We start from the raw sequence: 57,671 nt of genomic DNA, 5'->3' as shown, positions 1-57,671 counted from the left end.
TTAAATAAGACACCTCGACTAAGTAGCATTTAAAAAAATAATAACGGTCAATTTTAACATCAAAAATTTAAAATCCATGAATACAAAAAACATAGGATTCGTACTAATAATTATTGGAGCCATAATGATGTTTTACACAGGATTTAATTATGTGACTACAGAGAAAGTAATAGACATAGGTCCGGTAGAGATCAACAAACAACAAAGTCATCCAGTGCAATGGTCACCGATCTTGGGTGTAGTACTAATTATAGGTGGAGTTGTACTAATCGTAAAAGATAAAAAATGATTAAATTTGCGGTTATAAAGTAGTTCAAACTATTTTTTAAAACTATTTAGTACTGCGAATTTCTTAACCGGGTTATTAAAGGAACATGAAACAATAGCATTGATAATAAGAACATATTTAAGCTAGAGAATGTGTGCTTAGACTACCTTCACTCCTACTTAATTATTGAGTCCGCTTTATCACACTCGGTTTTATTAAGGATTGCAGTTCCGATGCATTTTATAAAATTTATTAAATAACAAATTAAAAATAATTATGAAAAAAACAACTTTTAATACAATTACAAAGAATATATTTTTAGGAATATTGGTAATTCTTATAACATCATCCTTTACTTCTTGCGCTAAAAAGATCGCTTTTCAAACTTCCACTATCGTTCCTGCCGCACGTGGTGATGTCAAAATAGCAAAGGATAACAATAAGAACTATTTAGTAGAAATTAAAGTAGAAAATCTGGCAGAGGTGGGTAGACTTGAGTCGTCAAAAAATGCTTATGTCGTTTGGATGGAAACGGAAGATTCAATGGTTAAAAACATTGGTCAAATAAAAAGTGATTCAAATTTTTTGTCTTCAAAATTGAAAGCAACTTTTGAAACCGTTACTCCACTGAAGCCTACGAAAATATTTATAACTGCTGAAAAAGATTCAGAAATACAGTATCCTGATAGCAAAGTAATTCTAAGTACAAGGAGTTTTTAATGTTTTCAAAACAGGTTAATTAATACAAATAACAATCGCTCAATTTATATACGTTTATAGTTATTGCTGAATCTTTTTTTATTTCATAGTTAAAAAAGAGTCTATGGTCAATAATTATTTTTTTGGTTCGGTTTGGTTAAAGGGCTGTAGTAAAATGCAGCCCTTTTTTATGCTTGAAGAAGCAGCTTTTATGATTTAAAACCAAAAATATAGGACTGTTATTAAAGATGCCTTTTAATGAATGGAACGACAAATATCCCTTTAGACAAAGTGCAGTTATTGCTTACTATACTATCTTTAGTATACCGGGATTATTAGTATTGATCATTCCGATTTCAGGATATTTCTTTGGAAATGAAAATGTAAATCAAATTATCTTAGACTACGTTTCAAGTACTTTGAGCTTCGAAACATCGGTTCAAATCAGTCAAATTCTTATCAAATCAACCGAATCAAAATCCACTGTCTAGGGATCGACAATCGAGGTCATTGTATTACGCTGCGGATCAAAGGCCTTATTCGTGGAATTGCAGAAGTCATTAAACTTAATTTGGCCTGCAGAAGTACTTCCACAAAAAGGAATCTTCACTATTTTGAAAGTAAGACTCTTTTCATTTAGATTAATATTGGCAATCGCTTTTTTACTTCTAGTATTTCTAGTTATCAGTACCGATTTGTCCAGTATGGCTAATTGGATTAAAGGATATACAGACGATTCCACGATTTTTTTTTCAACATATTAAAGTTTTTATTTTCCTTTGCGTTGATTTCAGTGCTTTTTGGGTTAATGTTTAAAATGTTACCTGATGCCAAAATAAAATGGAAACTGCAAAACATAATTTTTTATTGAAAGACTATTTTAATAAAAAGAATAAAGCGGAAGAGAAAAGACTTGAAGTGTTAGCAAATTAAAAAAATGAAGGAGTAAAGTAAATCTACATTAAAAATCATTTACTAAGTGTTTTCTATAGGTTAACAACCCTTTAACATAATGGTCTATAAAGTAAGAAAAAGCTTTCTCTTATCGGTTGTTTCAAAATTTAATACGTAAATAATGAAACTTAATACCAAAATCGTGTAACACTGCATTGTTAAAATACAATTACCTTTACACTATAAGTAAAATGGCAACAATTAATCTTTAAACAATACAAAAATGAAAAAATTAAATGTAATTCTAGCTTTTATTATGTTTGGATTCCTCCTGAATTCATGTAACAACGATAGTACACAAGCGAACTACCCGTATTCAGTAAGTATGACTGATGCGCCGGGTCCTTATAAACAAGTGAATGTTGACGTCATGGGAGTTGAAATAACCGGTGACGGAGGACAATCAGTAACCTTAAATGTGGTTCCTGGTATTTATGATCTTCTTCAATTATCAAATGGAGTGGAACAACTTATCGCCACTGACACACTACAAATTTCAAAAGTACAACAGATAAGACTTATTTTGGGAACGAGAAACTCAGTGGTACTAGAAGACGGTACTCCCAACGGTACATCCTATCCATTGAGTACTCCAAGTGCAGAGCAGTCAGGCTTGAAACTTCAGGTAAACCAAACATTACAGGAAGGTATAATGTATCATGTACTTCTTGATTTTGATGCTAACAAGTCAATCGTTAAGTTAGGTAATGGAGGTTATAAATTGAAACCAGTTATTAGAACCGTTGAAACTGCAATAAGCGGAGCTATAAAAGGTACTATTACGCCTATTGGAACATTAGCCGTTGCTACTGCTACTAACCTTGTTTCTTTAGAAACTTATTCTACAAATGTAAATGTAGAGGGGAAATTTCTGGTAATGGGCCTTCCAGCAGGAAAATACAGTTTAACCATTACGCCAGACATTACTGTCGTACCTGCATTAAAAGAAGTTATTATTCAGGAAACTATTGTGGAAATAGGTCAAACAACAATTATTGCACCTATTAGTTTGTTGTAGAAACACAACGTAAGTTATTTCAAACACCTCCATTTTTTTAAAAATGGAGGTGTTTTTTTTTGTACCAAGTTTTATTGTCTCCTTTCTTGTAAAGTCTTCGTTGCCATTTTTATATTTCCAAAATAAGTAAATCATATAACTTCTTCTAAAAGTTATGTAACACATTTAGGCTCAAAACTACCCACCTTTGCAAAGCACTGAATATACAATATTAATTAGGCAAAAATGCAAAAGAAAGATCTGAAAGAGACATGGGAAGAGCAAAAAGAACATCTAAAACAAAAATTTGCTGCTTTGACTAACACTGATGTGTTATTTCTCGGAGTAAAGGAAGAAGAAATGATAACAAAACTTCAAGTTCAGTTCGGTAAAACAAGACAGGAATTACAACAAATTATTAATGCCCTTTAGAGCAGATATTGAAATAATGAAACATATAAAATATTTCAAGTTTAAAGTTCCAGTAAAGAAGAAATAGCACTTTAAAGCATAAAACAGCAATCCACTAACCGTAAATAACACAACATTTACTAAAAGTTATATAAGAACTTCACTTATTATGTTACTGCTATTTGTTTTACAATAAAATCAATAAAAATTAAAAAAGAGAAAAATGAAACAACTGATGTCAGCTACTTTTTTACTAACATGCCTTTCATTTCATGCATCAAATGCGCACGACATAAAATCAAGTACTGCAGCTTTTGGTTTTAAGGGTGGCCTTAACTTTTCAAACCTTTACACTGATAACGTAGATGACAATAATATCCTAACTGGATTCAACGCTGGTTTGTATGCTAAATTTCCAATCACAAATTCTGTTTTTATACTACCTGAAATATCGTATACCACTAAAGGTGCTGAACTTACCTACAATAATTCTTTTGCAAGCGGAACGGCAAAATTTAAAACAAATTATATTGAAGTTCCTTTACTGTTGGTTTTTAATCTTACAGATGTTTTCAACGTACATGTTGGTCTATATGCACCGTATATGGTAAGTGGTAAAACAACGAACGATTCAAACCTGTTTACTTCTGAAACTCAATTAAACATTAATGATTTCAAAAGGTTTGACGCTGGTCTTTTTGCAGGTTTAGGCATTGGTTCATAAACAGTTAACTTTGGATTAAGATACAATCTCGGTTTAACAAAAGTAACCAAAGAAGGAAGTTTAGCGGTTTCAGATGCTAAAAACAGTGTGTTTAATGTACGTAAGTCTAAGACTAAACTAAAAATAAAAACGGGGTTCCAATAGAGAATCGCAGCTATTTACAATATAAACTAATCCATAAAAAATAGAAACATGAGCAACCTTCTTTACACATTAGCAGTAATTTTAGTCATTTTTTGGGTAATCGGATTCTTCGCATTTAGTGCGGGTGGAATCATACATGTCTTACTTATTATTGCAATAATTGCAATATTATTAAGACTTATCCAAGGAAGAAGATTATAAAACAAGTATATTAGTAAAAATTAAAAAAAATAAACATGAAAACAGATAAAGTAATATTAGGAGTTTTAGGTGGTCTTGCAGCAGGTGCAATAATGGGAATATTGTTTGCTCCTAAAAAAGGAAAAAAAACAAGAAAAAAAATTAAAAATGTAAGCAACGATTACGCTGATGAATTAAAAGATAAATTCGATGTTGCATTAGATACGATGTCAAAAAAATATGACCTACTCAAAGAAGAAGGACAAGGTCTTTTTAATGAAGGAAAATCTAAATTTGAAAAAACTAAGAAAGATATTGAAAATATGGATATTAAAAATATCAATATCTAACAATAGCGTTTTTAAACCTTAATTGGCTTAAAAATAGAATTGTGAGTAGCAAAGCAACAACAATAGTAATCCTTTTCGAGACAGTAGAAGACTATACTCGGACAACTGTGGAATTGACAAAACTAAACCTTATTGACACTTCAGCAGATGTTCTATCTTCATTGATATCACGATTAAAAATTACTGTTGTTTTTGCTATGTTTTTGCTACTGCTAAACCTTGGACTTTCGTTTTGGATTGGGGAATTTCTTGGGGAATATTATTCTAGCTTCTTTATAATGGCCACCTTATATTTAATACTGTCAATTGCATTATATTCTTTTAAAAATCAATACATAAAAATGCCGGTCAGTAATTTTATTATTATCAAGGTGCTTAAAGACAAATGGCATGAAAAAAAGGAACGCAACAAAAAATTTGAGCCAAAAGATCTTAATTTTGGAACAAAAACAGCCAGATGAATTACAGTACTACATTAACACTAGCTTGTTATGCATGAAAGTATAAGGCCTTTAAAACTGATTAAAAGTGCTTTAAAAAAAATGACATCTTCTTCAGATTTAAGACACAATATACTCAATACAGTCATTGGCTTATCTAAAGGCTGCATCTCAAAGAGGCTATTGTTGGGCTCGAGGCAAAATCCAATAAAAATATAGCGGGAACCATATTACAATTCGTAGTAACTAATTTACTTGTTGAACCTATTAATCTTTAGAAATCAATACTTATTAAATAAAAATTCAAATTATATTTTAAATAAGTCAATTTACTTATCATGATTAGAATAATACTATTGGTTTATATTCTTTCTGAGAAAGTGACCCGAAAAAATAGCATCCGATAATCCTTTAAGTTTAATCATCTTTTTTTTCAAAAATTTCAATTAGGGAGCCATGGACAGCAAAATAGTAAACAAAGAGTCAATTATCATTAAGAAAGAACTAGCCTTTAAAAATCAAGAAAAGTAAGACAGAGCCGCTGAAATATTTATTACTAATACCGAACTTCTTTTCCAAAATGAAGAAAAAGAAAAAAGAAAACAAGAGTTACTAATGGCTAATAAAGAACTCGAAAGAAACCAAGAATATCAAAAGGAATACATCGAAGGAATAGAGATGATGATATATATGTCCTCTCATCAAATCAGACAACCGATTGTCAACATTCCAGGCTCATCCCAATTAATTCACCTTTCAACAGAAACAAAGCTAGATCTTAAACAAACTTTAGATTATATAAAACATCTGCCAAATCCCTTGATAAATTAACTAAAGAACTCAATACCGATATTTTAGATCTGAGACAAAAAGCAAAAAATAGACTTATCTAAACTATTATATTACCTAGTCTGCTAAACTTCTAAAATAGAACATTAGCTTCCCCTTTTATTATTCCAATCATAGGCAACCGACAGTCCTTGTCGTTAATCCTGCTTTTTAAGATATCTTTTTCTTAAAAAAGAAATCCTCAACCCCTTTTTATTAATCTTAATAGGACTTTTTATTAATTTGAGTTAAATAAAATAAGCCAAATAACAAGGTATTAACAGTTTATATTTCACAACTAACTGATTTAAAACAACTTGTTAAAAATATTAACATTTTCTATAAGTGAATTATATAAGTATCCTTTCTAATAGTGTAATACTTCCGTAAGCAATTAAACCAACCTTTGTTTCATAAAATAATTAAACCCCTAATCTTTAATAAAATGAAAACTAAAAAATCATTATTAACCTTTGCAATACTATTTATTGCTTTAATTTCTGGTTGTGCGAAAGACGATTTCGTAGAAATCGATGGACTTTGTCCGGAAGTGCTAAGTACTACTCCAGTAAATGTAGCTACTAATGTTCCTTTGGATCAATTAATCACAGCAACTTTTAATGAAGAGATGAATCCTGAAACTATAAATCAGTCTTCTTTTACTTTAAACGGTACTTCACAGATAGCTGGTGTAATTACATACTCAGGTAAAACAGCAACCTTTAAACCCTCTGCTTTACTTTCTCCTAACACAACGTACACTGCTACAATAAAGAGAACAGTAAAAGACCTTACAGGTAACGCTTTACAAACAGAAAAAATTTGGACGTTTAGTACTGGTTTAACAGTTACTCCAATGGTTGCGTCAACTGACCCAGCAAACAACGAGAATAACGTATTTTTAAATAAGGTAGTAAGTGTGACTTTCAATATGCCAATGAAAGCTAGTACTATTACTGGAACCACCTATACTTTAAAACAAGGAAATACTGCCATTGCAGGAATTGTAACATATAGCGGAACAACAGCTGTATTTACTCCTACATTAGCATTGGCTGCAAATACAGTCTATACAGCAACTGTTTCAGCAGCTGTAACGAATCTAGACAACACACGTTTACCAAGTGACTATGTGTGGAAATTTACGACTGGAGCTATAGTAGCCCCAACAGTAACTTCTACAGATCCTATCAATAATGCGACAGGTGTTGCACTTAATAAAACGATTACTGCTAACTTTAGTATGGTAATGGATCCATTAACAATCAATGCTACTAATTTCACATTGAAACAAGGTACAACAGCTATCACGGGAGTTGTAACTTACTCAGGAACTACTGCTTCATTCAAACCAACAAACGTTTTAGTAGAAGGTAAAACATATACAGCAACCATTACAACTGCTGCGAAAAATGCTGCCGGAGTACCTTTAGCAAATAACTATGTATGGAACTTCACTACATTGTCGGCATTAGTTGTCCCTGCGCCTTCAGGTTTATTCTTCGGAGTTTTTGGAGGAAATGCAGGAATAACAAATCAAGGACTGAATACTAGAGTTAACGGAGCAATAGGTACAACTGCTGCATCGTCTTTAGTAACTGGTTTCACCGATACTATGGCATCTCCTTTTGAAGTATACACCATTACTCCTCTTAATAATGGGTTAGTTAATGGTGGTATTTTTACCGATGCTCCTGCACCAGGAAATGCTACAAAAGCAGCCAAAGCACTAGAAGGATTAAATGCAGCAAGAGATCTCTATAACAGTATTTCTCCAGCTAACAAACCAGGTGGAAGTGATCAAGGTTCAGGAGAACTTGGAGCATTAACTTTAGCGCCAGGTGTTTATAAATCAGCAAGTGGTACGTACCAAATTACAAATGGTGATTTAACATTAGATGCGCAAGGTAATGAAAATGCGACTTGGTATTTCCAATCAGCATCTTCATTAACAGTAGGTTCTCCAGCAGCATCTAGAAGTGTTAAATTAATAAATGGTGCCAAAGCAAATAATGTTTACTGGTACGTGGGTAGTTCAGCAGTTATTAACTACGCCGGTGGTGGTGTAATGGTTGGAAATGTTATTGCTAATAATGGTGTGACATTCTCTGCACCAGCAAATAGCACTACTCTACCTGGTGCAGAAACAGTATTAAACGGAAGAGCTATTTCATTAGTATCTTCAGTAACTATGGTTAATACCATTATTAACGTTCCTGTTAACTAAGTAATACCCCAAGTTTTACATATCCCGTCTCAGGGCGGGATATACTAAAATAAAACCTAATAATAAAAAAAAATGAAATCAAAAACTTTTTATACAGAGAAACCATTCAATACATGGACTCCTACTAATCTTACCATAAAAAGCGTCGGAATGATTGCTTTAGCTTGGTTAAGTTTTCAAACATCTGTCCAGGCACAGGAAACTATTGAAGTTAAATACTCAAAACCTTCATGGTACTTTGGTGTAGCGGGTGGAGCTAATTTTAATTTCTACCGTGGATCAACACAACAATTGAATGCAAGTTTTACCTCGCCAAAAACATTTCATGATGGATTTGGAGCTGGACTTTTCATTGCACCGCTTTTAGAGTATCGCCCTGCTGATTCAAGATGGGGTGTTATGTTACAAGCTGGTTACGATAGCCGTAAAGGTGATTTTGACCAAGTGCTTACTGTATGTGACTGTCCTGCTGATTTATCAACTGACTTAAGTTACATTACAGTGGAACCAAGTTTACGTTTTGCTCCTTTTAAATCTAATTTTTATTTATATGGTGGTCCACGTTTGGCTTTCAACTTGGATAAATCATTTACATACCAATTAGGCATCAACCCAGCGTATCCAGATCAAGAAGCTGCTCCTGCAGTAAAAGGTGATTTTGATAAAATCGAAAAAACAATTATTTCAATGCAAATTGGAGCAGGATATGATATCCCACTTTCAACGGATGCAAACAAAACACAATTTGTATTGTCTCCTTTTGTTTCTTTCCAACCTTATTTTGGTCAAAATCCACGTTCGACAGAAACATGGAATAATACCACTGTAAGAGCAGGTGTTGCACTTAAATTTGGACAAGGAAAAAACATTCAAGAAGCTACTGATATCAAAGCAGACAAACAAGTTTCGTTTTCTGTAGATTCTCCTAGTAATCTTCCTAGAGAGAGCAGACTTACTGAGATATTTCCACTTAGGAACTATGTGTATTTTAACAATCAGTCAAGTGAAATACCCAACCGTTATGTTTTATTGAATAAAGATCAAGTAAAAGATTTCAAAGAAGACCAATTGGAAGTTTTTGCTCCAAAAAATTTATCAGATCGTTCAAAAAGACAAATGACTGTTTATTATAATATTTCAAACATTCTTGGTGACCGCATGCAGAAAAATCCAAATGCGACTATTTCTTTGGTAGGTTCATCAGAACAAGGACCAGCAGATGGTTTAGCAATGTCAGAATCAATTAAAACATATTTAGTTGATGTATTTGCAGTCAATCCTTCAAGAATAACTACTAAAGGTCAATCTAAACCAAATATTCCATCAGAACAACCAGGTGGAACACTTGAATTAGGACTTCTTCGTGAAGGGGACCGTAGAGTATCTATCGAAAGTAATTCTCCATCTTTATTAATGGAATTTCAAAGTGGTACTGGTGCTCAATTGAAACCAGTAAAAATTGTTGCATCTCAAGAAGCTCCTGCTTCAAGTTATGTAACTTTCAATAATAAAGGAGCTGGCGAAGCTTTATCTACATGGTCATTACAAATAACTGATGAACAAGGTAAATCACAGTCTTTCGGACCTTATACTGAAGATGAAGTTCGTATTCCCGGAAAAGCAATTTTAGGAAGCCGTCCAGAAGGAGATTTCAAAGTAAAAATGATAGGTCAAACTAAAAGTGGCGTTGTTGTAGAGAATGAAGCTCCTGTACATGTTGTACTTTGGACACCGGCTAAAACAGAAGAAGGTCTTAGATATAGTATTATTTATGAATTTAATAAATCAAAAGCTATTGATATCTATGAAAAATATTTAACTGATGTAATTACACCTAAAATCCCTGTTGGAGCAACAGTAATTGTTCATGGTCATACTGATGCTATTGGTGAAGAAGCTCACAATCAAGAATTATCTTTAGCTCGTGCAAACGACGTGAAAAATATAATTGTAAGTGCGTTGTCTCAATCAGGTAGAAACGATGTAAAATTTGAATTAATTGGATTTGGTGAGGATGAAAACAAATCTCCTTTTGAAAATAAAACTCCAGAGGAACGTTCTTATAACAGAACCGTTATAATTGATATTGTACCTACAAAATAATAAGTCAATTACCGACAAACTTATTTTTTAGATTTAGAAAAGAGGATAGACACTTAAGGGTCTATCCTCTTTTCTTGTTTAAAATTTTACGCAATCTAATGCTATGACCAATGACCATCTAATAATTAATTTAATGCGTAAATCAGCCATACACAGCAGCTATCTTTAGTAAAAGTCATTTATGAAAGAACAAAAATACGCTGTAAATAATTTAATGTATTTGCATAAATAGACGTTGCTGTAATAAGCATACGGTAAAGGAGGGACTAAAAACAGGTTCTTTTAATAATAAACAGGTTCTTTATCGAATGCCACAATCACTTCCATACTCATTTTAAATACTTAAGTCAATAAATATAATTATCTTTATAACAATAACTTAAGAGTAAAAAAAATGAAAAACCATCAATTATTCACTCCAGAAAGGCTTGGCTCCATAGAATTAAAAAATCGGATTGTAATGGCACCTATGACTCGATGCAGGGCTATAAATAATGTTCCCAATGATCTAATGGTTGACTATTACAGACAGCGTTCCAGCGCAGGCTTGATCATTACCGAAGGTACATCAACATCACCAAATGGACTTGGTTATGCTCGGATATCAGGCATATTTAAGCAACTACAAGTAAGCTGTTGGAAAAAAATAACCAAAACAGTACATCAAAACGGTGGGAAAATAATTGTTCAGCTAATGCACTCCGGAAGAATAAGTCATCCTTTAAATATGCCTTTGGGAAGTGAGATACTTGCCCCTTCCGCTATTAAAGCGGCCGGACAGATGTGGACCGACTCCAAAGAGTTGCAAGATTTTGTTGTGCCAAAAGAAATGAGTTTACAAGATATTATACATGCAAAAACAGAATTTGTTTGCGCTGCAGAAAATGCCCTGTTTGCAGGATTTGATGGCGTGGAATTGCATGCGGCCAACGGCTATTTATTGGAAGAATTCTTATCGCCTATTAGCAATATCAGGAACGATGACTATGGTGGTAGTATTGTAAACCGATGTCGGTTTATAATTGAAGTGGTAACTGCCGTGGCTGAGGCCATTGGAAAAGAAAAAACAGGAATACGTTTATCTCCTTATGGTGTAGCCAGTGACATGCCACATTATCCCGAAATACATGACACCTATGATTATCTGTCAAAAGAACTCAATAAAATTGATATCGCTTATATCCATCTCGTGGATCATTCTTCCATGGGAGCCCCGCCCGTGCCAATGGAAATAAAAAAAACAATTAGGAAAAACTTTAGGAACAGGCTCATTCTTTGCGGCGGGTTTGACCAGCAAAGTGCCGAAGCGGCTATTAAAAGTGGGCTGGCAGACTTGGTAGCATTTGGAAAACCATTTATAAATAATCCTGATCTTGTGGAACGGTTTAAAAATGACTGGCCTCTTTCAGAAAATCTTAATGCGGATTTATTTTATACTGCCGATGAGAAAGGATATACTGATTATCCTTCTCATACTCCCTAATTCAAAATATATATTTTTGAACAACTAAATGTTATATCACTTAAAAGCAATTTAAAATGGAAGGTATAGACCGGTTGCTGGAATTATTAGGTCCCGAAAAAAAAATGTTAAACCATGTGTGCAAAACTCTTACTAAAGACCAAATTCATTTACCCCATCCAAATCTTACAGAGTCTTTCTTACAAAGCAACTGGAATGGATAAACTTTCAGAAGCTTAACTCAGCTTTAAAACTATGGTCGGTTGGGCGGTACAGGATGCCTCTCGTTTTTACCACTAGACTAAAGTATTGGACATGCTGCCGGGAGTTCATATTCTCCAAAACCCATGTACTTTGATTCTGAAATTATAGTGAAATTAGCTCTCGACGCAGGGTGCAATGCTATCGCTTCAACGTTGCGCGGTTTAGCCCTGTTTTCAAGAAAATATACCAATAAGATTCCGTTTGTAGTGAAACTTAATCACAACGAATTACTGACTTTTCCCAAAAAATACGACCACATAGTGCTTGGGAGTGTAAAAGAACCCTGAAATATGGGAGCTGTAGCTGTAGGTGCGACCGTATATTTTGGGTAGGCCGAATCAGATCGGCAAACTATAGAAGTTTGAAGAGCGTTTCAAAAGGCTCATAGTTTGGAAATGGTGACTATTCTATGGTGCTATTCGAGAAATAATGAATTTTTAAAAGACAATGTTGATTACAATTCAGCGGCAGACATAGCGGGTCAAGCCAATTATTTGGGCGTATCATTACAGGTAGATATTATTAAACAAAAATCACCAACAAGTAAAGTCGGATTTACCGCAATTGGGTTTGCAGAAACTGATCCTCTAACGTATACTAAATTATCTAGTGACGATACTATAGACTTATGCAGATGTCAGGTGCTGAATTGCTATGTTGGACGTCTAGCTATGTTAAATACCGGAGGGGAATCAAAAGGGGAAAGCAATTTTAAACAGGCAAGAAAAACTGCTGTTGTAAATAAACGTACCGGCGGATCAGGTATAATTATGAGGCATAAGCTTCTCAGCGTCCTCTTGACGATAGAGTGAAAAATTATAAAAGCGTTGCAATAATATATCTAGCAAAAGAAATTTGTATTGCTTAATACAAGTAAACTAAGATTCGAAAATTAAAATTTTACATAAGTAAAATAGTATATTTTTTATATCTTTAAAAAATATACTATTTTAATCGAGCAATTCTTAATTTTCACTATCATTTTTTATCAATATGACTGAAAACGAAAAAACCATCACTAAATTTTACGAAGCTTTTGCCAATGGCGATGCTTCAAAAATGCGTAAATGCTATCATCCTAATATTGAATTTAGAGACCCCATCTTCGGTTCTTTGAAAGGAAATGATGTATGTCAAATGTGGGAGATGTTGATTGCACGAAGTAATGCAAATATAAAAATTAAACTTTCAAATGTAAAATCCAATGACTACCATGGGGTAGCACTTTGGGTAGCCACTTATAATTTCAGTAAAAACAAGAGAACCGTTGTTAATAGCATCAGAGCAGAATTCTTTTTCCAAGACGGCCTAATTAGGAGACATACAGATGATTTTGATATCTATAGATGGTCAAAACAGGCTTTAGGACTTACTGGGTATCTGTTCGGATGGACCGGTTTTATGCAAAATAAAATACATACAAACGCACTGAGTTTGCTCAAAAAGTATCAAAAAACCAATTTATGATAGTTCAAGCTTTAAAAACGATTTTTAAGAGAGATTTGAATCGGTTGATACAAGAAATTGAATTATATCAAAGTGAAAGTCAGATTTGGACGATTCAGAAAGGAATAACTAACTCTGCCGGGAATCTTTGTTTGCATTTAGTGGGGAATCTCAATACCTATATTGGTAATACATATGGAAATATCAACTATTTAAGAAATCGAGAATTTGAATTTTCGTTAAAAGATATTCCAAGAACGGAACTAATTCGCAAAATTGAAGAAACCATTATAGTGGTGGACCATGCACTCGATAACCTATCTGAAAAGGAATTGAGAATGGAATTTCCTCTTTTAGTTTTTGAAACAAAAACTTCAACTGAATTCATGTTGATTCACCTCGCTACTCACCTAACATTTCATCTGGGACAAATAAATTACCATAGACGACTGTTGGAAGAATAAACCATACTATTAACTACTACCAAGTGTCTTTTTTCTCTCTTCATATTCTGCTGTTTATAGTTCCTCCGTTTGCATATCTTCTTTTTAAAATATCCAGGGGTGATTCACTTTCAGAAGGTTTGCTTTTATTAGAACTATGAAGAATACGATATAAAAAAAAGACACAAAACAGCACTAAGGAAACCCATATAAGCACATTACACCCATATTCCACTAATTATCGTGATGCATCCTGTTTTCTTTTGTTATGTTTATTTGTTCAGTCAGTGTTTTTATATAGGTGATCCGTTGCCCTATTATTTCCTAATTTCAGGCAGTCCTGAATATATTTATTACTGACGCCGCTTCTCCCCAAGCGTAAAAAATAATATATTGCATTCAATACTTGCAATTCACTACATATATTGTCGGAAACATTTGATTTTTATCTATCATCATTGCTGCTACTTTATTTTGCGTCAAATGCCGTAAATAGGGTTCGTTTTGGAAAATACCCCACTGATTACATAAAAAATGTCTTTTTGTCGTGGGTTCTTTAACATCGCTTCAACCGTTTACCTTCATATATTTATTTTGAAACAAATCAATACTATTATCATTGTGAAAAAATAATTAACTTTTATGACCCTGACCAAGTCACTATTTTTAATAGCTACTACTAACACACTTAAAGATAAAAAATTACAAATTAAAAAAACAGTTAATTAACTAAAAACCAACTAGTTTAATATCTGATAAAGGCTCCATCGATATTATACCGGAAGGAATCACTTTTCTTATTTGGGATTTTATCACAAATGAGTATATTGCGGAGCAAATTGAGATAAATCCAAATAATATACAATGAAAAAAGTATTGCATAAAAAATTAAATGAGTTACAAGCGACCGCTATTTGCGGAAATGATATTAGTTCTTCGTGCTTGTATGTTTCAGCTCTTACTATTATGTATGCTGGGCAGTACGCGTGGATTTCATTATTATTTGTAGCCGTTGTTTTATTTTTATTCAGAAAAATATACGGTGAAGTTGTTGGTGCGATTCCTCTTAATGGTGGAGCATATAATGTATTGCTAAATACCTCTTCTAAGAAGCTGGCTTCCGTTGCCGCGACATTGACGGTATTATCCTATATGGCGACCGCGGTAATCTCAGCATCTGAAGGAATGCATTACCTGCATGGTATTATTCCTGGGATAGATATAACTATCACAACAGTGATTGTATTATTGGCGTTTACCGGTTTGGCAATTTTAGGCATCGGAGAATCAGCATTTGTGGCGGTAATTATTTTTATTATTCATTTAGCCACTCTTAGTTTATTAGTCTTTGCGTCATCTTGGTTTCTTTTTACTCATGGCTTACAAACTTTTCATATAAACTGGAGTCTTCCAGTCACTTCAGGAGGTATAGTCAATGCGCTTTTCTTAGGTTTTTCTGCTGCGATGTTAGGAATTTCTGGTTTTGAAAGCTCCTCGAATTTTGTTGAAGAACAAGAGCAAGGGGTATTTCCAAAAACACTACGAAACATGTGGGCCATTGTCAGTTTTTTTAATCCAATGATAGCTTTGCTATTAATTTGTATTATTCCGTTAGCTGAAGTTGGTGAGCATAAAGAATCGTTACTTGCTTTTTTAGGACAAACAACAGGCGGATCATGGCTAGCTTATCTTATTTCAATTGATGCAGTTTTAGTTCTATGTGGAGCTGTTTTAACCTCATTTGTAGGGGTTTCGGGTTTATTGAATCGTATGACATTAGACAGAATATTACCAAATTACTTTTTAAAACAAAACAAAAGAGGATCAAATTATAGAATTATCATCAGTTTTCTAATATTATGTGTTTCCGTGCTATTTGTTACTGGAGGGGACCTTATTGCTTTAGCTGGAGTATATACCTTCTCTTTCTTAGCAGTAATGGGCTTATTTGGTATTGGAAATTTATTATTAAAATTCAAACGTAAAAAATTACCAAGACCCGAAAAAGCAAGAGGAATCGCAGTGGTTACAGCGGTTATATTAGTGATTGTCGCCTTTGTGGGTAATGTACAATTAAACGTGGACTCGTTCTACACTTTTATCAAATACCTGATTCCTTCGTTACTTTTTATAGGAATCATGTTAGGTAGATCTTTTCTGATCCAAGTGATGATTGACGCCTTAGAGTATTTTTACAAACCAATGCGTAAAATGGTGATTTTCAGCAATCGTTATTTAATGAAAATGAATTTAAAAATAAACTCACAAGAGTTTGTGTTTTTCACCAAAGGTGATGATGTTGCTATTCTAAATAAAGTGATGCAATATGTACAAAATAATGAGTCTACTAAAAAATTAAAAATAGTCAACGTCAAACGGGAAGGATCAGAGTCAAATGATTCACTCATAATCGATCTAAAAGTTCTAGATCGCGCTTATCCAGAAATTGCTATTGAGTTCATTGAACTCGAAGGTGTTTTTGGACCTGAAATCATCGATGAACTATCAAAAAAATGGAATATCCCGAAGAATTTCATGTTTATTGGTTCTCCTGGAGATCGCTTTTCCTATAGAGTTGCTGAATTAGGCGGCGTTCGATTAATAATGTAACTTTAGTCGTCAGCATTAAAAGCATCTAAACAGCAAAAGCCTATAAAAATATAAAATACATGAAAAAATTAATCGACTATTCCCTTTTTCAAATTGGAGATTTTGACTTTAAAATTATTGGTATTATAAAGCTCATTGTTTTTATATTCGTTGTCCTGCTTTTCTTAAAAATTATCAGAAAAACCATTTATAGAGTCGATAAAATTGATTTAGCCAAAAAATACTCCATCTATAGCTTAGTCAGATATTTAATTATTCTAGTTTCAATCGTTGCCGGGTTACAATTATTCGGTTTTAATTTATCCGTCCTTGTAGCAGGGTCAGCTGCCCTTTTGGTGGGGGTTGGTTTGGGGTTACAAAATCTTTTTAGTGATTTTATTTCCGGAATCTTACTGCTGCTAGACTCCTCCGTAAAAGTAAATGATGTTATTGAATTAAACGAAATGGTTTGTGTTGTTCAAGAGATTAATTTACGTACGACCACCGTGCTGACTAGAGATGACAAGTACATTATTTTACCTAACACTGATTTGACAAGAAATCAATTAATTAACTGGACCCACAGTGATCTTGCGTCTCGATTTGAAGTAACAGTGGGCGTCGATTACTCTTCAGATGTAAAACAGGTAATGCAAGTATTAAAAAAAGCCGTAGATAGTCAAAACCACGTTTTAAAACAGCCAAGTCCATTTGTTCGTTTTACCGATTTTGGGGATTCATCATTGAATTTCTCAATAATTTTTTGGTCGGAAGAATTGTTTCGCGTTGAAAATATCAAGAGCGAGATGAGAATAAAAATATTTGAATTGTTTAAAGACAACAATATCACCATTCCTTTCCCACAGCGCGTTGTTCACATTAATAAATAAAAAATGGAAGAGCAAATTTACGAATACCTCTAAAACCTAACAGTTGGTAAAATTGTAAGCTTTCTTATTGGCATCACAGAAATTTGATGTTAATAAATGCCATTCATAAAAAATATTTTTTCTAATATTAAAGACAATAATAATCGATAGAAGGCTGAGAAATTCATTAGTTTCAATGTTTGTTTTTTAACAATACCTCTTTTAACCATTATATCGAGCGATAGACTTGGAAACTTAACTGTTGCTTTAGGGTTTACAAGTGCAGGTATTGATTTTGCCCTTCAAGAAGTGAACACCTCATTTGCAGGATTTTTAGTCATTATGTTGGGGAGATTTTACAACACTAAGAATTGCGTTAAACTTGGCGTAATTAAGGGCATAAATATTGGCGTATTAAGGACTACCATAATGGAAACGGGACAATGGGTTGACGGCGATTTGTATAACCGCCGAATTGTATTGATTGCAAATAGTTATGTTTTTAAGGAACCGGTATTTAATTATTCAGCTGATTTTTTTTTTATGAGATGAAATTAAAATTCCTATTCAATATGGTAGTGATTATGATAAAGCCGGAGAAATAGCCCTAAGAGCTGGAATTGAAGTGGCAAGAGACTTGACAATTAAGTCCAAACAAAATGGATCTCCCTACAAAACAAATACCGTTTGAAGACGCCAAAACAGCGCCAATGATCACATTAGTGGCAAACGATAATTGGGCAGAATACACCCTTCGATATGTGGTGGGATCTAAAAAAATAAGAACTACAAAATCAGAATTGTTTACTAAAATATTAAGTAAAATTGAAACTACAAACGGAGCCCTAAAGTTGGCATCGGCAACATTCAAATTGATGGAGGCACTTGATTTTAAGGTTAATGTTAAAAAAAAATGGTAATCTTTCCTGTTTTTTCAATACTAATCCTGTTGTCAGCAGGATTTTCTTATCTCAATTATAGGATTTTAAAGTGACCAACTGCCATAGGCTTCAAACTGATTGCGAGTATAGATAACTATCATGCCGACTTTTTAAATGACATTGGCAATTGTGATGGGAGGCTATAATTTAGCTCATTACCTTCATCTTTCGAATCCTCTTGCTATGGTTGCAGCGGGATTAGTTACCGAAAATTAAAGTGAAATCAGAGGAATTTCGGACGTTACAGCAGAATTTGCCGATAAATTTTGAGAACCAATTAATGAAATTTTAAATGCAGTTTTGTTTGTTTTAATCGGTTTAGAGCTATTCCTTATCCAAATCAATCAAAAAATATTATTTGCCGCTGTTATCCTATTATTTATCACCTTGATCGCCCGATATATTTCGATATACACCACCTCTAGCACCGTAAGACACATATAGGAAATCAGTCTGAAAAACACTCCTAATTTTAACTTGGAATGGCTTAAGAGCTGAAATTTGATAGCGCTTGCATCAGCTATTGACCCCAAATTATTGAAGACATTTGGGTCACCATCACCTATATAATTGTTTACTTCTAAATATTTGGACAAGGAATGACCACAGGACCATTTGCAAAAAAATGCAATAAATTAGACCTCATTTTATTTTAAAATAAGTATTGTTGAAAACTAACTATAAAAAAGATACTGTTTTTAATTTTTATAGTTATAATTCATTACATTTATACACCCATAATCTACTACATACTAGACTTATATATTTTTAAAAATTGTACGGCATACATTTATGTGTATTCCTAAATTTAATTTATGAGAAATGGATTATAGGAGTTTAAATACCACTAAAATCATCCCCGATTTTTATAAGCTACAGCAAGATTACAATTCATTGAAGGAACAGTTTGATACAATAATCGACAAAAATCAAATTAATGAAAATCAAATTGATAACATTAATGAAAAGCTCACCGTATCTTTAGAAAACATGTCCGATGCATTTGTTGCAATAGACAATGATTGGAAATATACTTTTGTAAACCAGAAAGCAGCTCTAATGTTTGGAAAACAACCAGAAGACCTCATTGGTAAAAATGCATGGGTTATATTTCCGGACGCCATTGATACACCATACTATAGAGTGTACTATAAAGCGATGAAATCCAAAAAAGAAGTCGTTTTTGAAGATTATTATGTACCATGGGATCGCTGGTTTGAAAATCGTGTAATACCCAGTAACGAAGGTCTCGTTATCTTTTTTCAGGATATCACAGAGCGAAAATTAGCTGAAAAAACTTTACTAGACCTGAACACGAAATTAGAGATTCGAAATAGAGAACTGTACGAGAGTATTATTCAAATACAAAAAATTAATACCGAACTAATTTACGCAAAAGAAAAAGCAGAAGAGGGTGACCACTTAAAATCTTCTTTTTTGGCAAACATGAGTCATGAAATCAGGACACCAATGAACGGTATTTTAGGCTTTACCGAGCTCCTAAAGGAACCAAAACTAACCGGCGAAGAGCAACGGCAATATATTAATGTTATTGAAAAGAGCGGCAATAGAATGCTTAATATCATAAATGATATCGTTAGTATTTCAAAAATCGAATCTGGACAAATGAATTTATCCTATAAAGAAACTTCAATTAATGACCAAATTGAATCTATTTGTAAAGTTTTTAAAGTTGAAGCCAAAGGAAAAAATATTGAACTTAAAATAAACAATACTTTAAGCGCAGCAGACAATTTAATAAGCACAGATGAAGAAAAAGTCTACGCTATATTATCGCATTTGCTTTCAAACGCATTAAAATTCACAGATGATGGATTCATTGAGGTAGGATGTTTTAGAAACAACAATTCTATCACTTTTTATGTAAAGGACTCAGGTATCGGCATTGATTCGAATAAAATAGATGTGATTTTTGAACGGTTCAGACAAGTAGATGATTCATTGAACAGGAATTATGATGGTGCTGGATTGGGTTTGTATATTTCTAAATCTTACACAGAGCTATTAGGCGGCAAAATCTGGGCAGAAAACAATTTAGATAAAGGCGCTGTATTTTATTTTAAAATCCCGATCATTAAAAACAATGTAACTGATAAAGAAGTCCAAATTCCATCAGTAACAATTCCTTATGAAACGCAAAAATTGAAAATACTTGTCGCAGAAGATGACAGTATCTCGTTAAAATTTATTTCTAAAATTTTAAAAATATTTGGAGAAAATCTATTGATCGCTAGAAATGGATTTGAAGCGGTAAATATATGTAAAAAGAATCCTGATATCGATATCATTCTAATGGACATTCAAATGCCTATTATGAATGGATATGAAGCGATTAAAAAAATAAGAGAATTTAACGAAGACGTAATAATAATTACACAAAGTGCATTCGTATTTACTGACGAAGCTGAAAAAGCGATTAAAGTTGGTGGTAATGGGTACATTTCGAAACCTATTGATAAAAAACAATTAATTGACCATATTAATAAGCAAATAATTACTTCGAGAAGAAAATCGCGAACTATGAATATTTCATAATCTCAGTTAAAATGAACTTTTAATACATGTCTTTTTTATCTCAAAGTTACCCTTGAGATACGTAATAGGATACTTTAAATTATTGGTGTCAAGGGCGTCGGTATTGAGGCATCTCCTATGATCTATATTCGATATAGACATTTGGCTTATTGTTACCTATGCAATCGTGGTTTCACAATTATAGTGGAAAGACTGACCAGAAGGACCATTTACAAGGCAAGTGCGCCCAAGGTACACTTTGGAATCAATTCCATCTACAACGTTCTAAAACCGTTTTTAATCAAAAATGGTTTTTTTCTATTATTCGTCAGGAATACTAATTTTTCCGTCTAAATAATAAAAGCGTTTATGAGAACTTATATTTTACTTTTATTTGTTGCTATTTCAGCTCAATTTATACATGCTCAAAGCCCGTGGACAAAAGAAAAAGGAAAAGCATATGTCCAGCTAGGAGTTTCAGGACTCTTTTACAATAAAGCACAAATAGATGGAACAAACACTACGCTTTCGGCTAATTATACTGATATTACTACACAAATATATAGTGAATATGGTTTGTCTGATAATTTAGAAGCTTTACTTATTATTCCAATGAAATTAGCTAGTTTCGATTCGGCTGCAACCAATACATCTGGAAATATTTCTGGTTTAGGGAATCTAACTTTTGGACTAAAATATAAAATTCTTGACCAAAAATGGAAAATAAGCACTGGATTACAATATCAAGCAAACACTTCTAAAAACGAGGTAAATAACGGTTTGAGTACAGATTTTAACGCCAATACTTTCATTCCTTATTTAAGCGCAGGAACCAGTACTGAGAAGTGGTATTATTTTGGAAATATCGGTTATGGTTATATGACAAATAATTACTCTGATTATCTAAAGTTTACTAGCGAAGTTGGCTATCACATCTTTCCGAAAGGGCTACTTATACTCGCTTTAGACACTAAAAACCCTATTGTAAACGAAAGTGCATTTAAAAACAACTCCTCAAAATGGCCTTCTTATTTAGACCGCCAAACGTATAACGCCGTTGGTTTAAAGTTTAATTATGAGTTTTCTCAGAACAAATACGGAGCAAATATTGCCGCATTTGGTGCTTTCGGAAATGACAACGCACCACTTGCTCCATCAATTAATCTTGCCCTCTACGCTAAATTATAAGTCGTTTTGCAAATAGTAAACAGTGATTATTTTTCATAAAAAAAAAGGATTTTAACACAAAATTAAAACCGTTTTTTTGTAAATTTTACCGACAATAAAAAGGGTTACAAAATTGATAATTCCTCAAAATTAAATTGCCATTCATTTGCTTTTTTATACCAAAGTTGTCCTTGAGATACGTCAAGAGGACAGTCAAAATTATTGGTATAAAGAGCTCCTGTACCGAGTCCTTGAGGCATTAAATTATGCTGTAAAAAGGTCCATTGAGCAATGGCATTCAATCCAATATTGCTCTCCAAAGCAGACGTAATCCACCAGCCTATCTGATGCTTTTTAGCCAATAAAATCCATTCTTGCGTTCCTCGAAAACCGCCTATAAAACTAGGTTTCAAAATGATGTACTGAGGCCTTATTTTCTGCAATAACAGTTCTTTTTCCTGTATTGTAAACACACCAATGAGTTCCTCGTCGAGAGCTATGGGCAAAGGAGTCGTTTTACACAAGTCTGACATCCTGTCAGTATTATTTTTTTGTATTGGCTGCTCTATACTATGAATCTTAAATTCAGATAGTTGCACTATTTTATCTAAAGCTGTATCTAAACCGAAAGCGCCGTTAGCATCTACCCTAATTTCAACCTGTTCCGGAGTAAAATGTTGTCTAATATACCGTAATAACCCCAGTTCTTTATCAAAATCTATTGCCCCAATCTTAAGCTTCACACAAGCAAATCCTTGCGCTAATTTTTCTTCTATTTGTTGCTTCATAAAAGCGGCTTCACCCATCCAAACGAGACCATTGATTAGGATTGATTTCACCCCCTCTGTGAACTCAGAAGGAAACAATAAAAAAGGGGTTTCGCTTTGCAGGGACAGGAACGCCATTTCAACTCCAAACTGTATCGAAGGAAACTCTATTAGCGCTTCCCAAAGTTGGTCTTTTCCCAGATCGATATTAGCACAAGTCCATTGCAATTTTTCTTCATAATCCGGCCGGTCATCGACACTCAATCCTCTCAAAATTCCGCACTCGCCTATCCCCTTCTTTCCGTCTTTTTCAAGTACCAAAAACCAGGTTTCTTTTTCGGTCATAACGCCTCGGGAAGTTCCTGAAGGAAGTTTAAATTGGAGGCTGTATTTGTGGTAGGTTGCTTTCATATGTATTTTAGCCACTAAGGGCACTACGGTTTTTGCAAGGCTCGCTAAGCTTTTTAAACTCTTCTCGACTGCGCTCGAATTAACAAATTAAATTATGGTTTTGGCTTCATTAAATAAGATAATCCAATTAATAAAACTCCGAAAAGATACAATACAAGAAATAAATAAATTGGCCATTCCTCATAAATATACATTTGGAAATTTAAAATTATTCCTATAAAAATAAAGACCAAACCTACTAATCGCATATAAATAGTTGTTTTTTTCATCTTTTTTAATTTACTAATAATTTTAAAACCCGCTCAAAGGCATCATTTTGAATCCCTGCCTTTTTAAAAATCGCAAAGTCTTGTTTTATTTTTTTAGTCCAGCTTATGCTGTCATTGACATTTTGGGATTGGTATTCCTTGTAAATGTATTTTGCATTTCTAAATTCATCATTGAGTAAATAGGCATGCGCCAAATTGAGCTTGACCAGTAACTCCGTATCGTCCAGCTTCTCGCCTTCTTTCAGGAATTTAATACCTTTGCCATATTGTTTAGTCATAATATAGGCAAAGCCAATAGTACTGTAATCAACGGCCGTTGGCTTCCCATCGCTTATTATACTTGCGTATACATCAATTACATGGCCATATTCACCTTTCTTGGCAAGATTTAATGCTTGAATACGCAAATCATTAAAGACTCCCTTAGAAACGCCGTTTTCATTAATGCAGCTTTCCCCATTGTCCTTATATACTTTGGCCTGTTCCATAGCGAGCAGATTCTGAAATTCCTGAAACTTATACTTTTTTTGAATTTTCTCTTCAATACAAATACAAAAATCATCAGAGTTTACCAGTTTCCGCGCCAATGCCGAAGTTTTGCACTGATTGATTACGAATTTTCTGTTTTCTAAAGTCCAACCTCTGCTTAATTTAGCATCTACCCAAGGTACTACTTCAAGAATGATTTTTTGCTTCATAATCCAATTAGAACTCTCGAAACCAAACCAAAGATTCCCGGAAGCATTATTCAGACAAGATGATTTATCGATTGACAGTCGTTTTGCGTCTTTGTTTAACGGCGTCTCTTGCGCTAAGCAGGCATCATCCATTTTACCACTTTTTTGATACGCTGATGCCAGTTCATTTGAGGAAAAAATAGCATACTTGCTTTTATCATCTCCTGAAATACGCGAAAGCAAGAAAACTGCACCTGCAGAGCCTTGGCTGATTCCCGTAGGATCCGGAATTGCTTTTAAAACCGAAATTAAACTACTTGCGATTTTCTGATTGTCATCCAAAAGGGTAATTCTGTAAATTAGTTCAGTAGTCCCAACAGGAAAATCGTCAGTTTTAATCACAATTCTGTCTCGCGCAGAAACAATGATTTCTTTAGTAGTAGCTCTATTTTTGTCCCAATAACCGTCTTGCTGAGCAAAAACGGACTGATTAAAAATGCTAACGAATAGCAGAAAAACGATTTTATTCACTGATGTATTTTGTGTTAACTATACGAAATTAGCCCGGAAGAGTAGGGCGCTGATCCCGACAGATATCGGGATAGCTCCTAAATCTTTTTATAATTCGATACTTTCCCCTATTTTTAGCAACATCAAATCTTTCCCTTTATCAGAAAACTTCTCAATTGCTTGCTTGTGATCAATTTCAATATAACCAAAAGTATCATAGTGGTAGCCCAATACTTTGTCACATTGAACAAAGTCTGAAGCCAAAATAGCATCCTCGATATCCATGGTGAAATTGTCACCTATAGGAAGGATTGCCAGATCCAGCTTGGTACGCATTGGAATCAACTTCATATCCATCGTCAGAGCAGTATCACCCGCGATATAGATATTTTTGTGTTCTCCCTCGATTACAAACCCACCCGGATTACCTCCGTTATTGCCGTCAGGAAAAGAACTCGAATGAATAGCGTTCACATATTTCACTTTCCCGAAATCAAAACTCCAGCTTCCGCCATGATTCATGGGGTGCGCCTGAAATCCTTTGGCGGCATAATAACCTGCAATCTCAGCATTTGAAACAATAACCGCATTAGTGCGCTTTGCAATGGCTTCTACATCTAGAATATGATCACCGTGAGCATGCGTCAACAAAATATAATCAGCCTTTAGCGTAGTAGTATCAATATTTTCTGCCAATGGATTAGCTGAGATAAATGGATCTACTAGAATGTGTTTCCCGCCTACTTCAATTCCGACAGAAGCATGCCCGTAAAATGTAATTTTCATATAGTTTAAGTTTAAGAATTATTAACAATTAAGTCAGAGAAGAAAAAGATCATGCACAAAGCAAGCAATACCGAAAGTGCAAATGTGCTTAACGCTAATTTTTTTAACTCAGGGTCCAATGCTTTAGGTTCTATGTTTTTATGTACATTAATTAAATGTTTAGTTAAAGGTATGTAAGCCAGTAAAAATAAGTACTGATCAAACTTAAAACTATTAACAAGGGCATAAATCACCACCAATGCCATAGCAAAAGTGACTAAAAAATAATGGTATAACTTTGCTTTTTTACCACCAATTTTAACTACCAAAGTATTCTTTCCCACTTTCCTGTCTGACGCTTCATCACGCATATTATTCAAATTCAAAACACCTACACTCAAAAAACCTATTGCCATAGCGGGTAAAAAGAGTGCGATATCGATTTGTTTTGAATACAAAAAATTCACTCCCAAAGTACTGACCAGCCCAAAAAATACAAATACAAATACATCTCCAAGTCCACGATATCCATAAGCTTTAGCTCCAATTGTGTAACGGATTGCCGCTAAGATCGCCAGTACACCCAACACCAAATAAAATAATGAATAGTATAGGTTCGTGTCCTCAAAGGCAAAATAAATCAACAATATGGCAGAAAGCAACGTAAGCAACGCTGTAATTATGATCGCTCCTTTCATTTCTTTTGGAGTAATTACGCCACTTTGAATCGCCCTTTTAGGCCCTACTCGATCCTCGTTATCTGTCCCTTTCACCCCGTCACCGTAATCATTGGCAAAATTGGATAAAATCTGTAATCCAAGCGTAGTTAAAATGGCAAAACCAAACACCCTCCAGTTAAACACTTCTGTTGGAGTAAGTATGTAGTCCGTTGGGTTTGCCAACGCATACATACTTCCCACAATTATACCAGAAACGGATAAGGGTAATGTTCTTATTCTTGCTGCTTCAATCCAATGTCTCATTTTATTTTTTATTTGATAAATTTATTTACTGTTATTTGGAAACCACAACTACATCCAATTGCTGTTAGAGGTTTCCATTTCGTACAACCAAAGATTGACATACTGTTTAATCGTGGTAAAATTCCCCAATTGAAAACTAATATTCCCTCCGGCCGTATGTATTATAATCGATCCGATATCGACACTTTTATGCCAAAACAATTGTGACGTTGTAATCGCTTGAATTTTAACCGGCTCTATGATTTCATTATCTACATCCCAAGCTCCACTTTGCTTAATGATAAAATTGTTATTAATAAACAATCGATTGTTTCTAAAACTAAAATAAACTATAATCCCTACAAACAGCACGTATAAAGGCAGCAAATAGGCATATTCCAACAATTGCTGGTGGAGGTAATTTGCAAAAACAAAAAACCCGGTTAAAGGTAATACTATTGACAGGAATACCGAAAAAACCAATTTACGAAAATTGGGTTTAAGAATCACTCCTTTTTCAGGTATGTTTTTAAACAATAATTTCAAAATTTCTTCATTTTCTTTTTCATTGCATCCCGGAATTTCAATTACCGACTTACGCTCCTCTTTTTCACCACTTGTCGCTTGCTTAATTTTTAGCTCCAGAATATTCATTTTCCTTTGAAAATAATTCCGGGTAACGGTAACTATCTGCACCTTCTCCGGTTTCAAAATAGTGCTTTTTGTGCTTAATAAACCAAAAGAAAGTAACAATGATCCATTTTGTCTGGTGATTTTATAATCAAAATACTTAAAAACAGTACGAACCAGATTGATAATCAATATAGAACACAACATCAGCATTATGATGATACCAACGGACTGTATCGCTAAGCTTCTATTTACATAAGCATCAATTTTCTTTTCGTCGAAATCAGATTGCTCGATGAAGTATCTGCTATTCTCATAAGCCGTGACAAAAAAGGCTAAAATTAAACCCAAACTCTTGACATAATTTGACGTAATCCCGACTTTCAACAAGCTCAGAAAACTAATTTTCATAAAAGGGCGCTCTTCAACTGTTGCAGAGATAAATGCCTCTTGCGATTCTAATGAGCCAATTTCCTTTTTTTCATTGTCCATTAGCCTTGCCTTTAAAGCTAAAGCCAATGGGTGTGAAATTGCTTTTATTCTTCCTTCCTTTTTGGCACTTCCAGCTGTGTCAACGTCCAGCGCATAAACCCCTATAATCCTTTGGATTAAGGACTGATTAATATCTACTTGTTGTATTCTATTCAGCTGAATAATCGTTTTTGTTTTGTTGAAAATTCCTTCGTTGATGATAAACTCTTCATTTTCATTGTCCAAATAAAAAGTAAAGTTCAGGTATTTCAAATAGGCGACAATTCCAATTATCAGCACAACCAACACTGTGCCCAAAAGTAAATATGCTTTATTGAGTTCGTCGAATTTAAAAATCCAAATCACCAATATTGGCCATAAACCACGCCCCCATTTTTGTACCGTATCAAAAAAAAGTATTAAAACCCCGATGGAGGATTGCCGTTGAGGCAGATGTAAAGTATCCTCCATTTACAGTTGTTTTTTAATTTTCCCCATCAACAGCTGTTTGATATTTTCAGCCTGCTCCTTTTTGATTCCCGGGATTTCAATATCACTTGAACTTCCTCCCGCCGTAAAAACTTCTATTTTTGCTAATCCAAAATACCTGGAAATAAATCCTTCATGTAAAGCTACGTGTTGCACTCTGTTATAAGGAATTACAATCGTATTTGTCGCTATAACCCCGTGCCTGAAAAGAACATCATGGGTCCTGAATGCAAACCCTTTTTTCTTAAAACTAATTCTCGATAATAACAAAACAAGAAAAAGAAAAAGAAAGTAAGCCGCTGAAATTCCAATCGCAAAAACCAGCAATCCCCTGTTGAAAAACAACAATACTCCAAGACCTACTCCCACTATTAAAAAAAAGAAAAATACATTTAGCAATGTCACTTTCCAATAATCGGAATCTAAAATAGAGAATTGTACTTCTTCAAATTTAGGAAGCTGTGTTGTATCGATAGTCTCGTTTGAAAAGTTCTCCATTTATTTTTTGTTTATAGTTTAACCCATTGGGTCTAATTCTCAAAAACCTCAGCTCAATTTATCCTGAACTTATTTTTGGAAGTATTTTTTTTCGCAATGACTTTTCGATATATTTCGCAAAAAAGCGTGAATCTCTAAGTGACGTGAAACAAAACTTATCGATATTCTTCACTACTCGAAATGACGTAATAGATAACAAATCATTTTTATCAAAAACTAATTGCAACCATCGAGTACAAGTTTAGTATTCCAAAAGTTTAAACGCTATTATGGCAACCATTTTTTCTCAAAATTTGGCTTACGCTTTTCAAGGAATGCATTTCTGCCTTCTTTGGCTTCTTCCGTCATATATGCTAATCGGGTGGCTTCACCAGCAAAAACCTGCTGTCCTACCATTCCGTCATCGGTTAAGTTCATCGCAAATTTCAGCATTTTGATAGCCATAGGTGATTTCCCTAATATCTCTTGTGCCCATTCATAAGCGGTATCTTCTAATTCAGCATGTGGAATAACTGCATTTACCATCCCCATATCCATTGCATCCTGAGCAGAGTAACTGCGACCTAAAAAGAAAATTTCACGTGCTTTTTTCTGCCCCACCATTTTAGCAAGGTAAGCCGAACCATAACCACCGTCAAAACTGGTCACATCAGCATCTGTTTGCTTAAAAATAGCGTTTTCTTTACTGGCCAGCGTCAAATCACAAACGACATGTAAACTATGACCGCCGCCTACAGCCCAACCAGGAACCACAGCAATTACTACCTTTGGCATAAAACGAATTAAACGTTGTACTTCTAGTATATTCAAACGATGTTGACCATCCTCTCCTACGTACCCCCGATGACCACGGGCATTTTGATCTCCACCACTGCAAAAAGAATAGACTCCATCTTTAGAAGAAGGACCTTCGGCAGACAGCAAAACAACCCCGATAGAAGTGTCTTCTTGCGCGTCATAAAACGCACTGTATAGCTCAGATGTAGTTTTGGGACGAAAGGCATTGCGCACATCGGGTCTGTTGAACGCTATTCTAGCGACCCCATTGCATTTTTTATAGGTGATATCTTCGTATTCTTTGACAGTGATCCAATCCATTATAATTGATTTAAATTATTTACGTGTAAAAATAAATCATTTTTTGCATTTTATGCTATTCAATTGGTGAAGCTTTGGAAATCCTTCTCTGATAAAATAGCCGCAAAGTGTTAAAGTTTAAGAAAAAACAGGTTATTAACAGTGGCCAACTACTATAATGACTAATTTTAGACCATGTTAATCAGCAGAATACGAATAAATAATCCTGATTTAGCATTTTAACTTCACTGATTTATTAACCTAAAAAAAGAATAATTTGAATGCGATTAAAAATTTTGTCGCTCCTTGTTCTAAGGTACTAAATTACACTACTAATTATCCTGCCTTGACAATCGAGCTAATGAGAAAATCATTTATCCGACCAGCAAAAAATAAAGAGTAACACCAACGGTTAAAAAAGAATTCTTTTCTCACTTACCATAATTGGACGAGAAGACTAATTTTAGAGAAAGAATCTTGCAATATATATACAAATCAATGGCTTTTTAATGTGAAATTGATTCTTAGCTGCTAAGTAAATGTTTGAACATTTAAAGACAAGTATTCATTGAAGTACTTTTATGCTTGAGTTAATATTATAGAATAGTGTTCATACTAAACTACTACTTACAAAAGCAATAAATTTACTATAAAATGAAATTGTAATTATTTTGGTGCCGTTTTATGTTTTATGAAATGACACTAAAGAGAGAAAGACTAACCCTTTTGGATTAGTCTTTCTTTTTTTATTCTTTTATCAGGTATATTCCGTCTTCTTTGATTTCGATTAGCTTTTCTCTATAAAGAGCACCAATCGCTTTCTTAAATGTCTTCTTACTCATTTTTAAAACGGTCTTGATATCTTCCGGATGTGAACTATCAGTCAGCCTTAAAAAACCACGACTTGCCCTTAGCTCATCAAGAATTATATCTGCATTAGGTTCGATACTCTGATATCCTTGTATCTGCAGCGAAACATCAATTTTATTATCAGGACGAATGTTTTTAATGTATCCTCTCATACGATCTCCCGTACGAATAGCATCATCATATACCTCGTCTTTATACAACAAACCTTTGTACTGCTCATTGATAATTACGTTGATTCCTATTTCTGTAATATGAGAAACGATCAGCTCTACTTCCTCCCCTTTTTCAACGGTAAGCTCTTCATTCTTTAGAAATTGATTCGTCTTACTTGAAGCAACTAAACGGTTTGTTTTATCATCCATATAAAGATAAACCAAATACCTTTTTCCTTTTTCCATCGGACGCGCCTGTTCTTTAAAAGGCACCAGAATGTCTTTTTCCATTCCCCAATCCATAAAAGCACCAATCTGATTGACATAATTCACACGCAAAAGCGCAAATTCGTTCAGTAAAATATAAGGCTCTAATGTGGTGGCAACTGGACGTTCTTCATGGTCTAAATAAACGAAAACAATAAGTTCCTCACCTATTTCAAATTCATTTGGAACATATTTATTGGGTAAAAGTATATCGTGTATTCCTTCAGGATCTGTTTCTGGCGTACCTAAAAACAAACCAACTTTGGTATCACGAAGTATCGTTAGTGTATTGTATTTTCCTATTTCAATCATTTTGTTGTATTTTCTAAAGCGCAAATGTACGAAGTTTGAAAATGGTAAACCCACCCCATATTACAATTACCTTGTAATTTCCTTTTTAGAAGCAAAAAAACAATCACTTACGAGAACGATTATTCCTGCTATCCGCAGTATCTTTTGCACTAAACCACGGCCCAAAAAGGATACTAACTCTTATCGGGGCTAAATTATAGCATTTCGTTTTCTACAAAACCAACAAAAAATTCCTTAAAAAGCACTTAAACAACTATTAAAATCAATTTTCTTGCCTATTAACTTTCTTTTTTTGCTTAATTTTAAAAATTCAAAATAAAAAATACCAAAATTAAATGAAACTACATACTATTTGTTCCCTTTTCGCATTCCTATTCTTTTCTCAAATTTGCTTTTCTCAAATTACTGTTGATGATCTCGAAATCAAAAAAATGATTACGGAAGTCAAGGCCGAAAGCCTTGAAAACACCGTAAAAAAACTTGTTTCTTTTGGAACTAGACACACCTTAAGCGATACAAAAAGCAAAACGCGTGGTATTGGTGCAGCGCAACAATGGGTAAAATCTGAATTTGATAAATACGCTTTAGAGTCAAATGGCAGACTTACATCTAAAATTGATTATTTTACCATAAAAGCAGACGGACGGCGCATTGCGGTTGACAGTCAGCTTGGAAATGTAATGGCAACCTTAAAAGGAACTGATTCCACTGATGATCGTGTACTAATTATCAGCGGACATCTCGACTCCAGAGTTACTGATGTAATGGACGCCAAATCTGATGCGCCAGGGGCTAATGACGATGGTTCAGGAGTAGCTGCTATGATGGAACTAGCTAAAATAATGAGTAAAAGATCTTTTCCTTACACAATCCATTTTGTGGCGGTAACGGGAGAAGAACAAGGATTGTATGGTTCAAGACATTTAGCAGAGCTTGCCAAAGAAGAAAACTGGAATATCGTGGCCATGCTAAATAATGATATGATAGGAAACAGCTTGTCCAGCGGAACAAACTTAAGAGACAATACTAAAGTTAGAGTCTTTAGCGAAGCAACTCCCTATTTAGAAACAGAGGAAGAAGGAAAAATGCGAAAGTTAACCAATAGAGATAACGACAGTCCTTCAAGACTACTAGCCCGTTACATAAAAACGACAACTGATCAATATGTAGATCAATTAGAGGTTAATCTAGTGTATAGAAACGATCGTTTTTTACGTGGTGGAGATCATACTCCTTTCAGTCAAAATGGATTTACCGCTATTCGTTTTTGTGAAATGAATGAAAACTATGACCACCAACACCAAGACTTAAGAACTGAAAACGCTATTAAATACGGTGATTTGCCTGAATTTATGGATTTTGAATACCTACGAAAAATAGCCGCATCAAATTTAGCCACATTGGCTAATTTAGCTTGGGCACCTAAAGCGCCAACAAATGTGGGGGTTGAAGTGAAAGACTTGACTAATTTCTCGACTTTGGTTTGGAAAGCAGCTGAAAATAAAAAAGTATACGGATACCAAATCCTTGTAAGAGAAACGTCAGCTACAAATTGGGAGATAACAGTATTTGTAACAGATAGTAAAGCTACAATTCCTTATTCTAAAGACAATTTTCATTTTGCTGTACAAGCAATAGATGAATTAGGACATGCCAGCTTGCCGGTTTTTCCAATACCGATTCGTTAAAACACCACCTAATTACACAAAAAAGAATTTTGTTGCATCTAATTTAAAAATCAAAATGAATTTAATTACTTTCAATTTATGCAACTAACTTGAAGTCTAATTGAAATATAGTTGTCCTGCGAATAGTCATCTGTTACTATTAGCTCTCAGGTAAATTTCGATATGCTTGTTTTCTCTTAAATTAGTTGAGCTGAGTTCTCTTGAAAACTTTGTCTAAATTTTGTGCACTTTTTTCATCGGTTAAAAATAAGATTTGTTGCTTAACTTTCTCTGATGATTATGTTAGCACGTCCATTCCTAAAGAATGGCACTAGATTAAAAATCTTGTCAGAAGCATTTGGAAGTTTTTCAAATCAAAATCGAATAATACTATAACTTTCAGAAGAAACGAAAGAAGAGAACATGTAAAATACAGCTGACTTGAAAGAAAAATTTCACTCAAAATTTAAAGACAATACTAATATTGTATTTTTGATGATAAACATGGATGATGGTATTGCCACTGGAGAGAAGTTTTCACAGAATAAGAATTTTTAATTGCTAATTTTCCAACCGGTATCAATCGATCCAAAAGAAATTTATTCGGGATCATTACCTACTACAATCGTTTTTGATAAATACGGAATAATGGGATTGCACCATGAGGGTTTCGCTAATTATGACGGAGAATAGTTTCTTATTCAGATAAAACAGTTGCTTGAAAAATAAATTGAGGACAGCTTAAAGACTGTCTTAATGTAATGTTATTCTATATGAGAAAGAACAAAAAAAGCGCCCATAAAGGCGCTTTTTATTATTTCCAAGAATCTGTTAGTTATAAACACTTTCTTTCTTAAAGTGCACCGCTAATAAATAATAGACTACTGCTCTGTATTTATGTGTATTGGATCGCCCGTATTTTTCAATTACCGAATCAATACCGGCATCTAAATTTGCTCCATCCGCTAAACCCAATTTCTTTATCAGAAAATTATTTTTTACCGTGTCTAATTCTGATTGCTGGGTTCCTGCCACTGTTGCGGCATCAGCATTATAAATAGAAGGGCCACAACCAATCGTAACTTTTGTTAGTAAGTCCATATTAGGGCTTACACCACATTTGTCTTTCAAATCAGCAGCATACTTTACAATTAATTCATCTCTTGCACTCATAAGTAATAATTTAAAATTAGTTAACTATCTTAAAATTAGCTAATTATTTAAACTAAAACTACTTTTTAAAGTAAAATTTAACTTTTTTACAGAAATCAGATTAACTCCTTAAAAAACTGCAACAAAATAGCATCATTTTCCAACGTTGGGGTAAAAACTTCCAGTATGCCTGGTCTTTCATTTTGACCGTACAAAGTCGCTAAACCGTTTGACAAACTCACTTCATCACTCGCAATGGTGTATTCAAATCCGTACATTTTAGCTAAATATTCTGCTGTTAAACAATGGGAAGTTTCAAAGAAGGTATTAAAAACAGGAGTTTCTTTATGACCAGGCAGGATTCTGAAAATTCCACCTCCGCCGTTATTTATCAAAATTATTTTAAAATTTTTTGGAATGTAATTGTTCCACAACGCATTGCTATCGTATAAAAACCCAATATCTCCCGTAATGAATACTGTTTGTTTTTCATTGGCTACAGCCGCACCAATAGCAGTTGAGGTGCTTCCGTCAATACCGCTTGTTCCTCGATTACAATAGACTTCTATGGAAGGATCTATTGCGATAAGCTGCGCATAGCGTATGGCCGAGCTGTTACTGATTTGTAATTGCGAGTTTTTGGGTAAACTAGGAATTACTTTTTCGAAAAACTTAAAATCTGAGAATGGAATTTTATCCAAGTAGATTTTACTTTTCAGTTCTCGCGATTTATTTATGAGGTCTAACTTCTTGAAGTAATCACTCTCTATTGACTTTGCCAGCGGTAAAAAGGCATCGAAAAACACATTAGGCTCCACTTCAAAATGCTTTGTCAATGCATTAAATGTATCATATGCACGTAACGAGTCGATATGCCAGTGGTGTTTTGGTTTGTATTTGCGTAAAAAAGCTTTTATACGCTTAGAAACAATCATTCCTCCAAAAGTGACTAATATTTCAGGACGAAAATCCTCAAACTCTTCGTTCGTAAAAGGAGTAATTAAAGTATCTATTGTATTTATAAATGTTGGATGATGCACGTTTGAAGTCGTTTCAGTTAAAACCACCACTGATCCGTCAGCAGCTAAAGCTTCAATTGTACTATCACTGATTCCTCCGGGCTCATTCACGCCCACTAAGACTAATTTTTTTGTGGCCCTATTCCAAATCGTCGCATACGGCACTACGTCATCTTGTGAAAGAGCCTGCGACTCTTTTGCGGAAGCAATAACTGTAACAGGTACAGAAAGTTCAGAAACCGTTTCGTATAGCGGCTCTTCAAAAGGAGCATTGACATGTACTGGTCCTTTTCGAGCAATTGAAATGTCGATTGCTTCATTTATTTTAGTATCATTTTCAACGGAAACCATCTCATTCAAATTGGCACTGTACAAAGAATGATTCGCGAATACATTCTCTTGTCGGATGGTTTGTCCATCGCCAATATCAATTTTACTTTGAGGCCGATCAGCAGAAATTACAATCAATGGAATTTGACTATAGAAAGCTTCAGCAATCGCAGGATAATAATTCAGTAATGCAGAACCAGATGTGCATACTAGCACTGCGGGTTGTTTTGTCTGCTGCGCAATCCCCATAGCAAAAAAAGCAGCGGCTCGTTCATCAGCAATGCTATAGCAAGTAAAAGCGGGATTGCCTACAAAACCTATCGTTAAAGGTGCATTTCGTGATCCTGGAGAAATTATTATAGTAGTAATCCCTTTGGCTAAACAAATTTCGATTATGCTTTGTGCTAAAGGTATTTTGGGGTAAATCATTATTTAAGTTTATGAGTAACAAAGATACAAAGTTGTACGCATTTTTCTATATTCTTAAATAGTTTTATTAAATTTGGAATCAAAATTCACAGATCAAAATGGAAATTAAAATTAGACCTTACAAGACTAAAGACACCCAAGCAATATTAGATGTCATCAACTATAATATCTTAAATTCAACTGCCTTATACGATTATAATATAAGAAGCTATGAACAGCAAAAGACAATGCTAGACGATAAAATTACCAAGGGATTCCCCGTGATCGTGGCTGAATTAGATGGTGTTGTAGTAGGTTTCGGAATGTACGGTGAATTCCGATTTAAAGAAGCTAATAAATATACTGTAGAACATTCTGTTTATGTGAATAATGATTTTCAAGGCAAAGGAATTGGAAAAATAGTACTTCAGGAATTAATTGTTTTAGCTAAAAACCAAGGATTGCATACGATGATCGGTGTTATTGACGCTGAAAATCAAAGTAGCGTAGTCTTTCACGAAAAATTTGGCTTCAAGACGGTAGGAACTATAAAAGAGTCTGCTTTTAAATTTGATCGCTGGTTGCATTCTGTTTTTATGCAGCTGATTTTAGAATAAAAAAAAAGCGATTTTCACAAATGAAAATCGCTTTTTTTTTATTCTAAAATTTAAAACTATGCTTTTATCCAATCAATAACAGATGTATCACTAGGAAGCATTTGAGGCGCTATCACTTTTTCTAATTCTCCATTTTCATTGATTAGGTATTTTTGAAAGTTCCAAGCCACATCTGAATCTTCTAATCCATTTTTAGATTTTTGGGTCAAGAATTGATACACTGCGCACATATCACCTCCTTTTACGGATACTTTGTCCATCATTGGGAAGGTAACACCATAATTTTGTTGGCAAAAAGAAGCAATCTCTTCATTAGTTCCCGGTTCTTGCGATCCAAAATTATTAGCTGGAAATCCAATGATCACGAAATTCTGATCTTTATATTCTTTGTAAATCGCTTCGAGATCTTTATACTGCGGTGTCAATCCACATTTTGAAGCAGTATTTACAATCATTACTTTCTTCCCTTTTAAAGTGGAGAAATCGAATGTATTACCCGATAAATCTTCAACCTTGAATTGATAAATATTTTGTTTTTCCATAGCTATTTCGGTTTTATTAGTGTCTATTTTTATGTTTTGTACCTTATCTCGACAACTGAAAAGAAGTGCGGCGCTACACGCTAACATCAATAGATTTTTCATCACTATTATTTTTTATAAAAATAGCCAATCCAAGAGTACTTTGATCCATTCTAGACCATTATTTTGATTGAACAAACGTTAAATAAAAAGGCCTGAAGCTAATATATTATTAACTCCAGACCTTTCTAACAAAACAAACAAACAAATCATTAAGCAAAACTAAAACTTATAGGTAAGTCTAGCTTTCATATAAAAAGGGGTGCCTGGCGTAAAATGAATTTCTTCAACACTTTTTGCTTCTTCTTTTAATCTTGATTCAGTCGCAAATTGAGTTTCATTCCATTTTGTATTCAATAGATTCTCTACTGAAACGCCAAAAGTAACTGACTTATACTCGTAATTCACATTCATGTCTGACACAAAATAGCCTTTAGCCACTATCGAATTGTCTTCATTTGCAGGACGACTTTTTAGATAACGGTAATGCAAACCTCCAGAAAGTCCATGACATTTTTGAAAACTTAGTCCGCCAGTAGAAGTGAAATCTGGTGCCAAAGGGATGTAGTTTTGCCCATTAGGTTCCTCCATACTTCTAGCGTAGGTATAATTAACGTCTGTATCAAAATACAAATAATCATTCAATTGATAACGCAATCCAAACTCAGCTCCTATACGTCTTGTTTTTCCACTAGGCTCAATTATTCCAGCATCACCCACATATACAAACTCTTGCTGTAAATATAAATACCAGAGAGCCGAATTGACAATTAACCTTGGGAAAGGTTTCCAAATCGTTCCTACATCAGTTCCGATAGCGGTAGGTAAAATTTGTTTTCCATTATTTTGAACCACAACGCGAGCATCATTCGAATGAAATCCTACTCCTGACTTTACAAAAAATTGCAAATTGTTGTTTTGGGAATAGATAAAATTAAGTTTCGGTGACACTTTCACTTCGCTTTCAGTCTGTGTTTTATAAATAGGCGCCAACTTATCTCTGTAATTAAACTTGAAATAATCCAATCGCACAGCTGGATTTATCGTCAGTTTACCGAATTTGAATTCTGAATTTAAGTACGTAAATGCATTCGTCTCATCAATATCACCTAATTTAATATTTTTTAGGATTATGCTTCTGTTCAAAGTATGCGACAGTTCAGTATCAATGGTCGCATCAGCGCGAAAGCCCACGCCTAACTGAAATGACGCATCCCAATCATTACTATTTACTTTCTTATTTAATTCTGCATTCATCCCGTAAATAGATCGGTTTTCCTTTTGCCTTATCTGGTCTCCATTTATAGGATCCTCAAGGAAGAAAGTGAAATTAGAATACAGTTCAAAATCATATTTCGAGTAAAACGCATTGGCTTTCAAGAACGTATTTTCATTTATAGGTTTGCTCAACGATGCATTAAGATTTGTTCTGGACGTAGTACCTCCTTCTGTATCGTCAACTGATCCAAATCTGGAAATAGTTCCATTATCGACCAATCGTTGTGGTATTTGTCCAGACGCATCCCATGTACTGGAAAAACGAGAGGCAGATAATGAGAACTTACTGCGGTCGTCAAGTACCGCTGAATATTTTGCTAAAAGGTTGACCCTGTTAAAATTTTGCGGAGAATCAAAAGGACCATCCGTCAATATATATTCGGTAGCTATGTAGGCACTTTGCTTTTTTTGGTTTCCCAAAAGATTAAATAAACCTACTGTCCTTAAAGTATTAAACTGACCTACTTCTACACTTATGCTACTGTTATCTAATTTCTCTTTAGTTTGGAAGGCGACGTATCCTGCCGTTGCAAAATCCCCCTTGCTAGCATAATACGTCCCTTTTCCAAAATCTATCTTTTCTACAGTTTCCGGAATTACAAAATGCAAATCGGCATAACCTTGACCATGAGCATGCGACACCATATTTACAGGCATTCCGTCAACAGAAATGGCGATATCTGTTCCGTGATCTATATCAAAACCTCTTAGAAATATTTGCTCTGCTTTCCCTCCACCGGCATGTTGTCCTATAAATAGTCCAGGAACTTTCCTTAAAATTTCCTGAGAGGAATTTACGGGAGTAGTTTGCAAATCTATTTTTGAAATGACATTCAGTGCCGAAAGCTGCTGTTGGATCACAATCTCATCTAATCTAAAGATATCCTCTTCCAGCAGAATTCTGTTTTCTAAGTCTACAATAGTATAATTCGCTTTTTTATGCCCCAAAGCAGTTACTCTCAAAACATTTCCCACTATCGATTTATCAATGCTGAACATTCCTAACTCATTCGTATGCGCATGTGCTTCCGAATTGATATTTACGATGTAGGCATTCTCAATTGCATTCCCAAATTCATCTACAACAACTCCTTTTTGGATTTGACTGTGCGATACCAACCCTAAAAAGGCAAGTACTATTGTAAAAAAATACCTCATCGCGGGATTATAATTGATTTACCTTTTTCTCTAAATTAGGCCCTAATTCATACATACTAGAAAGTAATTCCTCCTTTATAGGTGCTACTTTTTGGTTCTCATTATTGGACTTATAAATCATCGCTAAGTGGTATTGTACCTTTGGTTCAAATGATTTACCTACCACATATTTTTTAGCAATTTCCAATGCTTTATCCTTTTGCCCCATATTCAAATAAGACCAAGCTAATAAATCATAAGAATCTGGTGTAGGTCTGTGATCCACTTCTATTTTTGCGATTTCCAGTGCTTTTGGCGCTGTTTCTTTTGCATCAGCATAAATCAAAGTGTTGTATTTGTTATACATAGCTCCGTAATTATTCTTTTCAAGCATAGCGAAATAAGCACTTTCATTTTTACCTGCCTCTTTTCTATCACCTTCAAATTGGGCGATTTGAGATTTCAACAAAAAGAAATCCGGTGTGTTGTGTGTAATCTCAATAGCTTCCACAATTCTTTTTGCTTCTTTTGTATTTCTTTCATGAGAAAATACAATCCAAGCAATTCCTTTTAAAGCATAGGAATAATTGGGATCTATTGTTAATGTTTTTATGTAACTGTCATATGATTCTTGAATTCTGCCTGCGTGACCATAAAAATCACCCAGATTAGAATAAGACCATATTTTAAGTGTTTTATTATCTTCCTTCTCTGCAATGTCTCTGGCTTTCTCCATAAAAGTAATTGCCGTTTTCAAATCTCCTTTATGATCATTCCATTTTGCTAAACGGATTAGATAATCATAATCCTTCATGTCTTTTAGGGCATTCAAATTACTCTCTGCCTCAGCAAAATTGCCCAATTCCATTTGGACATCAAATAGTAATTTTTGAGTTTCTTTACGTCCTTCGCCAATAGCCAAAGCTTTATTAGCTAAAACTAAAGCCTCCTTGAACCTATGTTGTGCAATATAATTCCTTCCTAATGTTCGAATGGTCGATACTCTGGAATACTTATTAGCTTCATTCGATTGGGTTAGTAAATCTTCTGTTTTATATAGATTTTTAATGTCACCCGTATATTCAAAAAGAGTCGCATACTTAGCTGCTATGATACCTAAATAACTTTTTTGATTAGGAGCCGCATCGTATTTTTTTTGCCAAAAATCAATTTCCTTATTTGCAAAATCTAATGATTCATTTCCATCGACGTGCAAGTATTTATCATAATCGGATGTATTTGTAATTTGGTTCTTATTATTCGTGTCGCAAGCGAAAATAAAAAGGATTGTAAAAACCAGGACGGGGATAAGTTTATAAGGTTTCATAATCTATATTTTTTGTTTGTTATTGTTTTGTTCGTTGTTATAAAAAAAAACAGAGCTCACTAATTCTGTAAGAGCTCTGTTTTTTGTGTCTATTTATTACCAGGCTGCTGCCAAGTAAGGAAAAGAAGTGGTAAACGCTTTATCATTAGCATCCACGTGATCTGAAGTAAGACCAGCATTAGAACCTCCTGTTGGTCCACCGAAGATTAAAATTAACTCAACGTCAATTACATCATCAGCCAAAGCTCTACCTGTTAAAACATTTGTTCCGTCGAAGAAGGTAGTTTTTCCAGAAGTTTTCACATTTAAAACATCAGTTGCCAATACTCCTGTAAATTGTGCTGCTGTCAAACCTAAAGCATTCGTTGTATATCCAGAATTTAAAGCCAATAGTCTAGACTGAAAAATAGGTTGGTACTTCGCCCCCATTGCAGAGGGTATAGCTGCATTAAAATCGTCTTTAGGTTGTCCCGAAGCTATAAAAACAGTGTTTATAGCCGGTCTTGCCATTTGGTCTTGTTGCACAAAAGTTCCTGAGAAGTCGGTACTTACCATTGCATCTCCGTTATTGTCGTCATTGTTACAGCTTACTGCACCTATTGCGCAAACTACGGCAATAGCGATTATTTTGAATTTATTTGATTTACTCATGATATTTTTATTTAATTTTTGTTGGAATTCTTGAACTTGTCGTTTCGTAATTTTAAAGTTTAATAAAGAACAATTAATTATTGTTTTTTCTTAGTTTCTGCCCATACATTTAAAGTACTTGCTGTACCTAACATTGCTTTTGGAACTTCAACTACAACTGATAATACATTTGAACCTGCAAAAGTATCCACACCTGGGTTTTTAAATGCTGTAGCTGTTCCTCCAAGAATTGCTTGAAATTGGCCTAAGTCAAAAAAGAATGGATCGTCTCTAGGTCCAGCGAAAAATTTCATTCCGTTTTGAGTAGACGTTACCGCTGCTGCGCCATATTTGGAAATAGCAACACTTCCTGAAGCCGCACTTGTTTTAATTGTACTGGATGTTCCAGTTGTTCCAGGAGCGTACGGTCCGAAGAAGTACATCTTATCTCCCTTTTTAATTGCCTGAATAACTAAGTCTTCCACATTGTCACCTGTATTGTCAATGTTAATTTCAATCATCACATTTTCATTAAATGCTGCCGCACCGGTTGCATTAGGACTTAACAACCCTTGAGTGTTAACCGCAAAAACTAAATTATTAGTTTCTTGTCCTTGAAAAGTGTACAAATCTGTAATATCCGCTGCATTACCTGTTACTGATGGAGCATCTACGTGATCCGCTGCTACTAAGATTAAGCCTGAAATCGCAATTAACGAAAGACCTAATACCATTTTTGTTTTTTTCATTTTGTTATAATTTAAAAGGTTATACAGTCATTTACGAGAATGTTTCCTTTTTGGTTTTAAAAAAATTAAAAAAAAAGTAACTTTTTTTTTAAATCGCTGATTTACATAGTTTTAAATTATTAAAAAAAACACAATTATTTAAAACTACCTTGTGCATAAAACACACAATCAATTTAATTTATGCAATTGTAAATAAGTTTGTTAAGTTTGTAGTAACAAATCAAAACCAATATGACTCAGGAAGAATTATTAGTGCTAGTATATAGGAAAGACGAAAGAGCTTTTACACATATCTATGATATGTATTCTAAAAGTCTATTTTCAGTAATTAATGTTCTTGTAAGCAACCGAGAAGAAGCCGAAGATGTACTTCAAGAAGTTTTTGTTAAGATTTGGAAAAACATTGATTCTTATAATGAAAGTAAAGGACGCTTCTACACGTGGATACTTAATATTGCAAGAAATACTTCCATAGATAAATTAAGATCCAAAAATTTTAACAATAGTCAAAAAAACCTTTCCTCAGATAATTTCGTACATCTATTAGACGACAGCAATAAACTGGTCGACAAAGTAGATACTATAGGAATAAATGAGTTTGTCAAAAAACTCAAGCCAAAGTGTATACAAATAATAGATTTATTGTTCTTTAAAGGATACACCCAACAAGAAGCTTCGGAAGAGTTGGAAATTCCTTTAGGAACTGTAAAAACACACAATCGAAATTGTATTAATGATTTAAGAACCTATTTGAAAGTATAATGGAAACAAAAGAATACATCAACTCCGGAATTTTAGAACTTTACGTTTATGGTTTGCTAAGCGAAACCGAAAATGAAGAAGTTACTACTATGGCTAATACAAATCCTGAAATCAAGGATGAGATTATTGCAATTGAGAAAGCGATTGTGGCCTTGTCCTCTAGTTTTTCACCATTCCATTCGGTGGCTAATTATGAGAAAATTAAAGCCAAATTAGAACTAAAACACGCTCCAGTAATAGAAATGGAGACTACGAGAAACTGGTCACAATACATCGGATGGGCAGCTGCCATTGTATTATTGGTTGGTATTGGCTTCCAATACAATCAATTGGAACAAACAAGCAATCAGGTTGTAAGTACTGAAATTGAAAAAGCAAAGGTTGAAAAAGAGCTAAATGAGTTATCTCTAAAGAACACGCAAAATGAAACTAGTTTAGCAGTCGTACGAGACACTGAAAATACCGTTGTAGCACTTGGTGGACAAGCGGTAGCTCCAGAGTCATCGGCAAAAGTGTATTGGAACAAAGAAACCCAAGTGGTTTATGTTGATGCTGCAGGATTGCCAGAGCCTCCAAAAGGAATGGTGTATCAAATTTGGTCCTTAGTACTACAACCCCAACTCACACCTACAAGTATTGGTTTATTGTCTGACTTTACAAGCAATAAATCAAAAATATTTGCTGTGGATAAAACAGGAGATGCTGAAGCCTTTGGAATTACATTGGAACCTGCAGGGGGAAGTTTAAGCCCTACAATGGAGCAATTATATACCTTAGGAAAGGTTTAATTTTCGAAAAAAAATACTACTAAATACTAAAAAAGACTTTCATTCGAAAGTCTTTTTTTTGTTTCATCCAGTTATAGTTTTCATTGTTTATATTTGCACTTTTTAAATTATACATGAGCTACACCTTACTTTCCTCTCCCTTACAAGGATTTACTGATTTTCGTTTTAGAAATGCCCAAAATAAAATTTTTGGAGGTATTGATACGTTTTATGCACCTTACATTCGTTTGAATGGAAAAATGATTATTAAATCTTCTTATCAGCGTGATTTATTACCAGAGAACAATAATACTCTTGAAGTAATTCCGCAAATAATTACTAATGATGCTGACGAGTTTTTATTTGTTTCTAAGTATGTACAGGAATTAGGATATAAAGAATTAAACTGGAATTTAGGTTGTCCCTATCCTATGGTAACCAAATGTGGAATGGGATCAGGATTGATCAGCAATACGGAAAAAATCAACCAGATTTTGCATAAAGTACACAACGAATCGGATATTACAGTATCAATGAAAATGCGTTTGGGATATGATACTACCGAAGAAATTCTGGATGTTTTTCCTATTTTAGAAAAGTATCCAATTAAGAATGTTGCCATTCATGCGCGTATAGGAAAACAATTGTATAAAGGAGGCGTACATTTGGATGCGTACCAGGCATGTGTTGACAACACCAAATTGAAATTGTATTACAATGGCGATATTACTACGGTAGCTAAATTTAAAGAGATGCAAGAGCGTTTCCCAACCATAGACCATTGGATGATAGGAAGAGGCTTGATAGCCGATCCTTTTTTACCCAGTATGATTAAAAGCAACAGCTTAGAATACCCAAAAAATAAAATGGAATTATTCAGTGCATTTCATGATACCTTGTACGAAGGATACTCCGAGTCTTTATCAGGATCCACTCACATTCTATTAAAGATGCACCATTTATGGGAATACTTTTCTGCTATGTTTTCCAATCCACACAAAGTGGCAAAAAACATAAAAAAGGCAAAAAGTATTAGGAACTATGAAGCAACTGTAAAAGAAATTATAAAAGCGGGGTAATCTTAAAACTTAAATTATCTGTCTTATAATAAAAAAAGGTTCCACTTTGCAGTGGAACCTTTTTTTGTAGTACTTATCACCTAAAGATAATATTAAGTTGTGATAACTATATTACTTCACAATCCAATAAGACGTTCCTTGATTCGTTCCTTGGCTTGGAATTGCTCAAAAATTATTTTCAACACCACTCCCTTTTACACAAAACATACTGCTTTATAGTATTATCAAAATAGTTAAAAAGTCCGTACTCCGCGAACTCTAGAAGGATCAGAACTTACGTGCCTGTCACCTACACCTCCACCCCCTGGCGTTAAAATGACGTATTGATACCTATTTGCATCAGGAGTTCCGGTACTGGTCCAATAATAATAATTTGAAAAACCAGTAATCTTATTAGCAGTAATCTGAGTCATTATTTTTTGTGCCTCAAACATATTTGGTAACCTCCAGTCTGAAAAATTTTTTCCTGCAATACTATGATTATTTATATCCGACAAATATGACGAAGCGTCATAATGATTTGCATTTCCTGATACTGAGTCTTGAGTTTCGACTACAACACCATGTTTTCCATTAGTTGAAACCATAATTACACAGCCACCTAGTTCTTGATATGTTTGGCCAACTACATAGGCATCCGTACTTATAAAAGAAGCAGCTGTAATAGATCCGCTAGTGTTCACATTGGTAATTGCTGTATTACCTAATTGCATGGTGTTGCTTGTTGAAACTATAGCTCCATTACCAATTGCTGTAGCGTTTGAAATCGTACCATCACTTGTATTTGCATTTGACCCAAGCATAGTGTTATCAGATCCGGCACTAATAGAATTGCCCGCGTTATAGCCGAAAGCGGCGTTATTATTCCCTATTGTATTATCAAGTAGTGCAGACACACCATCTGCGGTATTGTAACTACCACTGGTGTTTTTAAATAGTGCAATTTGACCATTTGCGGTATTGTAATTACCACTAATGTTTACAATCATTGAATTCTGACCATTTGCCGTGTTATACTTACCAGAGGTGTTATCACGTAATGTAGCCTCACCATTTGCGGTGTTACCGATACCATCGATATTTTTATACAGGGCAAGCGCACCATTTGCGGTGTTGGCGCTACCTGTAGTGTTTGAACTTAATGCAACGTAACCATTTGCGGTATTGTAATTACCATTGTTGTTTGAACTTAGTGCATTCTTACCATTTGCAGTATTATAATTACCGCTGATGTTTGAACTTAGTGCAGCCGAACCATAGGCAGTGTTCTCATTACCAGTAGTGTTTGCTTGTAGCGCAGCATAACCTACCGCTGTATTATCATTAGCTGTATTATCTTTAAGAGCATATTTTCCAAGAGCTGCATTACGTTTACCATCCAGATTATTTAAAAGACTTTCTTGGCCAATGGCCGTATTATCGAAGCCCGTTGTATTACTCTTGAGTGAATTATAACCAACCGCCGTATTCCCAAGACCTGTTGTATTATTCATAAGTGCTTGAAATCCAAAAGCGGACCCATGACTAGTTAAATTATTTTTAAGTGCTTGATAACCGAAAGCGGAATTTTGAGCCCCAGCAATGTTACTACCTAAAGCTGCACTGCCTACAGCGGTGTTATAAGTACCAGTAGTATTGGCTGCTAAGGCACTAATACCTAAAGCTAGGTTACGATTAAGGTTTCCGCCACCTAAACCTAAAGTTACCGCATTAACGATAATATCTGAAGTAGTACTTAAACTCTTGGCTGTGAGATTTCCACTAGTGTTAACTAATGTTACAGCTGTATTTCCTAATTGTACGGTATTGTCCCCTGCCCCTCTTGCATTATATCCAATTACAGTTTGATTGATTCCGTCTAAAGAACTTGGATCCGCTTCACGCCCTAAAATTGTATTTTGATAACCTGTTGTGATAATATCTCCTGCATAACCACCAACAGCCACATTTGAACTTCCTGTTGTGTTTTCTCGAAGGGTATAGTATCCTATTGCTGTATTCTCAGAAGCTGTATTGTTACTCAGTGCAAAGCTACCAATAGCAGTATTACGCGTACCATTAACATTTGCGCTTAGGGTATTTGCACCAACAGCCGCACTAGTATAATCACCTCCATTACCTAAACCAACATTTAACAGCCCATCTACTATAATGCCCGAACTAAAAGTTTTAGCTCCAGCAACGGTTTGAATTGTTGTTAAATCCACAAAGTTTGAAGAAGAAGCTGCTGCTGTAACAAAAGCCGTGGTTGCAATCTGTTCTGTATCCGTTGCAGCAGCGGCTGTTGGAGCTAATGGAACTCCTGTTAATGTGGGCGAAATTAAATTAGCTTTTAAATTCAATTCACTTTGAGTTTGAGTATTAATTGCAGGTAAAATTCTTCCGTTTTTATCTAAAGCTTGTGCGCCTACTTGAAGTGATGTTAAAACCACTAAAACCACTATTAAGATTTTTTTTACTTTCATTTTGTGATTATTATTATTATTATTCAAAATAACTTTGCTATATAAACATTTAAGCTAAATTATCCCACTAAAAAAATTGATCTGTGGACCTGCTAATTTTACCCTCATAAGAGTTAAGAATCAAGACTTCTCTAGTTCTCGATTGCATCGAATACCTACTTAAATTTAAAAGGCATAGTGTAGCGTTTGCAACGCGGAATACACCCAAGTGTAAAATGCAATTTATATTTTTTGTAACTGTGTAAGCCGCGTTGAAAATGCTCTCTTCCGTTTATAGAGGAATTAGACACTCTTGTAAGACGAGCAACAGAGATGATTTTTGCTGGATTATACACTAACTTATTTGTACTGCTATAATCCGTATTTTAATTTTACCGCATAAAAATTTTGTTGGATTTCTGCGGCAGTAAGCACTCTATTGTAGATGAATACTTGGCCAATTGTTCCGTTAAAAAGATAGGAAGATCCTGCTCTAGATGCTATATATAGCTTGTGACTTGTGTAATTTCCACTGTTGTCATTGGCAAGGGTAGGGTCAATTACACTACTCGGAGCATCACCATCAATATAAATTAAAGTTTGATTAGTAGCATTTAAACTTCTATCTGTTGTTGCTGAAAAAAGGTGCCAATTATTATCATTTATCGCTGCTACTGAATTACGCACATTATAATTTGGTTTGTCTGTAAATTGTATGTCTGAAAATTGTATTTTATTGCTATTTTGAATAACGCCAAAAGAATTATTAGCATTCCAATTAACGCTATGCTCCATGATCATTTCTTCACCGGAATTTGCTGTTTTTAGAATGATTTGAACGGTCAGTTTATCTGTACTTGAGAGGTTAAAATTATTGTTTGTTACAAAATAATCATTCACTCCATCAAAAACCAAAGCGCCACTATTCACACTAGTGTACCCAACACCACCGAAAAGTGTCCCATGATTACCATTACCACTCAAATCTGTCCAAGTTGTGCCGCTTCCCGCGTAACTAGCGGTATTACCAGCGTCTAAATACATCACTAAGCCAGCTGAAACTATTGATGCGGGTGACTTTACATTTAAAATTGCTCCATTAGCACTTAAGCCAAAATTCCCACCTATTTGCCCGTACTGATTTACATAATTTAAATTAGCACCAGAAATACCGCCTCCTTTGGTTAAAACAGAAACGCTTGTAACTGTCAATGTCGCTGTAATACTTGCAGTGTTATAGTTCGAATTACCGGCTTGAGTTGCCGTAATGGTAGCCGTACCTGCCCCTGTAATAGTGACTACCGAACCGCTTATTGTAGCTACATTCAAATCGCTACTTGAATATGAAAATGCCTCTGCAATACTACTTGTTGGTGGTATTAAAGTATAGGTCGCATCAAAGTATTTTTTAGTGGCATTATTAAAGTTACTAAGAGTTGGATTTAATTTATTTACCGTCACCGTAGTAGCACTAACTGCAGTTCCTCCTGCAGTAATGACTGAAATACTTGAAACCTGCGCTAAATTAGTCACAGCTGTTATTTGAGTATCTGAAACTACTGTGAAATTCGTAACGGGTATAGTACCAATAAGCACTGAGGTCGCTCCGGTAAAATTAGTTCCTGTAATAGTAACTGTATCCCCTATATTGCAAACTGCAGGAGTGAATGAAGTTAGTTGTGGTACTGGTAGTTGAGTAACTTGAGTCATGGTAGCTAATGACTGTCCTTTGTCTAAAATTAAAAAGTTATCAATACAGCCTGTAAATCCTTGCCACCCACTAAGATCACCTCCAGAAGAATCTCTATCAATAGAAGTCATTCCCCTACCAATTTGATTGACTTGCATATCAAGATGATTAACTGTTCCTGAACCTGAGCCAACAAGCAGGCCGTCTAAGTAAAAACTAATAGAAGTAGGTGTGACAGACATATCAACTTTATGCCAGTTTCCATCATTAACTAAGGTAGATGAAAGCACACTTATGTCGCTGCCAGTAGTTTTCCATAACGTAGCTCTTAATTTACCGCCAGACTGAACCATTATTATAGGAATATATTGAAGTGATGTAGCAATATCAACTGCAGCTTGCTGATAGCCTAAGATGATCCCTTTTGAGCTTGTTTTAAAACGTAACGAAATCGTAAAATCACTCAAGCTTCTAATTAGATTATTGGGCAATGCAATATAATTAGAAGTGGTGCGATCAAAACAAGCGGACTGTCCTTCAACACCAGTGCCAAAAGTCACTCCACCACTAATACTACCATCTCGATTAGAGCCAGTTTCGTCAAGTGCGTTGCTATTAAAATTGTATGCAACTATTTTATAAATAAAACCAGCCAAGGCTACATTGGCTACAGCTTTTGTAAGGGTAACATTTCCTGAAGAGCCAGCTGCTACAACCGCTGTAATCTGAGTGGGTGAGTCTATGGTAAAAGAGGATGCAGAGACACTCCCAAATTGCACTTGAGTAACTGAATCAAAATTAGTTCCAATAATTACTACTGATTCTCCAGTGCCTGCTGCTGTAGGTGTAAAAGAACTGATGGTAGGCGGTGGTGTGGAGTTACCGCTAACTACTGCAGGATTACCTGTATAAGTCGTTCCATTATTTGAAAAGATATTATTAGAAATGGTTGTTTTATTATCGTAATATGAGTTTCCACCTGGATTAATAAGAATTCCTGGATTTCCAGTAAAAGTATTGCCATTGAATAATGTATTATTTGTGGCTAAGGTGAATTCTCCAAATTTAGTACCATCCCCAATCCAACTAGAAAAAGAAAATAATGTACCTCCCGTATTATCGGTAAAAGTTGAATTTAGAACTTGATATCTATTTACTCCATTAAAAGAACCTATTGTTTTGGTATTATTTGTAAAATTACAATTATCAATTTTTACATACCGCTGAGTGCTAAAAATAGTTCCTGTATTAGCATCGAAAGTAGATCCCGTAACTGTTATCCTATTAGTATAATCAGTAAGTGTATCTGATGTCGTAGAAGGTACAGAACCATAATCACTCCCAAATAAGATACCACTATTATTTGTAAAAGTAGAATTAGAGATGGTTATTGTTGAACTATCGTTGGTATAAAATGCATAACTGCGTGCATTACCAGTAACACTAATTGAGTTAGCAACAATAGATGAATTAGTGCTGTCCGCTCGAAAAACCGAACCATTAAAAGAAGCATTCGCTCTAAAAGTTATTCCAGATATATTTAATGCAGAGTCATTATTTATAAAAAACATCTTATATAAATTATTCCCTGATAGCGTTAAGTTAGCAATCCCAGGACCTATAATCGTTAAATTACGAGTAATAGTTGGCAAATCTGAAGTTAATGTGATAGTCCCTGTAAAACCCGCTTGAAAATCAATTTGATTGGGATTGACATCTGCATTAGCTTGATTAATAGCCCATCTTAATGTGCCTGAACTACCATCATCACTCAAACTAGTAACGGTGTATGTAGTTAGAGGTGCTGCATAAGCACTACAACTAATTAAGAGTGTTATTATCAGTAATTTTATTGTTTTCATAAGAAATTATAATAGTATGTATTTATTTTTTTTAATAACTAAAATAGTGCCATTATCCCATTTTCCTATTCTCTTTTGCCGCTTTGCAAATAAGCATCTAGTTGTAGCATGGACATAGGACGCAGCATAATTTTTTGATCTTCATCTAACAAATACATCGTAGGCGAACTATAAACAAAATACGCTTTCCCAGCGGGAGTGTCCCATTTCTTGTAATCGTAACTGCTGATAAACGGCATCTGGATGGTAAAATCACGAAAGGCCCTTTGATCTGTATCTAAGGATATAAACACAACTTCTACCCCTTGTGATTTCCATTTTTCATAAAGCGGAATTAATTGCTTTAGTTCTGCTACACAACTAGGGCATCAGTTGGCTCCAAAAATAACCAGTTTGTACTTGGAGTTCACTTCTGATAAACGAGCTGGAGCTTTACCCTACTTTCCTCTCCCCTTAAAGGATTTACTGATTTCAGTTTTAGAAATGCACAAATGCAAAAGCGATTCCCTGCTATTGACCACTGGATGATAGGCAGGGGCTTGATAGCCGATCCTTTTTTACCCAGTATGATAAAAAATGATTCATTTGAATATCCTAAAAACAAACTTGAAATATTCAGTGCCTTTCATGATACTTTATATGAAGGATACTCCGACTCACTATCAGAATCGACTCACATTTTATTGAAAACGCACCATTTTTGGGAGTACTTTTCGGTTATATTCTCCAACCCTCACAAAGTGCATAAAAACATAAAAAAGCGAAAAGTATCAGGAATTACGGGCAAACGGTAAAAGTAATTATAAAAGCGAGCTGATTAGAAGTTTCAATTCCAGCTTAATTTTTCATTTAAAAAGTGTGAGGATATGAAATACCGTTAGCATATTATCTGAAATTATCGTATCCAGGTCGAAAACCAAGCATCCTTTAAACTATCTGAACTAGCTGTCCTTCCAGACGCCAAATCCACATACCAATGAACACAGCTTGTATTGTTATACGACTGATACATCCGGGGCCAACCAATGACATCAGGAGCACCACCAGTCACTGCCCAACACCAAGAACCCCTATCTATTTTAAATATAGTTGTCCCTAAACTACCATTATGCCAGGTTCCAGAGCCCCCAACAGTCGTGTCACTACTCCTCAAGGCGCCAATGGCCAAGGCATCAGTAGAAGTTGTTTTGTTAGCATAAGAACTAGCGGAATCTCCAGATCTTAATTGAACAGCTGTACATAAATTGGCTAGTTCAATTACAGTTGCACGGGGCAAATAGCCTTGCAAATTAGGAGAAGTAACTGTAGCTACCTGGGATGAAACTGAACTTCCCGAACCTACGTTTAATAACATCCAACCACCACCGTCGGTAGTCATATCAATATAAACTTGAAAAGGGGTTCCTCCATTGATGTTTGGGTTTTTAATCCAATATATTCCATCGGTAGAATTTGGATGTGCCATTTTTATTTGACGGCCATTTATAGCTGCAGAAGATTCTGTTAAACCTTTATTAGATTTTGTTTCAATAATCTGTCCGTTTTGTGATAAAGCACCATTAAGACCTATCTCTCCATTTCTGTTTACATAATTTGATGGATTGAGCGCTATTCTTCCGTTAGAAGTGATTGCCGTTAAACTATTAACGCTTAAATTCTCTGCAATTGACCCAGATATGTTATCAACATCTGCTGCCTGAGAGGCCGTTATTACTGTAATTCCCTGACTAATTATTGAAATTGATGAACCTGAAACGGAAGCCACATTTGGATTACTACTTTTGTAACTTATTAGCCCGGTACTATTTGAAATTGGGGGTATTAAAGTAAAAGTACCCCCGAAAACCGTTTTATTTGGTATAATGAAATTGCTTAAAATTGGAGTTTTTAAACTTGCAACAGCAGTTATGTTTTCTGTAAGGTCATCAGCTATTTTATTGCCTTCTGTTCCTGAAAAAATTTGTGTACTTGAAATGGTATAGGTCCCATTGGTTGGATTTGTAAATGATTTTACAGCACAGGTAACTGTTAAAATGTGTTCTTCACCAGGATACATAGTTCCTATTGTCCATTTGTCATTTGCTGAATTCCATGCGCCAAAGGATGCACTTGCGCTTGAATAGGTTGCTACAACGGGAAGGGTATTACTAATAACAACATTTGAAACCTTATCATATCCTAAATATTTTGCTTTAACAGTAAAAACAACATTGGATCCGCTAGCAACAAAAGTGTTATTGGCACTTACGCTTAAAACAATTTCTGGATTACAATCATATAGATATTGTTTAGCAGACTCATACGTACAAAAACCATTTGTGACAATAACGGTATAATCTCCAGCGATAGCAGGTGTATACGTATTACTACTCTCACTCGGAATTAAAGTCCCACCATTGTACCATGCATAAGAAGTAAACCCTGGGGTAGCTGTTAAAATTGACTTAGGCAAACAACCATCACCCACAACTGAAACTTCAATTATAGGAATTGTTTCAAAACCAGAAAAATACCCTGAGGCTCCTGCGTCATTATTAGAACCAAAAAACCCTACAGCGATCGGGCCATTGGCAGCGACTGCTACATCTCCTGTTAATCCCGGAATATAAAATGTTTTCCAATTAGGGTTACCAACTAAAGTTGTCTTTGCTGCATTTAGGGTTGCTGTACTAACTTGATTGACTCCATTAGTTATTATGATATCTTTATCGGCAATTGCTGAGGAAGCTACAATGGTTACCCCTCCATTCATTGTCATTCCTGCCATATCAGTAATATTAGATATATTATCAACAGTGTTGCTCAACAAGCAATTTACTGGAGCTATAAAATTGATGTCTCCTGTATTCTTTTTAGAACTACCTGCCAGTGATTGAAAGGCATAGGCTTCATAAGAAGTATATACGTACATGTTTGCTCCTACTGAAGTTGATGAATAATTGGACCCAGAGATACTAAAATAGTCTCCATTATTAATTGTTGCAATAGGAGTTGAAGCACCATTAACATATATTTCTGTATTGTTTCGTGTGGCTATAATTACAGGATACTCTTGGTCATCTGCGCCATTACCTCTTATAAATACATATTCTTTACCTAAAGTATTTTCAGGTATAATTTGATCCATACCAGCATCTTGACCGGCATTTACTGCTGCTGACTGAAAGAGCATTTCGCCAACATTAACGACTATGGCTTTATTTGAACTGATGGACGCTCCTAACCAGCCAGTTGCATTAGGTGAATTTGCAGTATTGAAAAATGCCTCTAAAACAAACGTTTGTCCAGCGTCAAGGGTGATTGTTAACGCATCATCAGTAATTCCCGCGGCATTAGTCCCTAACCTAAAAGTACAAGAGGGATTATAACCAAATATGTTAACAGTAGTACTATCTTGAGTGGCCATAATACCCAAAGATGCATTATAACCATCGACAGATTGTACTCCTATATTAGGAACCCCCCCCCATTTAAAAGCTGTCCCTAATGCGGCCCTACCTTTTGATGTAAGTGATGAGGCCTGAGCCACTGACTTCCCCCTCCAATTTACATAAAATTTTTGACCTCCTGAAGATTGAAACCTCAAACCGGAAGTACTTTGAACAATTCCCGTATTTACATCACGTAGTAAGGTAACATCATTATCTCCGCCATTTGCAAGGGTGTAGATCGATCCTGAAGCTTTAGAGACCGTTAATGAACCGATAGCGGTCGTATTGGTACCCTGATAAACATTCACCGTAAACGCATTCGTTTCTGGTGTTGAAACGTAAATCGCTTGAGAATCAAAGGAAAGTCCTGCCTGCCTGAGTGGTGGTAAATAGTGTAAATCGCTTAATTGAGCAAACGCATTTAATCCAAGCATTAAAAAGACAAGCACTATCCCACATGTTTTAATGGTTTTATTCAAACGTAATATTTTCATGATTTATTTCATTTTGTTATATTAACATTAATCTATCAACGTTAACTAGTTAGCCACAAAAAGCATATTTGTCCATTTTAAGTACTTTTACATATAGTTGAAACTTTACGGCCGCGCTTTAAATTTATTAGGATCATTATAATAATCAATAAAAATATCATCTTGAACACTCAATGTCACAGTAAAAGTCACTCTGGTCACCCTATATTGACTTCCTGAAGATGTAACTGAATTATCCTCCTCGCCGTAAGCGTAACCAGTATTCTGTTTTAACCTAACTCCATTTCTATAAACAGCAAGGATATAACTGTTATCAATAATATAATCCAGATCGAAAGTGGAAGTATTAGCGCTAACTACAAATTCTTTATTAAATTGCTTTGGTACTGGGACCCAAACAGCAGATGCTATAGCACTACCAGGTTTAATTAGAACATAATCCAATGATGAAATAGTCGGAGTCGGAACTGCTATAGGAAAGCTAGTACCCCCAGCAACTAGTGCTGGAATTGTAACAGTTCCTGAAAAAGTAGGTGTATTTGCAAAAACCGCAGCACCCGTTCCTGTTTCGTCCGTTAATGCAGTTGCTAAATTTGCGGAAGTAAAGGAACCTAATGAAGTTGCATTACCTGACGATGTTACCATTCCTGTTAAGTTTGCATTAGTAACAACTGTAGTTGCATTACCTACTGATGTAACACCTCCAGTTAAATTGGCATTGGTTGTGACCGTTGCGGCATTACCACCGATACTTAAGTTAGCAACAGGCGTTGTGGAAGTTACAATCAATGGTGCTGTACCGGTAGCTACTGTTGAAGTCAATGAACCGGTTACGCTTAGACTTGTTCCTGTAGCTGCGCCGATAACTGGGGTAGTTAAGATAGGTGAAGTAGCACGAACTACATCTCCAGTACCCGTAGTGGCAATTTCCTGTACAGTAGCACTAGAAGCTGTTCCGTTTCCTAATATTGTATTAGCGCCAACATTTTGAATCTTAGCGTAGGTCACATTTGAATTTAAAATATCTGCCGTAACAACTTTATCATTTCCTATGCTTGTAACTCCAAGATTTGAAATCGTTACATCACCTGTAACCGCTTGGTTTTCTACTATACCGCTACTATCTCCAATAAGTATGTGTCCACTTGGCAATGGTAACTGATCTAATTCATTCATTACCCAAGCAGTTGTCGCTAATGCAGTACTGATATTGTGAGGAGCTTGGGTAACAGCGATTGTATTTGTATCCAAAGTTTTATTAGATAGCGTTTCTGTACCTGATAACGTAGCCAAAGTACCTGTGGTAGGCAAAGTAATATTTGTTGGTGCTGTTGCTGTTAATGTTTGAGAAAAAGCACCTGACGTAGCCAATGTACTACCCTGCGCCAAGGTTAAAGTCGCAGCTGTTGCTGGAACAGTTATTGTCAATTTATTAACAGTAGTTACTGTGGCCACTCCTAAAACTGGAGTTACCAGGGTAGGTGTATTTGCAAAAACCGCAGCACCACTTCCTGTTTCGTCCGTTAATGCAGTTGCTAAATTTGCGGAAGAAGATGTAGCTAAAAAAGCAGCAACATTAGTTCCCAAACCACTTACACCTGTCGAAATTGGCAAACCAGTAGTGTTTGTAAGAGTTCCTGATACTGGCGTTCCTAAAACTGGTGTTACTAAAGTTGGTGAAGTTGCACGAACTACATTTCCTGTACCCGTAGTTGCTATTTCCTGCACATTAGCAGTAGCTGCCGTTCCGTTCCCTAATATTGTATTAGCAGCTGCAGTTTGCATTTTTGAATAACCAACTACATTGGGCTGAATGGTAGTTACATTATTACCAGCCAAGTCGACAGCGGCATTCACATCACCACTTAAATTAATAGCAGGTATACCCCACGATGCACTATACTTAATGCGTAATTGTCCAAGACCAACACCACCACAATTAGTACAGTAAACCATCATTCCTGATGGAGGTGATATAATTGCATTCATTTGAGCAGCAGTCATTCGAGGAAGTAAGAACCCCTTAGTGGTGCTCTCTAACTCTAAAATAGCTGAAGGTTCCATATAAAATGGATTACCTCCAATCTTTTGAGTCATTTGAGCTGAAACGGTGGTCCCAACACAAAACAGAATGATTGTGTACGCTAGTGATTTAGAAAATATATTTGGCTTCATAGTATTTAGTTTTTATATTATATAGTCTTATTAGTCAATAAGGTACCAATTAACTCCATTAGACTGAATTCTCAAAGTTTCATTTACATTAATCTTGTCAATTTGTGTTGTTTTAGATTGATATATAGTAGATCCTGTTAATTGTACAAAATAATTAAAAGCTGGATTAACCTCGTCAATTTTACGAATCACATATATTTTACCGCTAACACCTACAGGACTTGGAAGTGCTAAATTAAAAGTACCTGCAGAAGCATCACATAAGATAGTGTAATCTGTAGCCGCTACAGTATCACCTGAACTTACAGTTCTTACATTGCTAAATGTCATCGCATTAGTTACAAAAGCAGTAGTTGCTATAAGCGTACTATTATCTCCTCGCGTTGGTGTGAGTGCTGTAGGTGTTCCTGTTAAGGCTGGTGAATCAGATAAAACGACACTACTTCCTGATGTACCAGTTATTGCTCTTATAGTTAATTTTTGATTTGCATCAGTAAACACAGGTAGCGAAGCCGTTAATGTTGCCATCTTTGGGGGATAATTTTCAAAAGTTGAAGTTCCTTCAATAGAAGTACCATTTAAAAATCTAACAGATCCACTTAATATTGTACTTCCAGCCACTGTTAAATTTTGATCCGTCGTTATATTTTTTGTTACACGTAAGGATTCGCCTATATTTAAGTTTTCAGCTATTCCTACCCCACCAACTATGGTAAGAGCACCAGTTGTTGTTGTTGTAGAGGGTGCAGTATTTGTGATTCTAATTAATCCTGAAGTCGTAAGTGTACCATTAAGGTTTAAAGCCCCATTTAAAGTAGTTGTACCTGATGCAGTTATGTTAGTAGCAGCAATTGTAGCTGAATCTTTGATTCCTGAAGTGCTTGTTGCTCCAGTTACACCTAAA

General features: G+C 34.8%; 48 protein-coding genes and 2 pseudogenes. 28 read left to right on the top strand and 22 right to left on the bottom strand.

Features of this window, described 5'->3' with window-relative positions:
• Nucleotides 1-76: 76 nt before the first annotated feature.
• The 3 genes from CXF59_RS05495 to CXF59_RS05485 all read left to right on the top strand — a co-directional run bounded on the left by CXF59_RS05495 (nucleotide 77) and on the right by CXF59_RS05485 (nucleotide 1,458).
• Nucleotides 77-289 (top strand): hypothetical protein, encoded by a 213-nt coding sequence (locus tag CXF59_RS05495; protein ID WP_101136849.1) that lies wholly within the window; start codon nucleotides 77-79, stop codon nucleotides 287-289.
• A gap of 255 nt (nucleotides 290-544) precedes the next feature.
• Complete coding sequence (locus CXF59_RS05490; RefSeq protein WP_101136848.1) at nucleotides 545-988, top strand: hypothetical protein; 444 nt, start codon at nucleotides 545-547, stop codon at nucleotides 986-988.
• 227 nt (nucleotides 989-1,215) lie between these two features.
• A complete protein-coding gene (locus CXF59_RS05485) occupies nucleotides 1,216-1,458 on the top strand; it encodes a hypothetical protein (protein WP_101136847.1) in 243 nt (80 codons plus the stop codon).
• Here the strand turns inward: CXF59_RS05485 and CXF59_RS14885 are convergent.
• On the bottom strand, nucleotides 1,455-1,709 hold the full coding sequence (locus CXF59_RS14885) for a hypothetical protein (RefSeq protein ID WP_157824526.1): 255 nt from the start codon (nucleotides 1,707-1,709) through the stop codon (nucleotides 1,455-1,457). The two genes, CXF59_RS05485 and CXF59_RS14885, sit on opposite strands and share 4 nt — an antisense overlap.
• A gap of 435 nt (nucleotides 1,710-2,144) precedes the next feature.
• On the opposite strand from CXF59_RS14885, the gene CXF59_RS05470 reads away from it, so the two are divergent.
• The 18 genes and pseudogenes from CXF59_RS05470 (at nucleotide 2,145) to CXF59_RS05375 (ending at nucleotide 22,062) form a co-directional block, all read left to right on the top strand.
• On the top strand, nucleotides 2,145-2,939 hold the full coding sequence (locus CXF59_RS05470) for a DUF4382 domain-containing protein (RefSeq protein ID WP_101136845.1): 795 nt from the start codon (nucleotides 2,145-2,147) through the stop codon (nucleotides 2,937-2,939).
• Between the two features lie 225 nt (nucleotides 2,940-3,164).
• The gene (locus tag CXF59_RS05465) at nucleotides 3,165-3,350 is read left to right on the top strand and encodes a hypothetical protein (protein WP_101136844.1); all 186 of its coding nucleotides are present in this window, start codon (nucleotides 3,165-3,167) and stop codon (nucleotides 3,348-3,350) included.
• 202 nt (nucleotides 3,351-3,552) lie between these two features.
• Nucleotides 3,553-4,053, top strand: a complete 501-nt coding sequence (locus CXF59_RS05460) for a porin family protein (protein ID WP_101136843.1) — start codon at nucleotides 3,553-3,555, stop codon at nucleotides 4,051-4,053.
• 192 nt (nucleotides 4,054-4,245) lie between these two features.
• Nucleotides 4,246-4,398 carry a lmo0937 family membrane protein gene (locus tag CXF59_RS14880; RefSeq protein ID WP_157824525.1) on the top strand — a complete coding sequence of 51 codons (153 nt, stop codon included), beginning with the start codon at nucleotides 4,246-4,248 and terminating at the stop codon, nucleotides 4,396-4,398.
• 35 nt (nucleotides 4,399-4,433) lie between these two features.
• Complete coding sequence (locus tag CXF59_RS05455) at nucleotides 4,434-4,727, top strand: YtxH domain-containing protein (RefSeq protein ID WP_101136842.1); 294 nt, start codon at nucleotides 4,434-4,436, stop codon at nucleotides 4,725-4,727.
• Between the two features lie 41 nt (nucleotides 4,728-4,768).
• Nucleotides 4,769-5,188: a hypothetical protein gene (locus CXF59_RS05450; protein WP_198554637.1), complete on the top strand. Its 420-nt coding sequence runs from the start codon at nucleotides 4,769-4,771 to the stop codon at nucleotides 5,186-5,188.
• A gap of 594 nt (nucleotides 5,189-5,782) precedes the next feature.
• The gene (locus CXF59_RS05445) at nucleotides 5,783-5,998 is read left to right on the top strand and encodes a hypothetical protein (RefSeq protein ID WP_101136841.1); all 216 of its coding nucleotides are present in this window, start codon (nucleotides 5,783-5,785) and stop codon (nucleotides 5,996-5,998) included.
• Between the two features lie 442 nt (nucleotides 5,999-6,440).
• Nucleotides 6,441-8,222 (top strand): Ig-like domain-containing protein, encoded by a 1,782-nt coding sequence (locus CXF59_RS05440; protein ID WP_101136840.1) that lies wholly within the window; start codon nucleotides 6,441-6,443, stop codon nucleotides 8,220-8,222.
• A gap of 72 nt (nucleotides 8,223-8,294) precedes the next feature.
• Nucleotides 8,295-10,325 carry an OmpA family protein gene (locus tag CXF59_RS05435; protein WP_101136839.1) on the top strand — a complete coding sequence of 677 codons (2,031 nt, stop codon included), beginning with the start codon at nucleotides 8,295-8,297 and terminating at the stop codon, nucleotides 10,323-10,325.
• 394 nt (nucleotides 10,326-10,719) lie between these two features.
• On the top strand, nucleotides 10,720-11,808 hold the full coding sequence (locus CXF59_RS05430) for an alkene reductase (RefSeq protein WP_101136838.1): 1,089 nt from the start codon (nucleotides 10,720-10,722) through the stop codon (nucleotides 11,806-11,808).
• Between the two features lie 326 nt (nucleotides 11,809-12,134).
• A pseudogene (locus tag CXF59_RS05425) lies at nucleotides 12,135-12,863 on the top strand (class I fructose-bisphosphate aldolase).
• Between the two features lie 181 nt (nucleotides 12,864-13,044).
• On the top strand, nucleotides 13,045-13,518 hold the full coding sequence (locus tag CXF59_RS05420) for a nuclear transport factor 2 family protein (protein WP_101136837.1): 474 nt from the start codon (nucleotides 13,045-13,047) through the stop codon (nucleotides 13,516-13,518).
• The gene (locus CXF59_RS05415; protein WP_101136836.1) at nucleotides 13,515-13,961 is read left to right on the top strand and encodes a DUF1572 family protein; all 447 of its coding nucleotides are present in this window, start codon (nucleotides 13,515-13,517) and stop codon (nucleotides 13,959-13,961) included. The genes CXF59_RS05420 and CXF59_RS05415 overlap by 4 nt, the downstream gene beginning before the upstream one ends.
• An 843-nt stretch (nucleotides 13,962-14,804) precedes the next feature.
• Nucleotides 14,805-16,550, top strand: coding sequence for an APC family permease (locus tag CXF59_RS05405; RefSeq protein WP_101136834.1), 1,746 nt, complete (start codon nucleotides 14,805-14,807; stop codon nucleotides 16,548-16,550).
• Nucleotides 16,551-16,609: 59 nt separating this feature from the next.
• A complete protein-coding gene (locus CXF59_RS05400; protein ID WP_101136832.1) occupies nucleotides 16,610-17,419 on the top strand; it encodes a mechanosensitive ion channel family protein in 810 nt (269 codons plus the stop codon).
• Nucleotides 17,420-18,057: 638 nt separating this feature from the next.
• Entirely contained in the window at nucleotides 18,058-18,318 is a 261-nt protein-coding gene (locus CXF59_RS05390; protein WP_101136830.1) for a hypothetical protein, read from the top strand.
• An 843-nt stretch (nucleotides 18,319-19,161) separates the two neighbouring features.
• On the top strand, nucleotides 19,162-20,895 hold the full coding sequence (locus CXF59_RS05380; protein WP_101136826.1) for a PAS domain-containing sensor histidine kinase: 1,734 nt from the start codon (nucleotides 19,162-19,164) through the stop codon (nucleotides 20,893-20,895).
• 348 nt (nucleotides 20,896-21,243) lie between these two features.
• The gene (locus CXF59_RS05375) at nucleotides 21,244-22,062 is read left to right on the top strand and encodes a transporter (RefSeq protein WP_101136824.1); all 819 of its coding nucleotides are present in this window, start codon (nucleotides 21,244-21,246) and stop codon (nucleotides 22,060-22,062) included.
• Nucleotides 22,063-22,166: 104 nt separating this feature from the next.
• Here the strand turns inward: CXF59_RS05375 and CXF59_RS05370 are convergent, their stop codons facing one another.
• The 8 genes from CXF59_RS05370 to CXF59_RS05335 all read right to left on the bottom strand — a co-directional run bounded on the left by CXF59_RS05370 (nucleotide 22,167) and on the right by CXF59_RS05335 (nucleotide 31,168).
• Nucleotides 22,167-23,219 carry an o-succinylbenzoate synthase gene (locus tag CXF59_RS05370; RefSeq protein ID WP_101136822.1) on the bottom strand — a complete coding sequence of 351 codons (1,053 nt, stop codon included), beginning with the start codon at nucleotides 23,217-23,219 and terminating at the stop codon, nucleotides 22,167-22,169.
• A gap of 274 nt (nucleotides 23,220-23,493) precedes the next feature.
• Nucleotides 23,494-24,696 (bottom strand): tetratricopeptide repeat protein, encoded by a 1,203-nt coding sequence (locus CXF59_RS05365; RefSeq protein WP_232758688.1) that lies wholly within the window; start codon nucleotides 24,694-24,696, stop codon nucleotides 23,494-23,496.
• 87 nt (nucleotides 24,697-24,783) lie between these two features.
• Complete coding sequence (locus CXF59_RS05360; RefSeq protein WP_101136820.1) at nucleotides 24,784-25,461, bottom strand: metal-dependent hydrolase; 678 nt, start codon at nucleotides 25,459-25,461, stop codon at nucleotides 24,784-24,786.
• Between the two features lie 11 nt (nucleotides 25,462-25,472).
• Nucleotides 25,473-26,423 carry a 1,4-dihydroxy-2-naphthoate octaprenyltransferase gene (menA, locus tag CXF59_RS05355; protein ID WP_101136818.1) on the bottom strand — a complete coding sequence of 317 codons (951 nt, stop codon included), beginning with the start codon at nucleotides 26,421-26,423 and terminating at the stop codon, nucleotides 25,473-25,475.
• 48 nt (nucleotides 26,424-26,471) lie between these two features.
• A complete protein-coding gene (locus tag CXF59_RS05350) occupies nucleotides 26,472-27,974 on the bottom strand; it encodes a PH domain-containing protein (protein WP_101136816.1) in 1,503 nt (500 codons plus the stop codon).
• Entirely contained in the window at nucleotides 27,975-28,490 is a 516-nt protein-coding gene (locus CXF59_RS05345; protein WP_101136814.1) for a PH domain-containing protein, read from the bottom strand.
• A gap of 267 nt (nucleotides 28,491-28,757) precedes the next feature.
• On the bottom strand, nucleotides 28,758-29,588 hold the full coding sequence (locus tag CXF59_RS05340) for a 1,4-dihydroxy-2-naphthoyl-CoA synthase (RefSeq protein ID WP_101136812.1): 831 nt from the start codon (nucleotides 29,586-29,588) through the stop codon (nucleotides 28,758-28,760).
• Between the two features lie 725 nt (nucleotides 29,589-30,313).
• Nucleotides 30,314-31,168 carry a S1 RNA-binding domain-containing protein gene (locus CXF59_RS05335; protein WP_101136810.1) on the bottom strand — a complete coding sequence of 285 codons (855 nt, stop codon included), beginning with the start codon at nucleotides 31,166-31,168 and terminating at the stop codon, nucleotides 30,314-30,316.
• A 335-nt stretch (nucleotides 31,169-31,503) separates the two neighbouring features.
• Between CXF59_RS05335 and CXF59_RS05330 the strand changes: the two genes are divergently transcribed.
• Together CXF59_RS05330 and CXF59_RS15550 are read left to right on the top strand one after the other, a co-directional pair.
• Nucleotides 31,504-32,856 (top strand): M20/M25/M40 family metallo-hydrolase, encoded by a 1,353-nt coding sequence (locus CXF59_RS05330; protein ID WP_101136808.1) that lies wholly within the window; start codon nucleotides 31,504-31,506, stop codon nucleotides 32,854-32,856.
• 537 nt (nucleotides 32,857-33,393) lie between these two features.
• On the top strand, nucleotides 33,394-33,528 hold the full coding sequence (locus tag CXF59_RS15550; protein ID WP_255416299.1) for a hypothetical protein: 135 nt from the start codon (nucleotides 33,394-33,396) through the stop codon (nucleotides 33,526-33,528).
• A 138-nt stretch (nucleotides 33,529-33,666) separates the two neighbouring features.
• Here CXF59_RS15550 and CXF59_RS05325 read toward each other — a convergent pair whose 3' ends face one another.
• Nucleotides 33,667-34,008, bottom strand: coding sequence for a DUF2853 family protein (locus tag CXF59_RS05325; RefSeq protein ID WP_101136806.1), 342 nt, complete (start codon nucleotides 34,006-34,008; stop codon nucleotides 33,667-33,669).
• Between the two features lie 95 nt (nucleotides 34,009-34,103).
• Nucleotides 34,104-35,765 carry a 2-succinyl-5-enolpyruvyl-6-hydroxy-3-cyclohexene-1-carboxylic-acid synthase gene (menD, locus tag CXF59_RS05320; protein WP_101136804.1) on the bottom strand — a complete coding sequence of 554 codons (1,662 nt, stop codon included), beginning with the start codon at nucleotides 35,763-35,765 and terminating at the stop codon, nucleotides 34,104-34,106.
• Between the two features lie 98 nt (nucleotides 35,766-35,863).
• On the opposite strand from menD, the gene CXF59_RS05315 reads away from it, so the two are divergent.
• The gene (locus CXF59_RS05315; protein ID WP_101136802.1) at nucleotides 35,864-36,361 is read left to right on the top strand and encodes a GNAT family N-acetyltransferase; all 498 of its coding nucleotides are present in this window, start codon (nucleotides 35,864-35,866) and stop codon (nucleotides 36,359-36,361) included.
• A 56-nt stretch (nucleotides 36,362-36,417) separates the two neighbouring features.
• Here the strand turns inward: CXF59_RS05315 and CXF59_RS05310 are convergent, their stop codons facing one another.
• The 5 genes from CXF59_RS05310 to CXF59_RS05290 form a co-directional block, all read right to left on the bottom strand.
• Complete coding sequence (locus CXF59_RS05310) at nucleotides 36,418-37,005, bottom strand: glutathione peroxidase (protein ID WP_101136801.1); 588 nt, start codon at nucleotides 37,003-37,005, stop codon at nucleotides 36,418-36,420.
• 159 nt (nucleotides 37,006-37,164) lie between these two features.
• The gene (locus CXF59_RS05305; protein ID WP_101136799.1) at nucleotides 37,165-39,378 is read right to left on the bottom strand and encodes a TonB-dependent receptor plug domain-containing protein; all 2,214 of its coding nucleotides are present in this window, start codon (nucleotides 39,376-39,378) and stop codon (nucleotides 37,165-37,167) included.
• Between the two features lie 7 nt (nucleotides 39,379-39,385).
• Nucleotides 39,386-40,684, bottom strand: a complete 1,299-nt coding sequence (locus CXF59_RS05300) for a hypothetical protein (RefSeq protein WP_101136797.1) — start codon at nucleotides 40,682-40,684, stop codon at nucleotides 39,386-39,388.
• Nucleotides 40,685-40,780: 96 nt separating this feature from the next.
• Nucleotides 40,781-41,335: a DUF4331 family protein gene (locus CXF59_RS05295; protein WP_101136795.1), complete on the bottom strand. Its 555-nt coding sequence runs from the start codon at nucleotides 41,333-41,335 to the stop codon at nucleotides 40,781-40,783.
• A 77-nt stretch (nucleotides 41,336-41,412) separates the two neighbouring features.
• Entirely contained in the window at nucleotides 41,413-42,063 is a 651-nt protein-coding gene (locus CXF59_RS05290) for a DUF4331 family protein (RefSeq protein ID WP_101136794.1), read from the bottom strand.
• Nucleotides 42,064-42,294: 231 nt separating this feature from the next.
• On the opposite strand from CXF59_RS05290, the gene CXF59_RS05285 reads away from it, so the two are divergent.
• The 3 genes from CXF59_RS05285 to CXF59_RS05275 all read left to right on the top strand — a co-directional run bounded on the left by CXF59_RS05285 (nucleotide 42,295) and on the right by CXF59_RS05275 (nucleotide 44,671).
• Nucleotides 42,295-42,825 carry an RNA polymerase sigma factor gene (locus tag CXF59_RS05285; RefSeq protein ID WP_101136792.1) on the top strand — a complete coding sequence of 177 codons (531 nt, stop codon included), beginning with the start codon at nucleotides 42,295-42,297 and terminating at the stop codon, nucleotides 42,823-42,825.
• Entirely contained in the window at nucleotides 42,825-43,613 is a 789-nt protein-coding gene (locus tag CXF59_RS05280; RefSeq protein WP_101136790.1) for an anti-sigma factor domain-containing protein, read from the top strand. Before CXF59_RS05285 ends, CXF59_RS05280 begins: the two co-directional genes overlap by 1 nt.
• Nucleotides 43,614-43,726: 113 nt before the next feature.
• Nucleotides 43,727-44,671, top strand: coding sequence for a tRNA-dihydrouridine synthase (locus CXF59_RS05275; RefSeq protein ID WP_101136788.1), 945 nt, complete (start codon nucleotides 43,727-43,729; stop codon nucleotides 44,669-44,671).
• 233 nt (nucleotides 44,672-44,904) lie between these two features.
• Here the strand turns inward: CXF59_RS05275 and CXF59_RS05270 are convergent, their stop codons facing one another.
• The 3 genes and pseudogenes from CXF59_RS05270 to CXF59_RS05260 form a co-directional block, all read right to left on the bottom strand.
• Complete coding sequence (locus tag CXF59_RS05270) at nucleotides 44,905-47,136, bottom strand: DUF1566 domain-containing protein (protein WP_101136786.1); 2,232 nt, start codon at nucleotides 47,134-47,136, stop codon at nucleotides 44,905-44,907.
• 351 nt (nucleotides 47,137-47,487) lie between these two features.
• A complete protein-coding gene (locus CXF59_RS05265) occupies nucleotides 47,488-50,667 on the bottom strand; it encodes an S-layer family protein (protein WP_101136784.1) in 3,180 nt (1,059 codons plus the stop codon).
• Between the two features lie 65 nt (nucleotides 50,668-50,732).
• Nucleotides 50,733-51,023: pseudogene (locus CXF59_RS05260) on the bottom strand (peroxiredoxin family protein); the annotation flags it as partial.
• Nucleotides 51,024-51,158: 135 nt separating this feature from the next.
• Between CXF59_RS05260 and CXF59_RS05255 the strand changes: the two are divergent.
• On the top strand, nucleotides 51,159-51,461 hold the full coding sequence (locus CXF59_RS05255; RefSeq protein ID WP_369828533.1) for a hypothetical protein: 303 nt from the start codon (nucleotides 51,159-51,161) through the stop codon (nucleotides 51,459-51,461).
• A gap of 101 nt (nucleotides 51,462-51,562) precedes the next feature.
• Here CXF59_RS05255 and CXF59_RS05250 read toward each other — a convergent pair whose 3' ends face one another.
• The 3 genes from CXF59_RS05250 to CXF59_RS05240 all read right to left on the bottom strand — a co-directional run.
• Entirely contained in the window at nucleotides 51,563-54,592 is a 3,030-nt protein-coding gene (locus tag CXF59_RS05250; protein WP_157824524.1) for a fibrinogen-like YCDxxxxGGGW domain-containing protein, read from the bottom strand.
• A gap of 105 nt (nucleotides 54,593-54,697) precedes the next feature.
• The gene (locus tag CXF59_RS05245) at nucleotides 54,698-56,767 is read right to left on the bottom strand and encodes a hypothetical protein (protein WP_157824523.1); all 2,070 of its coding nucleotides are present in this window, start codon (nucleotides 56,765-56,767) and stop codon (nucleotides 54,698-54,700) included.
• 30 nt (nucleotides 56,768-56,797) lie between these two features.
• Nucleotides 56,798-57,671, bottom strand: an 874-nt coding sequence (locus tag CXF59_RS05240) for a hypothetical protein (protein WP_198554636.1), incomplete at its 5' end; no start/stop codon positions are given.

The sequence above is a fragment of the Flavobacterium sp. ALD4 genome, assembly GCF_002836475.1.
Taxonomy (GTDB): Bacteria; Bacteroidota; Bacteroidia; order Flavobacteriales; family Flavobacteriaceae; genus Flavobacterium.
This window is presented reverse-complemented; position numbering and strand designations above follow the sequence as displayed.

Excerpts from the sequence above, each read along its gene's own strand:
- CXF59_RS05495 (WP_101136849.1), top strand. The coding sequence starts at position 77 with ATGAATACAAAAAACATAGGATTCGTACTAATAATTATTGGAGCCATA.
- CXF59_RS05490 (WP_101136848.1), top strand. The coding sequence starts at position 545 with ATGAAAAAAACAACTTTTAATACAATTACAAAGAATATATTTTTAGGA.
- CXF59_RS05485 (WP_101136847.1), top strand. The coding sequence starts at position 1,216 with ATGCCTTTTAATGAATGGAACGACAAATATCCCTTTAGACAAAGTGCA.
- CXF59_RS05470 (WP_101136845.1), top strand. The coding sequence starts at position 2,145 with ATGAAAAAATTAAATGTAATTCTAGCTTTTATTATGTTTGGATTCCTC.
- CXF59_RS05465 (WP_101136844.1), top strand. The coding sequence starts at position 3,165 with ATGCAAAAGAAAGATCTGAAAGAGACATGGGAAGAGCAAAAAGAACAT.
- CXF59_RS05460 (WP_101136843.1), top strand. The coding sequence starts at position 3,553 with ATGAAACAACTGATGTCAGCTACTTTTTTACTAACATGCCTTTCATTT.
- CXF59_RS14880 (WP_157824525.1), top strand. The coding sequence starts at position 4,246 with ATGAGCAACCTTCTTTACACATTAGCAGTAATTTTAGTCATTTTTTGG.
- CXF59_RS05455 (WP_101136842.1), top strand. The coding sequence starts at position 4,434 with ATGAAAACAGATAAAGTAATATTAGGAGTTTTAGGTGGTCTTGCAGCA.
- CXF59_RS05445 (WP_101136841.1), top strand. The coding sequence starts at position 5,783 with ATGGCTAATAAAGAACTCGAAAGAAACCAAGAATATCAAAAGGAATAC.
- CXF59_RS05440 (WP_101136840.1), top strand. The coding sequence starts at position 6,441 with ATGAAAACTAAAAAATCATTATTAACCTTTGCAATACTATTTATTGCT.
- CXF59_RS05435 (WP_101136839.1), top strand. The coding sequence starts at position 8,295 with ATGAAATCAAAAACTTTTTATACAGAGAAACCATTCAATACATGGACT.
- CXF59_RS05430 (WP_101136838.1), top strand. The coding sequence starts at position 10,720 with ATGAAAAACCATCAATTATTCACTCCAGAAAGGCTTGGCTCCATAGAA.
- CXF59_RS05420 (WP_101136837.1), top strand. The coding sequence starts at position 13,045 with ATGACTGAAAACGAAAAAACCATCACTAAATTTTACGAAGCTTTTGCC.
- CXF59_RS05415 (WP_101136836.1), top strand. The coding sequence starts at position 13,515 with ATGATAGTTCAAGCTTTAAAAACGATTTTTAAGAGAGATTTGAATCGG.
- CXF59_RS05405 (WP_101136834.1), top strand. The coding sequence starts at position 14,805 with ATGAAAAAAGTATTGCATAAAAAATTAAATGAGTTACAAGCGACCGCT.
- CXF59_RS05400 (WP_101136832.1), top strand. The coding sequence starts at position 16,610 with ATGAAAAAATTAATCGACTATTCCCTTTTTCAAATTGGAGATTTTGAC.
- CXF59_RS05390 (WP_101136830.1), top strand. The coding sequence starts at position 18,058 with ATGGATCTCCCTACAAAACAAATACCGTTTGAAGACGCCAAAACAGCG.
- CXF59_RS05380 (WP_101136826.1), top strand. The coding sequence starts at position 19,162 with ATGGATTATAGGAGTTTAAATACCACTAAAATCATCCCCGATTTTTAT.
- CXF59_RS05375 (WP_101136824.1), top strand. The coding sequence starts at position 21,244 with ATGAGAACTTATATTTTACTTTTATTTGTTGCTATTTCAGCTCAATTT.
- CXF59_RS05370 (WP_101136822.1), bottom strand. The coding sequence starts at position 23,219 with ATGAAAGCAACCTACCACAAATACAGCCTCCAATTTAAACTTCCTTCA.
- CXF59_RS05360 (WP_101136820.1), bottom strand. The coding sequence starts at position 25,461 with ATGAAAATTACATTTTACGGGCATGCTTCTGTCGGAATTGAAGTAGGC.
- menA (WP_101136818.1), bottom strand. The coding sequence starts at position 26,423 with ATGAGACATTGGATTGAAGCAGCAAGAATAAGAACATTACCCTTATCC.
- CXF59_RS05350 (WP_101136816.1), bottom strand. The coding sequence starts at position 27,974 with ATGGAGGATACTTTACATCTGCCTCAACGGCAATCCTCCATCGGGGTT.
- CXF59_RS05345 (WP_101136814.1), bottom strand. The coding sequence starts at position 28,490 with ATGGAGAACTTTTCAAACGAGACTATCGATACAACACAGCTTCCTAAA.
- CXF59_RS05340 (WP_101136812.1), bottom strand. The coding sequence starts at position 29,588 with ATGGATTGGATCACTGTCAAAGAATACGAAGATATCACCTATAAAAAA.
- CXF59_RS05335 (WP_101136810.1), bottom strand. The coding sequence starts at position 31,168 with ATGATTGAAATAGGAAAATACAATACACTAACGATACTTCGTGATACC.
- CXF59_RS05330 (WP_101136808.1), top strand. The coding sequence starts at position 31,504 with ATGAAACTACATACTATTTGTTCCCTTTTCGCATTCCTATTCTTTTCT.
- CXF59_RS05325 (WP_101136806.1), bottom strand. The coding sequence starts at position 34,008 with ATGAGTGCAAGAGATGAATTAATTGTAAAGTATGCTGCTGATTTGAAA.
- menD (WP_101136804.1), bottom strand. The coding sequence starts at position 35,765 with ATGATTTACCCCAAAATACCTTTAGCACAAAGCATAATCGAAATTTGT.
- CXF59_RS05315 (WP_101136802.1), top strand. The coding sequence starts at position 35,864 with ATGGAAATTAAAATTAGACCTTACAAGACTAAAGACACCCAAGCAATA.
- CXF59_RS05310 (WP_101136801.1), bottom strand. The coding sequence starts at position 37,005 with ATGAAAAATCTATTGATGTTAGCGTGTAGCGCCGCACTTCTTTTCAGT.
- CXF59_RS05305 (WP_101136799.1), bottom strand. The coding sequence starts at position 39,378 with ATGAGGTATTTTTTTACAATAGTACTTGCCTTTTTAGGGTTGGTATCG.
- CXF59_RS05300 (WP_101136797.1), bottom strand. The coding sequence starts at position 40,684 with ATGAAACCTTATAAACTTATCCCCGTCCTGGTTTTTACAATCCTTTTT.
- CXF59_RS05295 (WP_101136795.1), bottom strand. The coding sequence starts at position 41,335 with ATGAGTAAATCAAATAAATTCAAAATAATCGCTATTGCCGTAGTTTGC.
- CXF59_RS05290 (WP_101136794.1), bottom strand. The coding sequence starts at position 42,063 with ATGAAAAAAACAAAAATGGTATTAGGTCTTTCGTTAATTGCGATTTCA.
- CXF59_RS05285 (WP_101136792.1), top strand. The coding sequence starts at position 42,295 with ATGACTCAGGAAGAATTATTAGTGCTAGTATATAGGAAAGACGAAAGA.
- CXF59_RS05280 (WP_101136790.1), top strand. The coding sequence starts at position 42,825 with ATGGAAACAAAAGAATACATCAACTCCGGAATTTTAGAACTTTACGTT.
- CXF59_RS05275 (WP_101136788.1), top strand. The coding sequence starts at position 43,727 with ATGAGCTACACCTTACTTTCCTCTCCCTTACAAGGATTTACTGATTTT.
- CXF59_RS05270 (WP_101136786.1), bottom strand. The coding sequence starts at position 47,136 with ATGAAAGTAAAAAAAATCTTAATAGTGGTTTTAGTGGTTTTAACATCA.
- CXF59_RS05265 (WP_101136784.1), bottom strand. The coding sequence starts at position 50,667 with ATGAAAACAATAAAATTACTGATAATAACACTCTTAATTAGTTGTAGT.
- CXF59_RS05255 (WP_369828533.1), top strand. The coding sequence starts at position 51,159 with ATGCAAAAGCGATTCCCTGCTATTGACCACTGGATGATAGGCAGGGGC.
- CXF59_RS05250 (WP_157824524.1), bottom strand. The coding sequence starts at position 54,592 with ATGAAAATATTACGTTTGAATAAAACCATTAAAACATGTGGGATAGTG.
- CXF59_RS05245 (WP_157824523.1), bottom strand. The coding sequence starts at position 56,767 with ATGAAGCCAAATATATTTTCTAAATCACTAGCGTACACAATCATTCTG.